The organism is Micromonospora sp. WMMD754 (assembly GCF_049315235.1).
Classification (GTDB): domain Bacteria; phylum Actinomycetota; class Actinomycetes; order Mycobacteriales; family Micromonosporaceae; genus Micromonospora; species Micromonospora sediminicola.
In genome coordinates, this window is the sequence record NZ_CP186058.1 from 5,716,807 (window position 1) to 5,773,416 (window position 56,610).

At 75.5% G+C, this 56,610-nt stretch carries 53 protein-coding genes (2 of these 53 cut by a window edge); 31 read left to right on the plus strand and 22 right to left on the minus strand.

Translation table 11 applies throughout. The annotated features are described in order from the left end of the window. Positions 1-2,509, minus strand: partial view of a helix-turn-helix transcriptional regulator gene (locus ACN27B_RS26895; protein ID WP_422741879.1) — the 5' portion only. It extends 431 nt beyond the left edge of the window; 2,509 of the gene's 2,940 nt are visible here — the first part of the coding sequence; it begins with the start codon at positions 2,507-2,509; its stop codon lies beyond the left edge, outside the window. A gap of 189 nt (positions 2,510-2,698) precedes the next feature. Between ACN27B_RS26895 and ACN27B_RS26900 the strand changes: the two genes are divergently transcribed. After that, a complete protein-coding gene (locus ACN27B_RS26900; RefSeq protein ID WP_422741881.1) occupies positions 2,699-4,981 on the plus strand; it encodes an AAA family ATPase in 2,283 nt (760 codons plus the stop codon). Positions 4,982-5,050: 69 nt separating this feature from the next. On the opposite strand, the gene ACN27B_RS26905 is transcribed toward ACN27B_RS26900, so the two are convergent. From ACN27B_RS26905 to ACN27B_RS26920, 4 genes are all read right to left on the minus strand, one after another. Beyond that, positions 5,051-5,617 (minus strand): dienelactone hydrolase family protein, encoded by a 567-nt coding sequence (locus tag ACN27B_RS26905; protein WP_422741883.1) that lies wholly within the window; start codon positions 5,615-5,617, stop codon positions 5,051-5,053. A 48-nt stretch (positions 5,618-5,665) separates the two neighbouring features. Continuing rightward, positions 5,666-6,073 (minus strand): hydroxyphenylacetyl-CoA thioesterase PaaI, encoded by a 408-nt coding sequence (gene paaI, locus ACN27B_RS26910; protein WP_099160704.1) that lies wholly within the window; start codon positions 6,071-6,073, stop codon positions 5,666-5,668. Position 6,074: 1 nt separating this feature from the next. Continuing rightward, positions 6,075-7,382 (minus strand): phenylacetate--CoA ligase PaaK, encoded by a 1,308-nt coding sequence (gene paaK, locus ACN27B_RS26915; RefSeq protein WP_099160703.1) that lies wholly within the window; start codon positions 7,380-7,382, stop codon positions 6,075-6,077. 118 nt (positions 7,383-7,500) lie between these two features. Further along, on the minus strand, positions 7,501-7,950 hold the full coding sequence (locus ACN27B_RS26920; RefSeq protein WP_099160702.1) for a MarR family winged helix-turn-helix transcriptional regulator: 450 nt from the start codon (positions 7,948-7,950) through the stop codon (positions 7,501-7,503). 137 nt (positions 7,951-8,087) lie between these two features. Here ACN27B_RS26920 and ACN27B_RS26925 point away from each other — a divergent pair, with 137 nt between their 5' ends. The 3 genes from ACN27B_RS26925 to crcB all read left to right on the plus strand — a co-directional run bounded on the left by ACN27B_RS26925 (position 8,088) and on the right by crcB (position 10,445). Then, on the plus strand, positions 8,088-9,314 hold the full coding sequence (locus ACN27B_RS26925; protein WP_099160701.1) for an MFS transporter: 1,227 nt from the start codon (positions 8,088-8,090) through the stop codon (positions 9,312-9,314). A 286-nt stretch (positions 9,315-9,600) separates the two neighbouring features. Next, on the plus strand, positions 9,601-10,092 hold the full coding sequence (locus ACN27B_RS26930; RefSeq protein ID WP_422741886.1) for a FluC/FEX family fluoride channel: 492 nt from the start codon (positions 9,601-9,603) through the stop codon (positions 10,090-10,092). Next, a complete protein-coding gene (crcB, locus tag ACN27B_RS26935) occupies positions 10,089-10,445 on the plus strand; it encodes a fluoride efflux transporter CrcB (RefSeq protein WP_099160699.1) in 357 nt (118 codons plus the stop codon). Before ACN27B_RS26930 ends, crcB begins: the two co-directional genes overlap by 4 nt. A gap of 10 nt (positions 10,446-10,455) precedes the next feature. Here the strand turns inward: crcB and ACN27B_RS26940 are convergent, their stop codons facing one another. Both ACN27B_RS26940 and ACN27B_RS26945 read right to left on the minus strand, forming a co-directional pair. Further along, on the minus strand, positions 10,456-10,788 hold the full coding sequence (locus tag ACN27B_RS26940) for a hypothetical protein (RefSeq protein ID WP_091574113.1): 333 nt from the start codon (positions 10,786-10,788) through the stop codon (positions 10,456-10,458). 86 nt (positions 10,789-10,874) lie between these two features. Next, positions 10,875-12,092, minus strand: a complete 1,218-nt coding sequence (locus tag ACN27B_RS26945; RefSeq protein WP_357959517.1) for an MFS transporter — start codon at positions 12,090-12,092, stop codon at positions 10,875-10,877. Positions 12,093-12,209: 117 nt separating this feature from the next. On the opposite strand from ACN27B_RS26945, the gene ACN27B_RS26950 reads away from it, so the two are divergent. Beyond that, entirely contained in the window at positions 12,210-13,199 is a 990-nt protein-coding gene (locus ACN27B_RS26950; RefSeq protein ID WP_422741889.1) for a LacI family DNA-binding transcriptional regulator, read from the plus strand. A gap of 7 nt (positions 13,200-13,206) precedes the next feature. Here the strand turns inward: ACN27B_RS26950 and ACN27B_RS26955 are convergent, their stop codons facing one another. Together ACN27B_RS26955 and ACN27B_RS26960 are read right to left on the minus strand one after the other, a co-directional pair. After that, entirely contained in the window at positions 13,207-14,349 is a 1,143-nt protein-coding gene (locus ACN27B_RS26955; protein WP_099160696.1) for an FUSC family protein, read from the minus strand. Positions 14,350-14,497: 148 nt separating this feature from the next. After that, positions 14,498-15,121: a TetR/AcrR family transcriptional regulator gene (locus ACN27B_RS26960; protein ID WP_422741892.1), complete on the minus strand. Its 624-nt coding sequence runs from the start codon at positions 15,119-15,121 to the stop codon at positions 14,498-14,500. A 68-nt stretch (positions 15,122-15,189) separates the two neighbouring features. Between ACN27B_RS26960 and ACN27B_RS26965 the strand changes: the two genes are divergently transcribed. Next, complete coding sequence (locus tag ACN27B_RS26965; protein ID WP_422741893.1) at positions 15,190-16,344, plus strand: FAD-dependent monooxygenase; 1,155 nt, start codon at positions 15,190-15,192, stop codon at positions 16,342-16,344. Positions 16,345-16,368: 24 nt separating this feature from the next. On the opposite strand, the gene ACN27B_RS26970 is transcribed toward ACN27B_RS26965, so the two are convergent. Further along, on the minus strand, positions 16,369-18,690 hold the full coding sequence (locus ACN27B_RS26970; RefSeq protein ID WP_422741895.1) for a glycogen debranching protein: 2,322 nt from the start codon (positions 18,688-18,690) through the stop codon (positions 16,369-16,371). Between the two features lie 199 nt (positions 18,691-18,889). Here ACN27B_RS26970 and ACN27B_RS26975 point away from each other — a divergent pair, with 199 nt between their 5' ends. From ACN27B_RS26975 to ACN27B_RS27055, 17 genes are all read left to right on the plus strand, one after another. Further along, positions 18,890-19,366, plus strand: coding sequence for a nitroreductase/quinone reductase family protein (locus tag ACN27B_RS26975; RefSeq protein WP_091574108.1), 477 nt, complete (start codon positions 18,890-18,892; stop codon positions 19,364-19,366). A 141-nt stretch (positions 19,367-19,507) separates the two neighbouring features. Continuing rightward, positions 19,508-20,308, plus strand: a complete 801-nt coding sequence (locus ACN27B_RS26980; RefSeq protein ID WP_422741898.1) for an LppM family (lipo)protein — start codon at positions 19,508-19,510, stop codon at positions 20,306-20,308. A gap of 143 nt (positions 20,309-20,451) precedes the next feature. Beyond that, the gene (locus ACN27B_RS26985) at positions 20,452-20,796 is read left to right on the plus strand and encodes a hypothetical protein (protein WP_355518374.1); all 345 of its coding nucleotides are present in this window, start codon (positions 20,452-20,454) and stop codon (positions 20,794-20,796) included. A 14-nt stretch (positions 20,797-20,810) separates the two neighbouring features. Continuing rightward, positions 20,811-21,419 carry a glycine zipper family protein gene (locus tag ACN27B_RS26990; protein ID WP_091574105.1) on the plus strand — a complete coding sequence of 203 codons (609 nt, stop codon included), beginning with the start codon at positions 20,811-20,813 and terminating at the stop codon, positions 21,417-21,419. Beyond that, the gene (locus ACN27B_RS26995; protein WP_099160691.1) at positions 21,416-22,096 is read left to right on the plus strand and encodes a carboxypeptidase-like regulatory domain-containing protein; all 681 of its coding nucleotides are present in this window, start codon (positions 21,416-21,418) and stop codon (positions 22,094-22,096) included. The genes ACN27B_RS26990 and ACN27B_RS26995 overlap by 4 nt, the downstream gene beginning before the upstream one ends. Positions 22,097-22,113: 17 nt before the next feature. After that, entirely contained in the window at positions 22,114-23,358 is a 1,245-nt protein-coding gene (locus tag ACN27B_RS27000; protein ID WP_099160690.1) for a phage tail sheath family protein, read from the plus strand. Position 23,359: 1 nt separating this feature from the next. Next, positions 23,360-23,842, plus strand: coding sequence for a phage tail protein (locus ACN27B_RS27005; RefSeq protein WP_091574102.1), 483 nt, complete (start codon positions 23,360-23,362; stop codon positions 23,840-23,842). Between the two features lie 1,171 nt (positions 23,843-25,013). Beyond that, a complete protein-coding gene (locus tag ACN27B_RS27010; RefSeq protein WP_422741902.1) occupies positions 25,014-25,415 on the plus strand; it encodes a hypothetical protein in 402 nt (133 codons plus the stop codon). Beyond that, complete coding sequence (locus ACN27B_RS27015) at positions 25,415-26,173, plus strand: hypothetical protein (RefSeq protein WP_091574100.1); 759 nt, start codon at positions 25,415-25,417, stop codon at positions 26,171-26,173. The genes ACN27B_RS27010 and ACN27B_RS27015 overlap by 1 nt, the downstream gene beginning before the upstream one ends. A 121-nt stretch (positions 26,174-26,294) precedes the next feature. After that, complete coding sequence (locus tag ACN27B_RS27020) at positions 26,295-27,866, plus strand: phage baseplate assembly protein V (RefSeq protein ID WP_099160687.1); 1,572 nt, start codon at positions 26,295-26,297, stop codon at positions 27,864-27,866. Further along, positions 27,866-28,204 carry a hypothetical protein gene (locus tag ACN27B_RS27025; RefSeq protein WP_098744535.1) on the plus strand — a complete coding sequence of 113 codons (339 nt, stop codon included), beginning with the start codon at positions 27,866-27,868 and terminating at the stop codon, positions 28,202-28,204. The genes ACN27B_RS27020 and ACN27B_RS27025 overlap by 1 nt, the downstream gene beginning before the upstream one ends. Further along, on the plus strand, positions 28,201-28,641 hold the full coding sequence (locus ACN27B_RS27030) for a GPW/gp25 family protein (RefSeq protein ID WP_099160686.1): 441 nt from the start codon (positions 28,201-28,203) through the stop codon (positions 28,639-28,641). The genes ACN27B_RS27025 and ACN27B_RS27030 overlap by 4 nt, the downstream gene beginning before the upstream one ends. After that, positions 28,638-31,262: a putative baseplate assembly protein gene (locus tag ACN27B_RS27035; RefSeq protein WP_422741905.1), complete on the plus strand. Its 2,625-nt coding sequence runs from the start codon at positions 28,638-28,640 to the stop codon at positions 31,260-31,262. The genes ACN27B_RS27030 and ACN27B_RS27035 overlap by 4 nt, the downstream gene beginning before the upstream one ends. After that, entirely contained in the window at positions 31,243-32,034 is a 792-nt protein-coding gene (locus ACN27B_RS27040; protein ID WP_422741907.1) for a phage tail protein, read from the plus strand. The genes ACN27B_RS27035 and ACN27B_RS27040 overlap by 20 nt, the downstream gene beginning before the upstream one ends. Next, positions 32,031-32,948: a hypothetical protein gene (locus ACN27B_RS27045; RefSeq protein ID WP_396821644.1), complete on the plus strand. Its 918-nt coding sequence runs from the start codon at positions 32,031-32,033 to the stop codon at positions 32,946-32,948. The genes ACN27B_RS27040 and ACN27B_RS27045 overlap by 4 nt, the downstream gene beginning before the upstream one ends. A gap of 114 nt (positions 32,949-33,062) precedes the next feature. Continuing rightward, complete coding sequence (locus ACN27B_RS27050; protein ID WP_422741909.1) at positions 33,063-33,539, plus strand: hypothetical protein; 477 nt, start codon at positions 33,063-33,065, stop codon at positions 33,537-33,539. 18 nt (positions 33,540-33,557) lie between these two features. Beyond that, positions 33,558-34,322 (plus strand): hypothetical protein, encoded by a 765-nt coding sequence (locus ACN27B_RS27055; protein WP_281592632.1) that lies wholly within the window; start codon positions 33,558-33,560, stop codon positions 34,320-34,322. Here ACN27B_RS27055 and ACN27B_RS27060 read toward each other — a convergent pair. The 8 genes from ACN27B_RS27060 to ACN27B_RS27095 form a co-directional block, all read right to left on the minus strand. Continuing rightward, positions 34,315-34,929, minus strand: coding sequence for a bifunctional 4-hydroxy-2-oxoglutarate aldolase/2-dehydro-3-deoxy-phosphogluconate aldolase (locus ACN27B_RS27060; protein WP_422741911.1), 615 nt, complete (start codon positions 34,927-34,929; stop codon positions 34,315-34,317). The two genes, ACN27B_RS27055 and ACN27B_RS27060, sit on opposite strands and share 8 nt — an antisense overlap. Continuing rightward, positions 34,926-35,909: a sugar kinase gene (locus ACN27B_RS27065; RefSeq protein ID WP_253866368.1), complete on the minus strand. Its 984-nt coding sequence runs from the start codon at positions 35,907-35,909 to the stop codon at positions 34,926-34,928. Before ACN27B_RS27065 ends, ACN27B_RS27060 begins: the two co-directional genes overlap by 4 nt. Then, on the minus strand, positions 35,906-36,862 hold the full coding sequence (locus ACN27B_RS27070; RefSeq protein ID WP_422741914.1) for a PmoA family protein: 957 nt from the start codon (positions 36,860-36,862) through the stop codon (positions 35,906-35,908). The genes ACN27B_RS27065 and ACN27B_RS27070 overlap by 4 nt, the downstream gene beginning before the upstream one ends. Further along, positions 36,859-37,479, minus strand: coding sequence for a hypothetical protein (locus ACN27B_RS27075; protein ID WP_099160678.1), 621 nt, complete (start codon positions 37,477-37,479; stop codon positions 36,859-36,861). Before ACN27B_RS27075 ends, ACN27B_RS27070 begins: the two co-directional genes overlap by 4 nt. Further along, a complete protein-coding gene (locus tag ACN27B_RS27080; RefSeq protein ID WP_281592637.1) occupies positions 37,476-38,339 on the minus strand; it encodes a carbohydrate ABC transporter permease in 864 nt (287 codons plus the stop codon). The genes ACN27B_RS27075 and ACN27B_RS27080 overlap by 4 nt, the downstream gene beginning before the upstream one ends. Then, the gene (locus ACN27B_RS27085) at positions 38,336-39,316 is read right to left on the minus strand and encodes a carbohydrate ABC transporter permease (RefSeq protein ID WP_099160676.1); all 981 of its coding nucleotides are present in this window, start codon (positions 39,314-39,316) and stop codon (positions 38,336-38,338) included. Before ACN27B_RS27085 ends, ACN27B_RS27080 begins: the two co-directional genes overlap by 4 nt. A 27-nt stretch (positions 39,317-39,343) precedes the next feature. Continuing rightward, positions 39,344-40,687: an ABC transporter substrate-binding protein gene (locus ACN27B_RS27090; protein ID WP_422741917.1), complete on the minus strand. Its 1,344-nt coding sequence runs from the start codon at positions 40,685-40,687 to the stop codon at positions 39,344-39,346. A 97-nt stretch (positions 40,688-40,784) separates the two neighbouring features. Further along, positions 40,785-41,831, minus strand: a complete 1,047-nt coding sequence (locus tag ACN27B_RS27095) for a LacI family DNA-binding transcriptional regulator (RefSeq protein WP_091574085.1) — start codon at positions 41,829-41,831, stop codon at positions 40,785-40,787. A gap of 242 nt (positions 41,832-42,073) precedes the next feature. Here ACN27B_RS27095 and ACN27B_RS27100 point away from each other — a divergent pair, with 242 nt between their 5' ends. The 8 genes from ACN27B_RS27100 (at position 42,074) to ACN27B_RS27135 (ending at position 51,584) form a co-directional block, all read left to right on the plus strand. After that, the gene (locus ACN27B_RS27100; RefSeq protein ID WP_099164549.1) at positions 42,074-43,402 is read left to right on the plus strand and encodes a Gfo/Idh/MocA family protein; all 1,329 of its coding nucleotides are present in this window, start codon (positions 42,074-42,076) and stop codon (positions 43,400-43,402) included. Between the two features lie 17 nt (positions 43,403-43,419). Next, positions 43,420-44,853 carry a glucuronate isomerase gene (gene uxaC / locus ACN27B_RS27105; RefSeq protein ID WP_422741920.1) on the plus strand — a complete coding sequence of 478 codons (1,434 nt, stop codon included), beginning with the start codon at positions 43,420-43,422 and terminating at the stop codon, positions 44,851-44,853. Next, complete coding sequence (locus tag ACN27B_RS27110) at positions 44,850-46,151, plus strand: enolase C-terminal domain-like protein (protein WP_422741922.1); 1,302 nt, start codon at positions 44,850-44,852, stop codon at positions 46,149-46,151. The genes uxaC and ACN27B_RS27110 overlap by 4 nt, the downstream gene beginning before the upstream one ends. Next, positions 46,142-47,626, plus strand: a complete 1,485-nt coding sequence (locus tag ACN27B_RS27115) for a mannitol dehydrogenase family protein (RefSeq protein WP_422741924.1) — start codon at positions 46,142-46,144, stop codon at positions 47,624-47,626. Before ACN27B_RS27110 ends, ACN27B_RS27115 begins: the two co-directional genes overlap by 10 nt. After that, positions 47,623-48,783 (plus strand): Gfo/Idh/MocA family protein, encoded by a 1,161-nt coding sequence (locus tag ACN27B_RS27120; protein ID WP_422741926.1) that lies wholly within the window; start codon positions 47,623-47,625, stop codon positions 48,781-48,783. Before ACN27B_RS27115 ends, ACN27B_RS27120 begins: the two co-directional genes overlap by 4 nt. Positions 48,784-48,809: 26 nt before the next feature. Further along, complete coding sequence (locus ACN27B_RS27125; protein WP_422741928.1) at positions 48,810-50,153, plus strand: pectate lyase family protein; 1,344 nt, start codon at positions 48,810-48,812, stop codon at positions 50,151-50,153. A 237-nt stretch (positions 50,154-50,390) separates the two neighbouring features. Beyond that, positions 50,391-50,807, plus strand: coding sequence for an ATP-binding protein (locus ACN27B_RS27130; RefSeq protein WP_422741930.1), 417 nt, complete (start codon positions 50,391-50,393; stop codon positions 50,805-50,807). Between the two features lie 60 nt (positions 50,808-50,867). Next, positions 50,868-51,584, plus strand: coding sequence for an HD domain-containing protein (locus tag ACN27B_RS27135; protein WP_355518307.1), 717 nt, complete (start codon positions 50,868-50,870; stop codon positions 51,582-51,584). Positions 51,585-51,961: 377 nt separating this feature from the next. Here the strand turns inward: ACN27B_RS27135 and ACN27B_RS27140 are convergent, their stop codons facing one another. The 4 genes from ACN27B_RS27140 to ACN27B_RS27155 all read right to left on the minus strand — a co-directional run. Continuing rightward, a complete protein-coding gene (locus ACN27B_RS27140; RefSeq protein ID WP_099160668.1) occupies positions 51,962-52,393 on the minus strand; it encodes a barstar family protein in 432 nt (143 codons plus the stop codon). A gap of 54 nt (positions 52,394-52,447) precedes the next feature. Further along, positions 52,448-52,888 carry a ribonuclease domain-containing protein gene (locus tag ACN27B_RS27145; RefSeq protein WP_422741933.1) on the minus strand — a complete coding sequence of 147 codons (441 nt, stop codon included), beginning with the start codon at positions 52,886-52,888 and terminating at the stop codon, positions 52,448-52,450. 174 nt (positions 52,889-53,062) lie between these two features. Beyond that, the gene (locus ACN27B_RS27150; RefSeq protein WP_422741935.1) at positions 53,063-55,972 is read right to left on the minus strand and encodes a M36 family metallopeptidase; all 2,910 of its coding nucleotides are present in this window, start codon (positions 55,970-55,972) and stop codon (positions 53,063-53,065) included. Positions 55,973-56,093: 121 nt separating this feature from the next. Next, a protein-coding gene (locus tag ACN27B_RS27155; RefSeq protein ID WP_253866364.1) for a hypothetical protein crosses the window boundary here: on the minus strand, positions 56,094-56,610 show its 3' portion. Its footprint extends 98 nt past the window's final position; the window shows 517 of its 615 coding nt (coding positions 99-615); its start codon lies off the right edge, out of view — the gene reads right to left on this strand; its stop codon occupies positions 56,094-56,096.

Genomic DNA, 56,610 nt, shown 5'->3' on the forward strand with positions numbered 1-56,610 from the left:
AGTACGCCGCCGGATAGGGATGGTTGCGCCGGTCCCACTCGGTGGCCGACCGGCCCCACAGCTCGGGGTCGCCCCGGCCGTCGTCGAGCCGGCTCAGCTCGGCGTCGCAGAGCGCGAGGAAGCCGTCGGCGACGTAGCGCACCGGCGCGCCGGCCTTCTCGCTCTTGCGGGTCACCCGCTCGACCACCTCGCGCAACCGGCGCACCGCGGTCGGGTCCACCTCGACCGTGCGGCTGGCCGCCGCCTCGGCCTCGGCGCGCAGCCCGTGCCAGGCCAGCGTGGCCAGCACGATCACGTCGTCGGAGCGGCTCTCGGTCAGGCCCCGCTGGACGGCCTGCCGGGCCAGGTCGTGCCGGCCCTGCCACATGGCCAGCCCGGCGCGCAGGATGAGCATCGGCAGCACGTGCCGGGCGCCACCGCCGGCCAGCACCGTGGCGACCGCCTCCAGGTCGCGGTCGGAGGCCTCGACGTCGCCGTAGCCGACGGAGAGCCGGCACCGGGCCAGCAGCAGCTCGACCGCGTCGGCGCCGGACGGGCGGTGCCGCAACGCGGTGGCGACGACCTTCTCCGCCTCGGCCCACTGCCCCACCCGGAACAGCCCGTTGGTGGCGACGGCCAGCAGCCGGGTCTCCCAGGTGCGGCCGAGACCCAGCTCGGCGACCCGTTCGGCGCCGCGGCGGGCCACCACCACCCCCTCCTCGAGGATGTTCAGCGGGCCGGTGAGCAGCTCGGCCAGGTGCAGGTAGGCGCAGGCCACGTCCTCCGGCCGGCCGGAGGACTCGGCGGTCTCCAGCGCCCGGCGCATCACCGCCAGGCCGGCGGTCTGGTCCTCCAGGAACGCCTCGCTGAACCCGAGCGCGGCGCTGGCCAGCACCACCTCCGAGGTGGAGCCGGGCACGTCGGCGGCGAGGTCGAGCGCCTCCCGGGCCTGGTCGCCGGCCTCGGCGTAGCGGCCCAGGTGCAGCAGCAGCTCGGCCAGCCGGGCGGCGGCGGTGCACCGCTCGCGCGGGGTGCAGTCGGCCGACTCCAGCACCCGGCGGTATTCCTCCTCGGCCGGGGCGGAGCGGCCGGCGGCGGCCAGGTAGCGGGCCCGCCGGATGTGCAGCGCGCAGGCCGGTGGGCCGGACGCGTCGGCGGCCAGCTCCTCCAGCAGGGTCAACGCCCGGGCGTGCTCGCCGCTGTGGTGCGCGGCCTCGGCGGCGTGGCTGAGCAGCTCGGCGCGGTCCACCTCGACCGGTGCGGGCCGGCCGCCGTCCGGCGGGGCGGGGGTCGCGGCCAGCGCCAGCGCGACGGACCAGTGGCGGTGCGCCTCGGCGTACCCGTGCAGCCGCTCCGCCTCGCGGGCGGCGGCCATCGCGGCCGGCAGCGCGCGGGCCGGCTCGCCGGCCTGCCGCCAGTGGTGGGCCAGCCGGGCCTGGTGCAGCTCGGCCGGCGCGGCGGTGAGCGCCTCGGCGTAACGGCGGTGCAGCGCGGCCCGCTCGGCCGGCAGCAGCTCGTGGGCGAGGATCTCGGCGACCAGCCGGTGCCGCAGCCGGTAGCCGTCGTCGGCGCCGACCAGCAGCCGGTGCGCCACCGCCTCCCGGACCGCGTCGAGCAGCTCGTCCTCCGGCAGCCGGACCACCTGGGCCAGCAGCCAGTGCTCGACCGGCTCCACCCCGGCGGCGACCGCGTGCACCACGGCGTGCGCCGGTTGGGGCAGCGCGTCGACCCGGTCCAGGAAGACCTCGCGCAGCGTGTCGGAGAGCCCGTCCCGGCCGTCGCGCCGGTCGCGGGCCAGCTCCTCCACCACGAACGGGTTGCCACCGCTGCGCTGCCACACCTGGTCGGCGGCCTCGGGGGGCAGCGGCGCGCCGACGATCGCGGCGGCCAGCTCGTCGGTGCCGGCGCGGTCCAGCGGCAGCAGGTCGATCACCCGCACCGACCGCAGCCGGCGCAGCTCGGTGAGCACCCGGCGCAGCGGGTGCGCGCCGCGCAGCGACTCGGCCCGGATCGCGGCGAGCACGGACAGTTGCAGGTCGCCCAGGCCGGCGAGCAGATAGAGCAGGAGCTGGCGGGTGCTCCGGTCGACCCACTGCAGGTCGTCCAGGACGAGCACCAGCGGCCGACCGCCGGCGACCAGGTGCAGGCCCTGCGAGACCCGCTCCAGCAGCGCGCCGGCGCCGTCCGGGCCCGGGGTCTCCTCGTCGAAGACCTGCAACAGCCCGCGGACCGCCGAGGTGGTGCGCGCCTCGGCCACGTCGGTGTCGAGCCGGCGCAGCGCCTGGCGCACCGGGTGCAACGGCGAGGCGTCGCCGATGTCCAGACAGGTGCCGGTGAGCACCAGGGCGCCCGACTGCCGCAGCCGCTCGCCGACCTCGGCCAGCAGCCGGGTCTTGCCCACGCCGCTCTCGCCGGTGAGGATCACCGCGGCCGTCTGCCCGGGGGCGACGTCGTCGAGCAGCGCCGACCGCAGCGTCGCCAGGGTCCCGACACGGCCGACGAGCGGTGCGGTGTCCACATCGCTGGCCATGGGACGCAGCCTAGTCACAGGTCCCCGCACCGTTCTACGGGCTTACGGGCGTACTCGTACTCCTCGCGTCGACAACACGACTAACGGTTGCGGGTGGTCGACATACGTCGTCCTACCGATCCCCCGAGGACCCGGTGGTGAAAGTCTCCGGTGGTCGTCAGGCACCGGACCAGGGAAAGGGTGGGTGCGATGTTGATCACCACGCCCGTGGCGAGTCGGGAAGCCGTCAGCGCGGCACGCTGGCCGGTGCCGGAGGAACGCCGCACCGTCACGGTGCTCTTCGTCGACATCGTCGGCTCGACCGGTCTGGTGGAGCGGCTCGACCCGGAGGACGTGCGGACGTTGCAGCGCGCCTACTTCGGCACCGTGTCCGGGGTGCTGCGCCGGTGGCGGGGCGTGGTGGAGAAGTACGTCGGCGACGCGGTGATGGCGCTGTTCGGCGCGCACGGCTGCGACGGCTTCGACGCGTACCGGGCGGTGCGGGCCGGGTTGGAGATCCAGGCGGCGCTCGACCGGCGGCCGGCGGGCGACATCAGGCTGCGGGTCCGCGTCGGTGTCGCGACCGGTGAGGTGCTCGTCGACCTGACCGGCGCGCACGACGGCGGCCACGGCGCGGCCAGCGGCGCGGTGATCACCACCGCCGCCCGGCTGCAGGAGTACGCCCCGCCCGGCGGGGTGGTGGTCTGCCCGAGCACCCGACGCGCGGTCGCGGGCCTGGTCGAGCAGCGTCCACTGGCGACGATGACCATGGCCGGCAAGGCCGGGCCGGTGGACGTGTGGCGGGTGACCGGGGTGTCCCGGCACCGGCCCACCCGGCACCACGGTCCCCTGGTGGGCCGCCGGCGCGAGCTGGCCGGCGCGGCCGACGAGGTCGTCCGGGCGCTGCGCGAGCGACGTCCCCGGTGGATCTCCCTGGCCGGCCCGCCGGGCAGCGGTCGCAGCCGGCTGCTGCACGAGCTGACCCGCGCGGTGTCCCGGGTGGACGGCACCGAGGTGCGCTGGTGCGTGGCGCACTGCCCGCCCTACCCGGACGGGGAGCTGGCGCCGCTGGCCGACCTGGTCCGCGCGCTGCTCACGCCGGACCCGGCGGTACGCCCGCTGCCCGGCTCCACCGCCGGTGACCCGGGGTGGGCCTCGGCGAGCCCCGCGCTGGCCGCGTTCCTCGCCACCCCGGACGATCCCGCCGCGGCGTCCCGGGCCGTGGCGGCCTGCCGCGAGCTGCTGCTCGACCGGGCCGCCGGAGCGCCGGTGGTGGTGGCGGTGGACGACCTGGACCGCGCGGCGCCCGCGCTGCACCGGTTCCTGCGTCACCTGCACGCGACGGCCGGCGAACGACGGCTGGCGCTCGCGGTGGTCACCACCCACAGCGCCGGACGGGCCGACCCGTCGCCCGGGCCGGGCGAGCGGTGGCGCCGGGTGTGGCTGGCGCCGCTGGGGGCCCGGGACAGCGGACGCCTGCTGCGGCACCTGCTCGACCGGGCCGACCGGCCCGCGGCGCTGGCCGCGCGGCTGCTGCCGCTGGTCGGGGGCAACCCGGCGGTCGCGACCGCGTACGCCGCCGAGGACTCCGGCGACGAGCCGGCCGGGGTGCCCGCCGCGGCGCGCCGGCTCGTGGACGCGCGACTGGACCGGCTCGACGGCGCCCAGCGCGCCGTGCTGATGGCCGGCGCCACGGCGGGCGGCACGCTCGCCCCCGCCACGGTCGAGCGGATGCTCGGCTGGGCGGCCGGCCGGGTCGGGCCGGTGCTGCGCACCCTGGCCGCGGCGGGCCTGCTCCGGCGTACCCGCGCGGGCGGCTGGACCATCGCCGAGCCGGTGGTCGCCCGGATGGCCGCGTACCGACTGCCCCGCGCGGCACGGGCCGACTTCGCCCGGCGACTTCGCGGCGACGGGACCAACGGCCGGTCGAGGGCTGTCCCCGCCACGCGCCGGCCGGGCGCCGCGTCGAGGCTCGACGTTCCCCGCGGGGACGTCGACGGGCGGGCGACCTGCCCGCTCGGGGTGGGGCGGTCGCGCCGGTCGGGTGGAGGGGCCCGACCGGCGCCCGTCCCGCCGATCCGGGCGGCGTCGCACCGCTCGGGGTACGCCGCGCCGGTCGCGTCCGGCGCCGGGCCTCCGACGGCCGCCGCACCGCCGGCGGACGCCGCGATGCCACGGGGCACGGCAGCCGTGGCACCGTCCCGAGCAGCCGTGGCACCGTCCCGAGCAGCCGTGGCACCGTCCCGAGCAGGTGCCGGGGCGCCGTCCCGAGCAGGTGCCGGGGCGCCGTCCCGAGCAGGTGCCGGGGCGCCGTCCCGAGCAGGTGCCGGGGCGCCGTCCAGGGCGGGCGCCGGGGCGTCCGCCGGCGCGGGGAGCGTGCTCCGGCTCGGGGCGGGTTCGGCGGGGTCGACTACCGGGCCGCCGGAACGGGCGGGGCGGCGGCCGGGAACGGCGGGGTCGCAGCGGCCCGCCGCGCTCGGGCTCGCCGCCTGAGCGGGTGCGTCCGGGTCGGAGCGGGCACGGGGCCACTCCGGCCCGGGCGTCACCGGGACGGCCGGTGCGTCACACGTCGGCGAGGAACGTGAGGACCCGGTCCCAGGCCAGGGCGGCGGCGAGCGCGTCGAAGTCGGGCGTGTCCGGGTCGGTGAACAGGTGCCCCGGTCCCGGGTAGCGGTGCACGACGACCTCCGCGCCGGCGTCGCCCATGGCGGCTCGCCACTCGTCCACCTCGGCGTCGGTCTCGTACTCGTCGGGATCGGCCAGGTGCAGCCGCACCGGCAGCCCGGCGCGGACCGACTCGGGCGCGCCGCCGGTGCCGTGCATCAGCAGCAGCGCCGCCGCCCGTGGCCGCTCGGCCAGCAGCGCCCCGGCGATGCCGGCGCCCATCGAGAACCCGGCCAGCACGGTCTCGTCGGGCATCGCGGCGACCGCCGCGCGAGCCCGGTCCAGCACCGCCTCGTGGCCGATCTCGCCGAACAACGCGAACCCGGCCTCCACCGTCCGCGCGGCCGGCACCCCGTACAGGTCGGGGGTGGTCACCCGGTGCCCGGCGGCCCGCAGCCGATCCGCGGCGGCCGGCACGGCGGGCCGCAGCCCGAAGACGGAGTGCAGGAGCAGGACGTCGGCCATCGACCCATCGTCGCGCAACCGGACACCCGTCCCGGTCGGGCGCGCCGGTCAGTCGCGGGCGATGGTCCGGCTGCGCCCCCGGAACTCGGCGACCACCTCGTCGCCGCGCCGGACGGTGACGTCGTAGATGCCGCTGCGGCCGTGGCGCACCCGCTCGCTGGCGTACGCCTGCAGCAGGTCGCCCTCGCGCACCGGGCGGAGGAAGGAGATCTCGCCGCCGGCGGCCACGGTGGCCGGTCCGTGGCTGTTGCAGGCCAGCGCGAACGCGGTGTCGGCGAGCAGGAACACGAAGCCGCCGTGGCCGATCGCGTGGCCGTTGAGCATCGCCGGGGTGACCCGCATCCGGGCCACCGCGGCGCCGTCGCCGGCCGAGACGAGTTCGATGCCGAGCCCCTTCGACGCCACGTCGGCGTCGAACATGTCGTGCGCGGCGGTGCGGCCGTCGTCGCCCGCCATCTCAGCGCTCCCGCCGCTGGTCGACGATGCGGCGCATCTTGCCCATCGAGCGTTCCACCCCGTCCGGCTCGATCACCCGCACCGCGACGGAGACCCCGATGGTGTTCTTGACCTGCTCGGCCAGGGCCGCACCGGCCCGCTCCGCCTCGTCCGGCGCCGTCCCGGCGCGCCGTTCCACGTGGACGGTGAGCGTGTCCAGCCGGTCCCGCCGGTCGAGCACGCACTGGAAGTGCGGTGACAGGGCGGGCGTACGCAGGATCAGCTCCTCGATCTGGGTCGGGAAGACGTTCACCCCCCGCACGATCATCATGTCGTCGGTACGCCCGGTGATCTTCTCGATCCGGCGCATCGGGCGGGCGGTGCCGGGCAGCAGGCGGGTCAGGTCGCGGGTGCGGTAACGGACCACCGGCATGGCCTCCTTGGTGAGCGAGGTCAGCACCAGCTCGCCCCGCTCGCCGTCGGGCAGCACCGCGCCGCTGACCGGGTCGATGATCTCCGGGTAGAAGTGGTCCTCCCACAGGTGCAGCCCGTCCTTGGTCTCCACGCACTCGACGGCCACGCCGGGACCCATCACCTCGGAGAGGCCGTAGATGTCCAGCGCGTGCATGTCCAGGCGCTGTTCCAGCTCACGGCGCATGTCCTCGGTCCACGGCTCGGCCCCGAAGACCCCCACCCGCAGGGACGTGGCGCGCGGGTCGAGGCCCTGCCGCTCCATCTCGTCGACGATGGCCAGCATGTAGCTGGGGGTGACCATGATGACCTCCGGCGCGAGGTCGCGGATCAGCATGACCTGGCGCTCTGTCATGCCACCGGACACCGGGATCACCGTGCAGCCCAGTTCCTCGGCGCCGTAGTGCGCGCCCAGGCCGCCGGTGAACAGTCCGTAGCCGTACGCGACGTGCACCCGGTCACCCCGGCGACCGCCGGCGGCGCGGATCGAGCGCGCCATCAGCGTCGCCCAGGTGTCCAGGTCGGCGCGGGTGTAGCCGACCACCGTCGGGCGTCCCGTGGTGCCCGACGAGGCGTGCAGCCGGGCGACCCGCTCGCGGGGCACCGCGAACATGCCGAACGGGTAGTTCTCCCGCAACTCCGCCTTGGTGGTGAACGGGAAGCGGGCCAGGTCGCTCAGGTCCCGCAGGTCGTCGGGGTGGGCGCCGGCGGCGTCGAACGCGCGTCGGTAGTGCGGCACGTGCGCGTAGGCGTGGCGCAGCGAGTGCCGCAGCCGGTCGCGTTGCAGGGCGCGCAGCTCGTCGACGCCGATCCGCTCGACGGGATCCAGCTCGTCCGGACGAGGGGTGCGGTCCTGCACGGGTGCCTCCTGCGCGACGGGCCCGGACGCCGCCGCGCCGGGCGATGCCGATCACCGTACGCCCGTACGGGCCGTCCTGCCAGGTCAGCGCCGTCGGGATCGGCGGGGCCGGGCGCGCTCAGCGGGCGGCCGGCAGCCGGTGCAGCGCGTCGACCAGCGGGGCCAGCTCGGGGGTGCGCCCACCCTCGGCCAGCGCGTCGGTGAGCACCCGGTCGTGGGTGGGTCGGGCCCGGGCCAGCAGCTCCGAGCCGGCCGGGGTCAGCTCGGTGTAGATGCCGCGCCGGTCGTCCGCGCAGAGGATCCGGGTGAGCAGCCCGCGCTCCTCCAGGCGGGTGACCAGGCGGGTGGTGGCGCTGCCGGAGAGCGCGGCGGCGCGGGCCAGCTGCCGCATGCGCATGTGCCAGCCGTCCTGCCGGGAGAGCGCGTCGAGCACCGTGTATTCCACGACGGAGAGGTCGTGCTCGGTCTGGAGGGCGCGTTCCAGGGCGGTCTCGATCAGGCCGTGCAGCGCGGCGAGCGTGCGCCACCCCTGGGCGCGGATCTCGACCGCGTCGTCACCGATGCCCATCCGGCCCTCCTCCGCTGTGACCTGGACGGCCCCCAGCCTAGCACGCTTGCGCCGATAGCAGGCGCGTGCAACTATTTCATTGCAGGCGCGGGTAATTGCACGCGCACTCTGTCTTCTCACGCAGGGAATGGACTGTCATGTCACCACGCACCTCCGCGCTCCCGGGCGGCCTGCTGGCCCTGGCGATCGGGGCGTTCGGCATCGGACTGACCGAGTTCGTGATCATGGGACTGCTCCCCCAGGTCGCCGCCGACTTCGCGGTCAGCGAGTCGGTCGCCGGCTGGTTGATCTCCGGGTACGCGCTCAGCGTCGCGGTCGGCGGGGTGGCACTCACCGCGGCGGTCACCCGGCTGCGCCGCAAGCCGGTGCTGCTCGGGCTGATGGTGCTCTTCATCGCCGGCAACCTGCTCTCCGCGCTCTCCGGCGACTACGCCACCATGCTCGCCGGCCGGATCGTCGCGGCGCTGTGCCACGGCGCGTTCTTCGGCATCGGCGCGGTGGTGGCCGCCGGCCTGGTCCCGCCGGCCCGCCGGGCGGGCGCGATCGCCATGATGTTCGCCGGCCTGACCGTCGCCAACGTCCTCGGCGTCCCGTTCGGCACCTTCCTCGGCCAGCACTTCGGCTGGCGGTCGACGTTCTGGGCGATCACCGGCATCGGCGTGCTGGCGTTGGCCGGGCTGGCGCTGCTGGTGCCCGGCCGTGGGCCGGCCACCGACGCCGCCACCGGCGGCGGGCTCCGGGGCGAGCTGCGGGCCTTCACCCGACCGCAGGTCTGGTTCTCGCTGGTGGTCACCGTGCTCGGCTTCGGCGGCATGTTCGGCGCGTTCACCTACATCGCCTACACGCTGACCGAGGTCAGCGGCTTCGCCACCGGCACCGTGCCGTGGCTGCTGGTGCTCTTCGGCGTCGGCCTGTTCGCCGGCAACCTGGCCGGCGGGCGCGCCGCCGACCGCTCGCTGTCGACCACTCTGGTCACCGTGCTCGCGGTGCTCACAGTGGTGCTGGTCGGCTTCGCGCTCACCGCCGCGAGCCCGGCCCTCACGGTCGTCGCGCTGGTGCTGATGGGCGCGTTCGGCTTCGCCACCGTGCCGCCGCTGCAGATGCGCATCATGCGGTACGCCCACGAGGCGCCCACGCTCGCCTCCGGCGCCAACATCGCGGCATTCAACCTGGGCAACGCGCTCGGGGCCTGGATCGGCGGCCTCACCATCGGCGCCGGGCTGGGGTTCACCGCACCGATCTGGGCCGGCGCCGTGCTGACGTTGCTCGGCCTGGCGGTGCTCCTGATCGCCGAACGCGCCGCCCGCCACACCCGGCACGAGCCCACGCCCGCCCCCCGCGACCTGGCCGACGCCACCCGCTGACCCACCCCACCCCGCCCGGGCCGGCCCGCCGATCTTGGACTTGTGGCGCCTCCGATGTCCGCCTACGCGACGTTCGCGAGGTGCCACAACTCCATGATCGACGACGGCGGAGGGCCCGGGGGCCGCCGACGATCGACGGCAGCGGGGCCCCGCGCCGCCGGCGAGGCGGGACCGGACGCGGGCGGGTTATGCTCGGGAACGAAACCGGCGGTGGGGCCCGCCGTCCCGGGAGGCGCCGGGAGAACCGCGAACACGCCAACGGTCCCTGCCAGTGATACCCGTCCTGGTGGGAGGCACCGTGTCACGACCGCCCGAGTCCCGCGTCGATCCGGATGTCGATCTCCGCGTACCCGGGGACCGGGGTGAACTGACCGCGCACCCGGCGGCGGTGCTCGCCGTGATCGCCGCCGGCGGCGTGCTCGGCGCGCTGGCCCGCGCCGGCGTGCAGGCCGCCGTCCCGCACCCGCCCACCGGGTTCCCGTGGGCCACCTTCGGCGTCAACGTCACCGGCTGCCTGCTGATCGGCGTGCTGATGGCGACGCTCACCGCCCGCCCGGCCGGCCCGCTGGCCCGCCCGTTCCTCGGCGTCGGGGTGCTCGGCGGGTTCACCACCTTCTCCACGTACGCGGTGGACGCGCAACGGCTGGTCACCGCCGGCGCGGCCGGTACGGCGCTGGTCTACCTGGCCCTGACCGTGCTCGGGGCGCTGGTCGCGGTGGCGGTCGGGGACGCGGTGACCGCCCGGCTGCTCACCGCCCGGGACGAGGTGGCCCGGTGACCGTCCTGCTGATCGCGCTCGGGGCCGCGCTCGGGGCGCCGCTGCGCTACCTCACCGACCGGGCCGTGCAGTCCCGGCACGACTCGGCCTTCCCGTGGGGCACCCTGACCGTCAACGTGGCCGGGTCGCTGCTGCTCGGCGCGGTGCTCGCCGTGCCCGCCGACCCCGGCGTGACGGCGCTGGTCGGCACCGGCTTCTGCGGCGCGCTGACCACCTGGTCGACGCTGAGCTACGAGACACTGCGGCTGGCCCGCTCCGGTGCGCGCCGGCACGCGTACGCGAACGTGCTGGCCAGCGTGGTCGCCGGGCTCGGCGCGGCGTTCCTGGGCTACGCGGTGGTCGCGGCGTTCTGACCCGCCGGGGTCAGCGGGCGTGGCGTTCCGGGTGGGCCCGGTTCCACGCCCGCATCCGCTCCGGGTAGCCGGTGCGGGCCGCCTCGTAGAGCGGCACCGCGTACCGCTGCGCGATCTTGCCGGCGGCCCGGGGTGAGCCGGTGCGGCGGCGGATCCACTCGCCGTCGTGGGCGATGGCGACCACCGTGGTGTCCGTGGCGGTGGTCTCCGGTTCCAGATAGAACTCGACCCCGCTGCGGCTGGTGACGAACGCCTCCAGCTGGGCCAGGTCCTCCCGGTTCGCCTCGCGGTCGAGCTTCGTCGGGGTCGTCGGGTCGGCGGCCCGTCGGCTGAACCAGCCCATGCCCGCCTCCTCTCCTCGGCGTCCGTCCCAGTGCAGCACGCCGGCCTGGCAGCCGCCTGGGAGCGGGATGGGAGTCGGCTGAGCCGTCAGCGGGCCGGCTGGCGGAGCACCGGGACCAGCGCGAGCGTGGGCAGCAGGAGCAGCGGCACCAGGCCGAGCGCCGGCAGCACCCCGAAGTGGTCGCCGAGGAAGCCGAGCAGCGGCGGGCCGGCGAGGAACGCGGTGTAACCGATCACCGCGACCACGCTGACCCGGGCCGGCGCCTTGTCCTCGTCGTCGGCGGCGGCGCTCATCCCGACCGGGAAGCCGAGCGACGCGCCGATCCCCCACAGCGCCACGCCGACCACGGCCAGCGGACCCGAGCCGGCCAGCACGGCCAGGGTGGCGCCGGCGGCGGCCAGCCCGATGGTGCCGAAGAGCACCGGCACCCGCCCCCACCGGTCGATGGCGACCGTGCCGACGGTGCGGCCCAGCGTCATGCCCACCACGAACACGCCGAACACGGCGGCGCCGACCGCCTCGCTGACCCCGTACCCGTCCACGAACGCCACCGCCAGCCAGTCGTTGGCGCTGCCCTCGGTGAACGCCATGACCAGCACCAGAAGGCCGACCAGCAGGGTGCGCGGCTCCCGCCAGGCGGCCAGCAACGCCCGCCGGCGGGCCGCCGGCTCGCCCGCGCCGGCCGCCTCGGCCGGCGCGGACAGGAACGCCCGGGCGCCGAGCAGGGTGCCGGCGAGGATCAGCGCCGCGAGCACCGGCAGGTGCACCTCGATGGGTACGCCGAGGCGGGCGGCGCCCGCGCCCAGCCCGGCCCCGGCCACCGAGCCGAGGCTCCAGGCGGCGTGGAACCGGGGCATGATGGTGCGGCCGATCCGCTTCTCCACCGCCGCGCCCTCGACGTTCATGGCCACGTCGCACAGGCCGGAGCCGAAGCCGAACGCGGCCAGCCCGAGCCCCACGCCGGGCACCCAGCCGGCCAGCCCGGTGGCCAGCCCGGCCACCGTCATGCCGAGCGCGACCAGCAGCGTCGCCACCGCCACCGTGCGGGCCGGGCCCAGCCGCTGGGTGACCAGACCGGCGGTCGGCATGGCCAGCAGCGCGCCCACCGACATGCAGAGCAGCAGCAGGCCGAGCCGGCCGGGGCTGAGCCCGAGCGCCTCCCGGACCGCGGGCACCCGGGAGAACCAGCTCGCCACCGCCAGCCCGTTGAGCGCGAACACGACGGCGACGCCGGTGCGGGCGGCCAGAACCGGCCGGGGCACCGGTGGCCGCTGCCCGGCCGGTGCGTCGAGGGTGCTGCTCACGGTGCGGTCGTCCCTTCCCCGAAGTGGTCCCGACGACCATCGCACACCTGAGAGCGCTACCACCACAAGCGCTCCCACCCCTTACCCCGGCCGGCCCCGACCGGGCATGATGCGGGCATGGGCACGCCGACCGCACGACCCGCCACGCTCGACGACGTGGCGCGGGCCGCCGGGGTGTCGCGGGCCACCGCCTCCCGGGTGCTCGGTGGCTACGGCTTCACCTCGGCGGACGCGCGGGCGCGGGTGGGCGCCGCCGCCGACCGGCTCGACTACGTCCCGGACGTCACGGCCCGGGCGCTGGTGCGCGGCGCCGGGGTACGGCTGGTGGTGGCCGTGATCGGCCGCGCCGGGACGGTCCTGGACGACCCGTACGTGCACCGGGTGGTGAGCGCCGCGTCGCGGGTGTGCGCGCCGCACGGCGTCGGGGTGGCGCTGGAGTGGCTGCCGCTGGGCGACCCGTCGGGGCTGGGCCGGCTCGGCGCCGACCGGGGCGTCTGCGGCGTGATCCTGGTCAACACCACCCCGGCGGCGCTGGCGGCGGTGCCGGCCCGGCTGAGCGGCCGGGTCGTCTCGATCGGCACCGGCTCGGCGACGGTGCCCTCGTTCGACGTGGACAACGCGGCCGGGGCCGAGGCGGTGCTGCGCCACCTCCACGCCACCGGCCGCCGCCGCATCGTCATGGTCACCGGTCCGCGCTGGCTGGTCTGCGCGGAGCGTTCGGTGACCGCGTACCGGGGGTTGATGCGCGCGGCGGGGCTGCCGGAACGCGTGGTGACCGGCGACTTCACCACGGCCCGGGGCGGCCGGGCGGCGCTGGAGGCGCTGCGCCGGTGGCCGGAGGTGGACGCGGTCTACGCGGCCAGCGACGCCACCGCGTTCGGGGTGATCGCGGCGCTGCGCGGGCGGGGCCTGCGGGTGCCGCACGACGTCGCGGTCGCCGGCTTCGACGACCTGCCGTACGCCGCGGTGAGCAGCCCGCCGCTGACCACCGCGACCCACCCGGTGGACCGGATCGCCGCCGCCGCGGCCACGGCCGTGCTGACCCGGGCGCCGGTCGCGCCGACGACCGCCTTCGCGTCCACGCTGGTGACCCGGGAGAGCGCCTGACCGGCGCTCAGCGCTCCGGCCCGCCGACCGCCGTGTCGACCCGGCTGAGCACCGTGGCGTCGTCGTCCACGCCCACGCCGCGCAGCAGGTCGATGGCGGTGGCCCGGACCTGGCCGATGATCATCGCGAGCGGCAGCGTCGGGCCGGCGGTGAACAGCCGCCCGGCCGACCGGACCGCCTCCAACGCCGCGACGTCGACCCGGGCGGCGTGGCTGTCGGCGATCTGCTCCTGCCCGTCGAGGTCGGCGGCGAGCGCGTCGCCGGCCGAGCGGACGGCCTCGCCGAGCGTGCGTACCGCGGCGCCGAGGTCGGCCGGGACGGGCGACGGGCTGCGGGTCAGCGTGACCGCCGCGCGGGCCAGCACGCGCACGTTGCGGACCGCGTAGTCGATCTGCCGGATCGAGCCCTCCACCGAGCGCAGCCGGCCGAGGTGCCGGCGGCGGCGTACGTTGAGCCGCAGCGCCTCGCCGGCGGCCTGGACCGCGCCCCGCAGCCGCTCCACCCCGGCGTCGGCGTGCCGGGCCCGCTCCAGCGCGGCCAGGGCCGCCTCGTCGTCGGTGTCGTCGAGCGCGGCGGCGACGTCGTCGAGCACGCCGGCCAGCTCGGCGAAGGTGTGCCGGAACTCGGCGACGAGTGGGGCGAGCGGCCGGCGGGCGTCGACGAGCTGGCTGGCGACCACCGCCACCGCGCCGCCGATGAGCGCGTCGACGAACCGGAACGGGACCAGCGACTCGGTCGGCGGCGAGACCACCACCAGGTAGAGCGCGGAAACGGCGGCCTGCACCACGGTGACCGAGCTGGCCCCGACCGCCACCGCCAGCGCGACGGTGAGCAGGATGACGGTGAGCACGGTCCAGGTGGTCCGCGGCCCGAGCGCCTGCACCACCAGGTCGGCGACGAGCACGCCGGCGGCGACGCCGAGCACCACCTCCACCGCCCGGCGCATCCGCTGGCCCCGGGCCTGCCCGAGCACGATGAGGGCGGCGGCGGGCGCGAAGAACGGCTGCGGATGCCCGACGATCCGGGTGGCGAGGACCCAGGCGACGGTGGCCGCCAGCGTCGCCTCGACCACCGGCACCCAGCCCCGCCGCAGCCGTCCGGCCGCCTCCCGGACCGCCGAAGCGGTCCGGCCCCCGGTTCCCGCTGCCATCGCCCACCTCCCGTGCCGTCGGCACCCATCCTCCGGTCTCGCGCTCCGGCCGGGTCGGGCGGGCGGTGCCCGTGCCTGGCGCGGCGGGCCGGCTCCGGCGCGCGGACGGCCAGGTCGGGCGGCCGGGAACGGGGGCGCGCCGGCCGGCTCAGGCGCCGGTGAAGGCGCGCAGCAGGGTGCGCACGGCGGCGCGCAGGTCGTCCCGGCTGGCCGGGGTGCCGGGCGGTGGCGCGCTGAGCGCGCCGGCGCCGACCAGGCGGTCGAAGAGCAACCCGTCGACGAACGCCACGAACTGGTCGCCCTGCCGGAGCGGGTCCGCGGCGCCGGCCCGGGCCAGCAGCTCACGGGCCTGCACGCGCAGGACGCTGCCGTGGTGCAGGATCGCGCGCAGCTCGGGCCGGTGGGTGGCCTCCAGCAGGCAGGCGTACCGGGCCAGGGTCCGGTCGCGCCCCACGGTCAGCCACCGGTCGAGCACGTCCGCCACGCCGGCGGCGAGCTGGTCGAGCCCGTCCGGCCCGAGCGGCGGCGCGGGCCCGGTCGGCGCGGTGGGCAGGTCGTGGTCGACCAGGTCCGCCCGGTCGAGGTCGGCCAGGCGTTGCACGACCGCCTCGATCAGCGCTCGCCGGGTCCGCAGGTAGGCCGACGTGGTGCCGGGCGGCATCCCGGCGGCGGCGTCGACCGCGCGGTGGGTCAGCGCCCGCATGCCGCCGGCCGCGAGCAGCCCCACCGCCGCGTCGGCGAGCGTCGCCACCCGGGTCGCTCGTGCGCTCACGTCCACTCTCCTCAGCCGGGCCCGACCACGGTAGTATCGCTTTCTACATCTGTAGAAGGGGGCGTGGGGTGGGCGAACCACACGCGGTGGTGGTCGGCGCCGGGATCGGTGGGCTGGCGGCGGCCCTCGCGCTGGGCCGGCACGGGTGGCGGGTCACCGTGCTGGAGCGCGCCGGCCGGCCCCGGGAACTCGGCACCGGCCTGACGCTGATGGCCAACGCGCTGCGCGGGCTCGACGCGCTCGGTCTCGGCGACGCCGTCCGGCGCGACGGTGTGCCGGACACCCCTGGCGGGCTGCGCCGGCGTTCCGGCCGGTGGCTGTCCCGGATCGAGGGCGCCGACCTGCACCGCGCGCTGGGCACCACGGCGCTCGGCATCCACCGGACCGCCCTGCACCGCCTGCTGCGGGGCGCGCTGCCGGCCGGGGCGCTGCGCACCGGCGTCGAGGTCGTCGACGTCGACGCCGACGCGCCGTCGGTGACCTGCCGGGTGGACGGCACGACCGAGGTCCTGGCGGCGGATCTCGTGGTGGGCGCGGACGGGTTGCACAGCACGCTGCGCCGCCGGCTGTGGCCGGAGCTACCGCCACCGGCCTACTCGGGCTCGACGGCCTGGCGGGCGGCGATCGCCTGGCCCGCGCCGGTGGCGACGGCCGTCACCTGGGGCGCCGGCCGCGAGTTCGGCACCGTTCCGCTCGGCGACGGCGGGCTCTACTGGTACGCGGCGGAGGTCGCCGCGCCCGGCGGGCACGAGCCGGACGAACTGGCCGCCGTGCGGGAGCGGTTCGGCGACTGGCACGAGCCGATCCCGGCGCTGCTGGCGGCCACACCACCGGAGGCGGTGCTCCGGACGGACCTGATGCACCTGGCCACCCCGCTGCCGTCGTACGTGCGGGGGCGGGTGGCGGTGCTGGGCGACGCCGCACACGCGATGACGCCGCACCTGGGCCAGGGGGCGGGGCAGGCGATCGAGGACGCGGTGGTGCTGGGCGTCGTCTGCGCGGACGGCGCGGCGGACCTCGCCGGCGCGCTGGCCGCGTACGACCGGCAGCGGCGACCGCGCAGCCAGGCCGTCGCCCGGGCGGCCCTGCGCACCGCGCGGTACGGCCAGCAGGTGCGCAACCCGGTGGCGCTCGCCCTGCGCGACACGGCGATCCGGTTGACCCCGTCCCGGACGGCGCTGCGCGGCATGGCCCGGTACGCCGACTGGCAGCCGCCGGGCTGACCACCGGCGCACCGGGCCCGCCGCTCAGCGGGCGACCAGCAGCAGCAGGCCCCGGCCGCGCAGCAGGTACGTCGTGCCCTGGCCGCCCACCGCCACCTCGGTGCCCGGGCGGGCCACCTGGTCCGGCCCCTCCGCCCAGGTGGAGGTGTCGGTGACCCGGTACCACTGCCGGCCGGGGCCGGGCGCGGGCAGCGTGAAGCTCACGTCGCCGGACCAGCCGTTGTAGCCGACGTAGACCGCCGCCGCCGGGTCGCCGAACTCGGTGCCGTCGATCCGCCAGCCGAGCGCGTGGTTGTTCGGGTCGTCCCAGTACGCGGCGTCCGGCGCGGTCCCGGCCGGGGTGAACCAGCTCAGCTGCGCCATCCCGTTGCCGTTGCCGTCACCGGCGGAGTAGAAGGTCGCCGGGCGCAGCGCCGGGTGCGCGGCCCGGAACGCGGCCAGCCGCGAGGTGAAGGTGCGGAACGTGGTCTGGTTGCCGTCCGGGCTCCAGTTCAGCCAGTTCGCCGGCGAGTCCAGGTTGTACGGGTTGTTGTTGCAGCGCACCCCGCGCAGCACCTCGTCGCCGCCGGTCAGCATCGGGGTGCCGGCGGAGAGCAGCAGCAGCGCCTGCCCGGTGCGGGCGGCCCGACGCTGGTCGGCCGGGGCGCCGCCCTGGTCCCACGAACGGTTGTCGTCGCTGCCGCCGTCGGACGGGCCGTACGGCCAGGGCTGGGTGTTGTTCTTGGCGGTGCAGGCGTACAGGTCGCGCAGCGTGAACCCGTCGTGGGCGACCAGGAAGTTCACCGAGTTCCCCGGCCGGCGGCCGTCGTCGCCGTAGAGGTCGGCGGAGCCGGCGATCCGGGTGGCGAGCCGGCCCGGGGTGACCGGGTCGTAGCCCATCCGGTTCTGGTCGCTGCGCACGGTGTCCCGGTACTGGCCGTTCCACTCCGACCAGCCGGCCGGGAGGTTGCCGACCTGGTAGGTGCCGTCGCCGATCGCCCACGGCTCGCCGATCCAGTCGACCCCGGCGCCCCCGGTGGCCGGCCGGGGCGGCATCTCCCGCACGATGCGGTTGAGCGCGGTGCCCGGGTCGGTGCGGCTGTACCGGTAGCAGCCGTGCTGGCAGGTGTTGCCCAGGACGGTGGCGAGGTCGTGCCGGAACCCGTCGACGCCGAGCGTGTCCTTCCAGTACGCCAACGAGTCGACGATCAGATCCTGGGCGACCGGGTGGTAGGTGTTGTAGTTGCCGCCGACGCCGGTGTTGTCGTACGGCGCCTGCCGGTCGGCGGTCAGCGAGTAGTAGGTCGGGTTGTCCAGGCCGCGCCAGGACCACAGGTCGTAGACCGTCGCACCGCCGGCGGTGCGCGCCCCGCCCTCGCCGGTGTGGTTGTAGACCACGTCGAGCAGCACCTTGATGCCGGCGTCGTGGAACGCCCTGACCATCGCCTGGAACTCCCGGGTCGGCCCGCCGGGCGACCGGTCGGCGGCGTAGCGCCGGTCCGGGGCGAACCAGTTCAGGGTCATGTAACCCCAGTAGTTGTCCCCGGCGGTGCCGGTCGGGTCGACGTCGTTGGTGTCGTTCTGCGTCTCCTGCACCGGCAGGAACTCCACCGCGGTCACGCCGAGCGAGGCGAGGTAACCGGCCTTCGTCGCGGCGCCGCGGTAGGTGCCCTGCCAGGCCGCCGGCACGCTCGGGTCGTCGCGGGTGAGGCCGCGCACGTGCACCTCGTAGATCACGTCGTCCTTGAGCGGGCGGGTGGGCTTGACGCCGGTGGCGCCGGTCGGTGCGGGTGCGAGCACGGCGCCCTTCGGCGCGTACGGGCCACTGTCCACGGTCCGGTACGCCGGTCCGGAGGCGTACACCGAGTCGTCGGTCGCGCCCGGGCGCAGCGGGTCGTGGCTCAGTTCCCGCGCGTACGGGTCGACCAGCAGCTTGTTGGGGTTGAACCGGTTGCCGGCGGCGTCGACGTCGGCCACGAAACCGGCGGCCGAGCCCTTCGTCCAGGCGCTGCTGTAGGGCCAGTTCGGCCCCCAGGCGCGGTAGCCGTACCAGACGGTGCCGGTGATGCCGTGGGTGGTGCGCAGCGTGGCGACGTCGACGGTGACGGCGAAGACGCCGGAGGCGTCCCGGGTCAGCACGTGGCTGACCTTCTCGGCCGCGCCGGTGGGGGTGGCGTACAGGTAGACGGCGATGCGGGTGGCGGCGGTCGAGTGGACCCGGAACGTGATGGTCGAGCCGGTGGCGTCGTAGCGGGCGCCGAGCGCGCGGGCGTCGACGGCGGCGCCGGCGGGTGCGGCGGCGGTGAGGCCCACGGCGGCCAGCACCGTGGCGAGGAGGAGGGCGAGGACCGGACGGGGTCTGGACATGGCGGTCTCCGACGGGACGCGGGGGTGGATGGTGCGTACGGACGCCGGCCGACTTCCGGTTGCTGCAAGACCTTGCAAGTTTTGCCGGAAAGATAACAGTCGATTTCAATCCGGTAAAGGGCCCGGCACCCGGGGCCGAACGGCCCTGGCCGGCGCCACCCGGCCGGGTCCGTAATGGAGGGGACGGAGGGAGATCCCGATGGGTACGGGGCCGTGGCACCGACAGCTGAGGTGGATGTACCGGGGTGGCCGGCCGAACCGGCTCGCCCGGGCGATGAACGCCCTGACCGCGGCGCAGTACGCCGCCGGCCTGGGCCCGCGGAACTGGGTCACCCTGGAGGTGCCGGGCCGGCGCACCGGCCGGACCGTCGCCGTGCCGCTCGTGGTCGCCGACCACGAGGGCGAGCGCTACCTGGTGTCCATGCTGGGCGAACGGGTCAACTGGGTGGCCAACGTCCGCGCCGCCGGCGGACGCGCGGTGCTGCGACGGGGCCGCCGGGAACCGGTGCGGCTGGTCGAGGTGCCGGTGGCGCAGCGGCCGCCGATCCTGCGCCGCCACCTGGCGCTGGCCCCCGGCGCGCGTCCGCACGTCCCGGTGGACCGCGACGCCCCGCTCGCCGATTTCACCCGGGTCGCCGCCGACCTCCCGGTCTTTCGGATCATCGCGGCGGAATGATATTCGCGAACAACCTTCCAGAATATCGATCGCCGGGGAATCCGGGGTCGTCCGAATGGGAGAGCCGGCCGGTAAGATCGGCGACAAAGCGCTGGCTGATCGCTGACTGCCGACCGTGACGCGACCGCCCACACTGGGCGCATGAATACGAGACTCCGCCGCAGCCGGGCATTCCGCCTCGCGGTGTGTCTCGCCCTCGTGGCGACACTGAGCGGCTGCATGCAGCTCAACCTCGGGCTGACCGTGAACACCGACGACACGGTCTCCGGCCAGCTCCTGCTGACCGCCCAGAAGTCCGTGCTCAAGCAGCGGAACCCGGACGTCGCGGCGGCCTTCGCCGAACTGCGGCAGAACATTCCCACGCTTCCCGCCGGCGTCGAGAGCCGGTACGAGGACGCCACCTACTACGGCATTCAGATCGCGTACCGGAAAACACCGCTGTCGCAATTCACCAGCGAAAGTGTGAATCTTGTCCGCGACGGCGATCTCTACCGCTTCTCACTGCCGCTGGATCCGAAGAAATACGGCGGAAAGGTGGCCGAGCAGGATCCGCGCAACCAGCAGGCGTTCATGACGCTGATGTCGTTCGAGATATCCGTGACGTTCCCCGGCCGGGTGCTCGACACGAACGGCGCGATCAACGGGCGTTCGGTGAGCTGGAAGGTCGTCGCCAACCAGCCCAAGCCGGCCGAGCTGCGCGCCGTCGCCGAGGCGCCACCCGCGCCCGCCACCAGCGCGGCCGTCGCCGCGGTCACCGGCGGCTCCTTCCCCTGGCTGCTGGTCGTCGGCGGCGTGGTGGTGCTGCTGCTCCTGGTCGCGGTGGCGGTCGTCGTCCTGCTGCGACGTCGCTCCCGCGACGGCGCCGCCCCCGCACCGGTCGCCGCCACGCCCGCACCCGCGGCCCCGGCAGCGCCGACGCCTCCCACCGGCCCACCCGCCTGAGTCCCGCCGCAGCGGCCCTCCCACCACCGGCGAGGCCTCGCCGGTCCCCCACCGCCGACCCGGGCGCGACCGTGGCGACGCCACGGACCGCCGCACCATCCCACCCCGACCGCACCACCGCACGATCGAAAAGGGGGATCGCCGTGAACGATCTCTTCACCTGGGCCGCCCTGGGCAGTCTCACCGGCGCCAGCGCCGCCACCCTGCTCGCCACCAACGTCATCGGCGGCCTGATCGGACCGAGCGGCGACAAGGCGCGCAAGTGGATCGCGTTGGGCTTCGCGCTGCTGCTGTCCTACCTGACCGCCGCGTTCGCCGCCGACGCCGGACCGGAGAAGTGGATCATCGCGTTCTTCAACGGCCTGGTCATCTTCTCCGCCGCGCTCGGCATCAACCAGCTGCCCCCGGGCAACCGGCAGGCGACACAGGCGTCGCCGACCCAGCTCGCCCAGGGGCGCGAGCCCCGCTTCGTCCGCTCCTGGGTCTGAGAGAGGTGACCCCCATGGTCTTCGGCATCATCAGCGCCGCCGTCCAGATCGTCTTCGGCGCCGTGCTCGGGCAGGCCGCCGCCGGCACCGTCGGCCTGCTGGTCGGCGCGGTCGTCGGACTGCTCGTCGGCGCGCCCTTCGGCTGGGCGGTCGCCTCCGCCGGCACGTACGGCGCCGACCCGAAGGGGATCTTCCTCTTCGTGGTCGACCACACCTGGAGCCTGCTCAACACGTTCGCCGGCGCGCTCTACCTGGCGCTGCACCTGGTCTTCGGCCACCAGCTCGACCGGGTCGTCTCGGCCGCCAGCGGCCGGGTCAACGTGGTCGAGGGCGTCTCCCCGAGGTACGCCACCACCATCGGCACGGTCTGCGCCGGCTCCAGCCCGGGCATCCAGCGGCACGAGGACGTGCACGTGTTCCAGGCCCGGCTGCTCGGCCCGCTCTACCTGCCGCTGGTCGCGCTCAACTACGCGCTGTTCACCATCGCCCCGGTGTGGCTGCTCTGGCACGACCACACCAACGCGCCGATCAACCGCTTCACCCGCTACTTCGAGATCGGCGTCTACCCGCACGTCTGGAACGAGGCCATCGCGTACCGGATCCAGGGGACGCCGCCGCGATGACCGGTGCGATCGAGGCGGCCGTCGCGGACGTCGCGGCCTGGCTGACCGGGACGGCGGGCGCGCCCGTCCCGGTCGGCCCGCCGCGCGACGACCCGGACGGCGGCCTCACGGTCTGGCCGCTGGAGCTGCGGCCGGCCCGGCAGACCGCGACCGGCGGCGCGGCCCGCGAGCCGTACCGGTTCGTGGTCCGGCTGCTGGTCAGCGGCGGCGGGCCGGCGGCGCTGCCGGCGCTGGACCGGGTGCTCGCCGCGGCCACCGCGGCCGGGCAGCCGGAGCTGGTGCTGGCCGCCGGCGACCCGGCGCTGTGGCGGGCGCTCGGTGTGGCGCCCCGGCCGGCGCTGCTGCTCGACGTGCCGGCCCGCATCGACCGGCCGGCGCCCACCGCGCCGCCGGTGCGGCAGCCGCTGCGGCTGCGGCAGCTCGACATGCGCACCGTGGCCGGCCGGGTGGTCGGGCCGCAGGACCAGCCGCTGGCCGCCCTGAGGGTGGAGCTGGTCGGCACCGCCCAGGCCACCGAGACCGACGCCACCGGCCGGTTCCGGCTGGTCGGCGTGCCGCACGACCCCGATGCCCCGGACGCTCCGGTGCGGATCCGGCTGATCGGCCGGGGGCGCGTCCACACCGCCGAACTCGACCCGAACGGCGACGACCTGGTCGTCGTCCGCGCCCCCGACTGACGTCCCGAGGAGGACCGATGCCCACCTACTTCTCCCCCGGCATCTACGTCGAGGAGGTGCCCGGCGGGGCCCGCCCGATCGGCCCGGTCGGCATGAGCACCGCCGCGTTCGTCGGACTGGCGCCCAACCGTGGCGCCCACGTCGGCCAGGCGCTGGCGGTGAACAGCTGGACCGAGTTCCTGCGCCTGTACGCCGACGGCGAGCACCTGGAGAGCACCCCGCTGGCCCGGGCCGTGTTCGGCTTCCTGGACAACGGCGGCACCCGCTGCTGGGTGGTCAACGTCGGCGAGGGCGGCCAGCTCACCGGCACCGGCGGGCGGCGCGGCGGCCTGCAACTGCTCGAGGCGATCGACGAGATCTCCATCCTGGCCGCCCCCGGCTACCACGACCCGGTCTCGCACGAGGCCCTGATCAGCATGGCCGAACGGCTGCGCACCATGGTGGCGATCTGCGACCCGCCGCCCGAGGTGGCCGACGTCTCCCGACTCACCCGGGTCGCCACCCCCGGCAAGCCCGCCAAGCCGGCCGAGCCGTCTGCCGGCAAGCCCGCCGAGGACACGCCGAAGGACGGCGACGACGAGCCGCCCGGCACCGGCGGCGACCGGCCCCGGCAGTCGGACTTCGCCACGTTCTACTTCCCCTGGATCCGGGTCCGCGACCCGCTCAGCGGCGACCTCGTCCTCACCCCGCCCAGCGGGCACGTGGCCGGCATCTGGGCCCGCACCGACGCGCTGCGCGGCGTGCACAAGGCCCCGGCGAACGAGCCGGTACGCGGCGCGGTCGACCTGGCGTACCGGGTCACCCGGCCGGAGCACGACGTGCTCAACCCCAAGGGCGTCAACGTGATCCGGTTCTTCGCCGGCGAGGGCATCCGACTCTGGGGCGCCCGCACGCTCGCCGCCGAGGCCAGCGAGTGGCGCTACCTGAACGTGCGGCGGCTCTCCATCTCCATCGAGCAGGCGATCGCCAACGGCACCCGGTGGATGGTGTTCGAGCCGAACGACTTCACGCTGTGGCGCTCGATCCGCCGCGACATCGGCGCGTTCCTCACCCGGGTGTGGCGCGACGGCGCGCTGCTGGGCCGCACCCCCGAGGAGGCGTTCTTCGTCAAGTGCGACGAGGAGACCAACCCGGCCGACGTACGCGACGCCGGGATGGTGGTGGCGCACATCGGCATCGCGGTGGTCAAGCCCGCGGAGTTCGTGGTGTTCAAGCTGAGCCAGTGGGCCGGCGGCACCGAGACCGAGACGATCGGAGGCTGACATGCCCACCACGGCCACGCCGCAGCCGGGCGCACCCGTCGACCCGTACCGCGCGTACCACTTCAAGCTGCTCATCAACGGCATCACCAACGGGCACTTCACCGAGGTCAGCGGCTTCGAGGTGGCGATACCGGCGCTGTCGTACCGGGAGGCCGGCAACGAGCGCATCCGGGCCGTGCCGGGTCAGGTCGAGTACGCCCCGGTGACCCTCCACTTCGGCCTGACCAGTTCACGCGAGCTGTGGGACTGGGTGAACGCGGCGGCGAAGGGCACGGTCAACCGGCGCAACGTCTCGGTGGTGCTGCTCGACCCGGCGGGCACCGCCGAGGTGCTGCGCTGGAACATGATCAACGCCTGGCCGACCCGGTGGCGGGGCGCGCACCTCAACACCCTGTCGCAGGAGATCGCCATCGAGGCGCTCACCCTGGCGTACGAGGGACTGGAGCTGGAGGCCGGCGGTGCCGCCGCCCCGACGACCGCGTGACCGGCTGGCCCGCGCCCTGCGGGCCGCCGCCGACCGCCTGTCCGGGCCGGGCTCACCGTCGGCACCGGAGGACGTGCCGCCCCCGCCCGGCCAGCCGCCCGAGCACTGGCGGCGTCTGGTGGCGGCGCACGCCCCCGGCCTGCTGCGCGACCTTCCCCCGCCCCGGGTCGAGCACGCACATCTCGCCGATCCGACCGGCGCCTCCTCCCGTGCCGGTCGGCCGGTGAGCGGAGACGCGGACCGGTCTGCCCGCGGCAACGCGGACCGGTTTCCGGCGCGACGGGCTCGGGCGAGTCGGCTGCGGCGGAGCTGGAAGGCACTGTGGCGCGGCCTGCCCCGATCCCGGCAGCGCTCCCTCGCTCCCGATCCGTCGAGATCTTGGTACGAAAAGGCCCCTGGAGGGGCCGTTTCCTACCAAGATCTCCCGCAGCTCCCGGACGGCGGGACAGGGGTCTCGGGTGGTGGGAGCTCCGCGTCGTCGGGGGTGTGTGCCGACTGCGGCGGGACGGGTCGGCGCGGGGGCCGGGCACGGGAGGACATCGGTGGACGGGGTGCCGCACCGGCGGGCCCCATCGGTGGGCCGGAGACGGGGGTCGACGGCGGGCCGGCGCAACGGGGCACGGCACCACCCGACACGGGATCGCCGCGGCCGGGATCGGCGTCCACCTGGGCGGTGGTGGGGAACGAACCGGCCGGGACGGGATGTTCGGCGGCGGGTACCGGGTTCCCCGCCGGCGGTGACGAGCGGCCGGGCGACCCCGCGGCGCCTTCCATCGCGCCGGCGTACCGGTCGGTGCCCGGGTCAGGCGGCCCGAAGAGAACGCCGCGCATCGCCGACACGGCGCACACAGCCGGCGGCGCGGGCGCGACCGGCGGGACCCGTGCAGCCGGCGCGACCGGTCCAGCCGGCATGACCGGTGCAACCGGACCGAATGGCTACGCGGGCTCGGCGGCCACGACCGGCACGGTCGGTTCGGCACGCATGGTCGACGCAGCCGGCGCTGTCGTGTCGCGCGGCGGTAGGCCGTTGCGCGCACCGGAGCGGACATCGTCACCCGCCCGACGGTCCGACCGCGAGGACCTCGCGCCGGCCAACCGTGGCCGCGGACCGCACCCGGGTGACGTCGCCGGGGCAGACCTCCCGTCCAGCCGGGGGGACGGACACCCGTTCGTGACCGCTGCCGCGCTACCGGCGCTGCGGCCGGCACCGGCCACCCGCGACGGCCGGCGTGGTCTCGCCGAGTCCGCCGGCCACCACCCAGGGCAGGTCACGGGCTCGCCGTACCCGGACGGACACGACGCGGCACCCGGCGGCGAGTTCCCGGCGCGACCGGGGCAGCGACCCGCCCGCCCCGCGTCCGCCGGCCCCTGGCCCGCCCTGCCGACCGACGCGGAGCCGACCCGCACCACTGCCCCGGCGCCGACCGGCGCGGGCCGGGCGACCGAGGGCGGCACGGCACACGCGGACCCGTGGCCGGCGCTGCCGGGCGAGCCGGTGCGGTGGACCCCGGCGACGCGGGCCGTGCCGTGGGGCGACACGGCGCGGCTGGACCGGGAACAGGCGGGTGGCTGATGGAACGCGTCGCCTTCCTCGTGGACGAGTCCGGAACCCGGGTCGACTGCCTGCTCAACCCGGAGACCGTGCAGGTGACCCGGCTGGCCGGAGTACGCCCGCGCGGCGGCCCCGACGGACCGCTCGTCGGCGCCGGCCGGGCCGACGATCCACTGGTCTTCACCGGCGGCGGTCGGACCGAGCTGGTGCTGGACCTGCTCTTCGACATCGACTTCGTGGAGTCACCGACCCGCCCGGCGGACGTGCGCGCGCTGACCCGTCCGCTGTGGATGCTGGCGGAGAACTCGACCGTCGAGCACGGCTGGCCGCGCCCGCCGCTGGTCCGGCTGGTCTGGGGCAAGACCTGGAACGTGCCCGGCGTGATCACGGCGATCGCGGAGCGCTTCGACGCGTTCACCCTCACCGGCACACCGCGGCGCTCCTGGCTGCGCCTGCGCCTGGTGCGGGTGGCGGAGACCGCCGACGCGGCCCGCGCCGGCTTCGAGGAGGAACTGGCCGCGGCGAGCACGCCGACCGTGGCGCCCGGGTCGGCGGTGGTCGCCGCCGCCGACGGCGCGGCCGAGCCGGGCTGGTCCGGGGTGCGCTTCGACCTGCTGGCCCACGACGCGCTGGGCTCGCCGCTGCGCTGGCGGCTGCTCGCCGAGCACAACCGGATCACCGACCCGCTCGCGGTGCCGGCCGGCACCGCGCTGGCGGTGCCGGCGACCGGCGTCGCCGGCCCACCGCCCGACGCCACCACCACCGGAGGGGCCCCGTGACCACACCACCACCCGCCCCGACCCGGGCCGGCGCCACCCTCGGCCCGGTCACCCCGCGCGCAGCGGACGAGAGGCACGCCGACCGACGACCGCAGCCCCGCACGCCGAGAGCGGGCCGGCCGTGATCCGGGCCGTGGCGGTGACCGTCGACGGTCGGCCGCTCGCCGACCCGGCCCGGCTGCGCGGCATCCGGGTGGCCGCCCGGCTGGACCAGCCGACCCAGTGTGAGCTGGCCCTGGCCACCGCCCCCGGCGCGGGCGCCCTGGACCCACCGGTACGCCCCGGCGGCGCCCTCGACGTCCGCCTGGACGGGCAACCGGAGACCCTGTTCGCCGGCGAGGTGACCGCCGTGGAGGTGGAGTACGCCGGCGATGGCGCCGCGCTGCTCCGGATCCGGGCGTACGACCCGCTGCACCGGCTGCGCAAGCGCCAGGAGCTGCGGGTGTTCGAGTCGGTGACGGCCGCCGAGCTGGCCGGGGAGCTGTGCGCCGGGCTGGGGCTGAGCGTGGCCGCCGAGGACGACGGGCCGCGCCTGGACCGGCTGCTCCAGCACCGGCACACCGACCTGGAGCTGCTGCGCGAGGTGGCCGGTCGGGCCGGGCTGCGGCTGGCCGTGGACGGCGACCGGTTGCGGCTGTTCACCCTCGACGGCTACGGGGACCCGGTCGCGCTGACGCTCGGCGAGACCGTGCACGCGCTGCGGGTCACCGAGAACCTGGACCGCGCGGGCCGCGAGTGCGCCGCGCTGGGCTGGCACCCGCAACGCGCCGAGCCGCTGGCGCAGCGGGCCGACGAGGCCCGCAGCGGACGGCGCATCCCGCTGCGCCCGGATCCGGGCGACGTGGGCGCGGACGGGGTGCGCACGGCGGTAGACCAGCCCGGGCGCAGCGACGACGAGCTGGCCGCGCTGGCCCAGGCCGGGCTGGACGCCCGGGTCGCCGCGCTGGTCACCGCCGAGGGCACGGCCGAGGGTGATCCCGCGCTGCGGCCGGGTCGACGGATCGCCCTGGCCGGCGTGCCCGAGCCGGTCGCCGGCGTGTACGTGCTGACCGAGGTGGTGCACACCGTGGACGCGGACGGACACCTGACCCGGTTCTCCACCGTCCCGCCCGCCCCGTCTTCGGCCGCCGCGCCGCCCCCGGCCACGGTCACCCTCGGCACGGTCACCGACGTGGACGACCCGGACGGGCTGGGCCGGGCCCGGGTGACGCTGCCCGCGTACGGGGACCTGGACGCCGGCTGGCTCGCCGTGCTCTGCCCGGGCGCGGGCCGGGGCAAGGGGATCGTCGCGCTGCCCGACCCGGAGGACACCGTGCTGGTGGCCCTGCCCGGGGGCGAGCCGGCCTCGGGCGTGGTGCTCGGCTCGCTGTTCGGCGCGGTCGAGCCGTACGACGCTGGCATCGTCTCCGGGCGGTCCCGCCGCTGGTCGATGCGGACCGGCACCGGCCAGTCGATCGTGATCGACGACGACGGGCGCACGCTGCGGCTGGCCACCGACGCCGGCAGCTTCGTCGAGCTGCGCCCCGAGCTGACCACCGTGCACGCCGCCGGCGACCTGGTGCTCTCCGCGCCCGGACGGGCCATGGTGGTGCGCGCCCGCACCGTGGACTTCCTGCACGCCCCGACGGCGGAGGACGCCGAGACCGCCGCCGCCCAGGCCCGTACGCTCGCCCGCGCCCACGGAGGTGGCTGATGCGCTGGATCCACCGCGACTCGCTGATCACCTGCGGACACGACGGGCGGGTGGCGAACCGCCCGTCGCAGCACTGGGTCACCGTGCGGGGTGTCCCGGTGCTGGTGCGACCCGACCCGGAGGAGCGCGACATCACCGCCTGTCCGAACTACGGCCCGACGATCAAACCCTGCCTGCACACCAAGACCGTCACCGTGGGTTACAGCACCTGGCTGCGGGTGGACCGCCAGCCGGTGGTGCTGTCGCACCTGGACGGCCTCACCGACGGCACCCCGCCGGGCACCGTGCACCACCAGGTCCGCGACCCGCGGCAGGCGTTCCTGGGGGCGGACGCATGAGGGCCTTCCGCTTCGTCGGCGCCGGCTTCGACGCGGGTCGCGCCGGTGGCCTGGCGCTGACCGCCGCCGGCGGTCTCGCCATGACCGAGGGCGACGAGACGGTACGCCAGGCGCTGTACCTGCTGCTGTCCACCACTCCCGGCGAGCGGCTGATGCGTCCCGGCTACGGCTCCCGGCTGCACCGCCTGGTGTTCGCGCCGAACGACGACACCACCGCCGGACTGGCCATCCACTACGTCCGGCAGGCGATCCGGCGGTGGGAGCCCCGGGTGGAGGTGCTCGACGTGGACGCCGGGCCGGACCCGGACGACCCGTGGCGCCTGGTGATCCGGCTGGACTACCGGGTGCGGGCCAGCCTCTCCCCCGGCCAGCTCGTGTTCTCCGTGGACCTGCTCCCCGCCGACGACGACATCCCTGACGAGGAGGGCACGTCATGACGCTGCCGGTGCCGCACCTGGACGACCGCGCCTTCCTCGACCTGGTCACCGAGGCTCGGGAACGGATCCGCCGGTCCTGCCCGGACTGGACCGACCTGTCCGCGCACGACCCGGGCGTGGCGCTGCTGGAGGCGTTCGCCTACCTGACCGAGGTGATGATCTACCGGCTGAACCAGTTGCCGGAGAAGGCGTACGTGGCGTTCCTGAACCTGCTCGGCGTGAGCCGGCACCCACCGGCGGCGGCCTGGGCGGACGTGCGCTTCACCCGCACCGGCGCGGACCGCGGCGCGGTCCGGGTGCCGGCCGGCACCCGGGTCGCCGCCGCCCGGGGCGCGGACCCCCGGCCGGTCGTCTTCGTGACCACCGAACCGGCGGTGCTGCCCGCCGGCGAGACCACGGTGACGGTACGGGTGCACCACTGCGAACCGGTCGAGGCGGAGCTGCTGGGCACCGGCACCGGCCAGCCCGGTCAGGTGTTCCGGGCCGCCCGCGCGCCGCTGACCCGCACCACGGAGGCGCTGGACCTGCTGCTCGGCGTGGAGGTGCCGACCGGTTCGGTGGAACTGGGCGCCGCCGCCCGGGAGCACGAGGGGCGCACGTACGAGATCTGGCGGCCGGTGGACAGCTTCGCCGGTCTCGGCCCGCAGGCGAAGGTCTACCTGGTCGACCGGGCATCCGGGGTGCTCACCTTCGCCCCGGCACTGGACCTGCGCCCGGACGGGGGCGCCCCGGCCGTCGAGGGGGCGGCCGGGGTGACCACGGTGGCGGCGGTGCCGCCGGCCGGACGGCAGGTGCGGCTCTGGTACCGGTGCGGCGGCGGGCCGGCCGGCAACGTCGCGGCGGGCGTGCTCACCAGCCTGCGCGACCCGCTGCCGGGGGTGAGGGTGGACAACCCGGAGCCGGCCACCGGCGGCCGGGAGCTGGAGTCGCTGGAGTCGGTGCTGGCGCGCGGGCCGTACGAGTTCTTCGCCCAGCAGCGCGCGGTCACCGCCCGGGACTTCGAGATCCTGGCCGCCGGGTCGGGCGCGGTGGCGCGGGCACGGGCGTTCACCCGCGCCGCCGTCTACAGCTTCGCCCGCCCCGGCGAGGTCGAGGTGGTGCTGGTGCCGTACGTGCCGCAGGCGACCCGGCCCGGTGGCCGGCTGCCGGTGGCGGTGCTGCGCGAGCACGAGGTGGAGGAGGCCCGCCGCCGGGTCGAGGCCGACCTGGAGCGGCGGCGCGCCCTGGGTACGGCGGTGCGCGCGAGCTGGGCGCGCTACAAGGCGGTCTCCATCCGGGCCCGGGTGGTGGTGCGCCGCGAGGAGGACGTCGACGCGGTCCGCCGCCGTATCCACGACCGGCTGCACCAGACGCTGAGCCCGCTGCCCACGCCGCTGAACCCGACCGGGTGGGCGTTCGGCGAGCCGCTGCGCGCCTCGAACGTCTACCGGATGCTGGAGCACGCCGAGCCGGGCGTGCGCTACGTCGAGTCGGTGCGGTTCGTGGTCGACGAGGCGCCCGACGCTCGGGTGCGCACCGTCGCGGTGGACCAGTACCAGCCCGACACCTGGTACGCCGGCGGCGGCCCGGTGCTGTTCCGCTCGACCAACGCCGGCGCGGGCTGGGAACCGGCCGGCCGGTTCGACGACGACGAGACCGTGGTCCGGGTGGTCCCCGCCCCCGCACCGGCCCGCCCCGGCGTGGTGCCCCGGGCCGGCTCGGTGGCGGTGGTGACCGCCCGCGACGCCGGCGGTTCCCGGGTACGGCTGAGCACCGACCTCGGCGAGACCTGGACGCTGCTCACCGACCTCGACTCGGGCGTACGCGACCTGGCCTGGATCGACCGGGACGGCACCGGCGCGCTGCTGCTGGCCACCGACGCCGGCCTCTACGAGGTGCCGTTGCTGCCCGGCGCGGTGCCGTTGCAGATCCTGGTCGACCCGGCCGACGCGGACCGGGGCTTCTACGCGGTCCGCTCGTTCGTCTCCGAGCGGGGCGCGCCCGGGGTGGCGGTGGCCGCGCAGGCCGGCTTCGGCGTCTACCTGTCCACCGCGGCCGGCCGGCCGGGCACGTTCGCCCACGTCGGCCTGGCCAACGTGGACAACCGGGTGCTCGCCGTGCAGTACGACGGCCCGGCCACGCTGCTGTGGTGCGGCGCGGGCGAACCGGACCCGAAGAAACCCGGCCAGGGCTGCCACCGCACCCGGCTGTTCGAGTCGGACGTCAAGTGGCAGTCGATGGCCGCCGGCTGGATCGGCGGCACCTGCCGGGACCTGGCGTTCAGCGGCCCGCTGGCGCTGGCGGCCACGCAGAGCGGCGGCGTGGTGCGGCTGGACACCCTGGCCGGGCAGCCGCAGTGGCAGTCGGTGATGGTCAACTGCGGCCTCCCGCTGCGCGACCGGACCCGCTTCGTGCCGGTGGACGCCATCGCCGCGACCGCGCCGACCGGCGCGTCGGGCGCCGGGCGGCTGGTCCTGGCCGGGGGTGAGCGCGGCGTGTTCCGCAGCGGTGACGCCGAGGACTGGGCGGCCAGCGCCAACCAGGCCACCGCCGACGTGGTCACCGTTCCCGGCACCTGGCTGCTCTGCTCCGGCGAGCACGACATCGAGGTGGTGCGGCAGGATGCGTCGAACGGCGATTGAGCGGCTGCTGCCGGCCGCCTACCAGCGGGCCGCCGGCCCGGGCAGCGTGCTGGGCGCGCTGCTGGACGTGATGGAGGCGTTGCACGCCCCGGACGAGGCGGTGCTCGCCGACGTCGACGCGCTGTTCGGGCCGTACCGGACGCCGGACGGGTTCGTGGCGTACCTGACCCGGTGGGTGGCGATGGACCACGTGGTCGCCGCGCCCCGCGTCGACGCGCCGCTGCCGCTGCCGGTGGGCCGGTTGCGCGACCTGGTCGCGCACGGCGCGCTGCTGGCCCGGTGGCGGGGCACCCCGTACGGGATGCGCACCGCCCTGGAACTGGCCACCGGGGTGACCGGGTTCGTGCTGGACGAGCCGGCCGACCGGCCGTTCCACCTGGTGGTGCGGGTGCCGCCGGCCGCCGTGGACCGCATCGCGCTGGTCACCCGGATCGTCGAGGCGGAGAAACCGGCCGCGGTCACCGTCGAGGTGCTCGCCGCCACCGACGCGCCGCCCGGCGAACCGACGCCGCCCACGGACCCACCCCCGCCCGACGCCGCGCCGCCCGACCCCGCGCCGCCCGACCCCGCGCCGTCCGACCCCGCACCGTCCGACCCCGCGCCGCCGGACCCCGACCCGCCCGGTCCGGAGCCGGCCGACCCGGCGCCGACCGGTCCGGAGGCCGACGAGACCGCCCCGGACGGCGCGACCGGGGTGGCGTCGGTGCGCGCGGTCGGCCGGGCGCACGTGCCCCCACCCCCGCCCCACCAGCCGCCCGAGGAGCCGTCATGACCACCGAATGGACCGTCGTCGCCGCCGCCGAACAGTTCACCCTGGACGCCCGCAACGCCGGGGAGCTGACCTTCACCGTGTCGAACCCGGGCACCGCGCCGGACACCGTGGTGTTCGACGTCGCGCCCGGCGAGGGCAGCCAGCGCGCCTGGTTCACGGTCGCCGAGCCGCAGCGGGTGGTGCCCGGGCAGGGCTCGGTGTCGTTCCTGGTGCGGCTCGCCGTGCCGCCCGGCACGCCGCCGCGGCGCTACGACATGACCGGGTTCGCGTACTCGGCGAACACCGCTCCGGAGGAGAGTTCCCGCTCCAGCGGCCGGGTGACGTACGACGTGCGCGCGGTCGTACCGCCGAAGCGTTCCCCGTGGCCGTGGCTGGCGGCCGCGGCGGTGCTGCTGCTGGTGGTGACCGGCGTGGTGGTGTGGTTGGTGACCCGCGGCCCGGACACCGAGCCGCCGCCCCGGGCGGCGGTGACGGTGGAGGCGGAGACGCTCGTGGCCGGCGCCGCCGTGCAGTCGACGACCGCCGCGAAGGCGGAGGTGGTGGCGCAGGAGAACTGCTGCGACGTGGTCTGGTCCGGCGACGCGCAGTTGTTCTTCCTGGGCCGGGCGGTGGGCGACCGGGTGACCGTGCAGGTGGACCTGCCGACGGACGGCACCTGGCGGTTCTCCACCGTGCGCACCACCTCGTTCGACTACGCGAACACGATCTGGCTGGTCGACGGCCGGCAGGTCGGCGACACGTTCTTCGGATTCACCCCGACCGTGGTCCGCACCGACGAGGTGGACGTGGGCACGGTGGAGCTGACCCGGGGGACGCACAAGCTGACGCTGGTGGCGGTGAGCAAGACCCAGGGCACCGACCGCTACTTCGCCGGGGTGGACCAGATCCGCTTCACCCCCGCCGGGCAGCCGTGAGCGCGAGGAGTGAGCCGGTGTTGCGAGCCCCGCAGCCGCGAACAGAGAAGGCACCGTGAGCGCGAGGAGTGAGCCGGTGTTGCGAGCCCCGCAGTCGCGAACCGAGGGAACACCGTGAGCGGGCGGCAGAAGGTGCTGCTGGTCGCGCTGGCCGTGCTGCTGGTGGGGCTCTACGTGGTGGCGGTCGCCGGTCGGGGCGACGACCGGGGCGACCCGGCCGCCGGGCCGGGGCCGCTGGGCCGGCTGGGGCGCGGCGCCGGGGCGGTGGACCCGGCGACGGTGGGCGTGGCGTGCCTGCCGCCGGCCGCCGATCCGGCCCCGACCGCCGACGGCGTGGTGGTCGCGTTCGGCTCCACCTGCCGGCTGCGCGTCGCCGATCCGGGCGCGCTGCGCACGCTGGTGCTGCGGGGCGCGGCGCCGTTCGAGGTGACCGCCCGCGCGCCCGGCGACGCGGACGTCACGGTCACCGACGAGGTGGCGCCGGGGCCGGACGGCGCGGCGGTGGCGAAGGTCGCGGTGGACCGGGAGACCGAGGTGCTCCTGCGCTGTCCGGGAGGTGGCGGATGCGCGGTCACGCTGGCCCGGTCCTGACCGGAGTGGAGGCGCGAGATGGGTGAGCTGCGCAAGCCGTTCCTGCTGCTGGCGCTGTTCGCGGTGGCGCTGGTGGTCGCGGTGGAGCTGGGCGCCGCCGCGCTGACCGGCGGCGGGGACGCGGGCGGCGCGCTGCGCGACAGCGCCGGACAGCTCGGCGTCGAACTGGGCGACGTGGGCGGGGTCAGCGAGCCGTCCGGGCGGGGCACCGGATATCTCGCGCTGATCGACGTGGTGGCGCTGTGGACCACCGGGCTGTTCTGCCTGAGCCTGGTGCTGCCGGACCGGGTCCAGGGTCGGGTGCAGGGCGTGGCCACGCTGGTCTTCTCGATCGTGCTGCTGCTGGTGTCGCTGGTGCTGCTGGTCGTCGCGTTCGTGGAGCTGACGGTGATGGTCTCGCTGTTCCTGGCGCCGCCGTTCGGCACGCTGGCGTACCTGGCGGTGTGGGGGTTCTTCCCGGTCGGCGACGCGGCGGTGCTGCTCGGGCTGGCGCTGCTGCTCAAGCTGGTCTGGGCCGGCCTGCTGCTGGCCGCCCAGCCGCGTTTCCTGCGCAACAAGGGGCTGGTGCTGCTGGCGCTGACCACGCTGCTGTGCACGGTGGTGCTGCAGTTCCTGCACGGTCTGGTGCCGGTGATCCTGGTCAGCATCCTCGACGACCTGGGCGCGGTGGTCTTCGCCGTGGTGGCGCTGATCTGGGCGCTGGTGCTGCTGATCGGCTCGATCCCGGCGATCGTGAAGGCGGTGCGCACCACCGCGACCACGTCCGGCCGGACGGTCAGCTGACCGGGCCGGCGGTGACCAGCGCGGCCAGGCGGGGCAGCTGCGCCGGGTCGGTGAGCGCCGAGCCGACCGCCACCACGCGCACGCCGGCGGCCAGGAACTCGGCGGCGTTGCCGGCGTCGATGCCGCCGGTGGCCACGAAGCGCGCCTCCGGCAGCGGGCCGGCGACGGCCCGGAACCAGGCCGGGCCGAGGCTGACCGCCGGGAACGCCTTGAGCCAGACCAGGCCGTGGTCGAGCGCCTGCTGCGCCTCGGTCGGGGTGGCCACGCCGGGCAGGTGCGGGATGCCGTAGCTGACCGCCGCGTCGGCGACCGCCAGGTCGAGGGCGGGGGCGACGGTGAAGGCCGCGCCCGCGCTCACCGCCTGGCGGACCTGCGCCGGGGTGCGGACCGTGCCGGCGCCGACGATCCGGTCCCGCCGCCGGCCGGCCGTCACGGCGGCGCGCAGCGCGGGCACCGCGCCGGGGGTCCGGATCGGCACCTCCACCACGGCGATGCCGAGGTCCCAGGCCAGTTCCGCCAGGCGGACCGTCTCCGGGGGCGGCAGGTCGCGCAGGATCACCATCACCCGCGCGTCGCCGAACACCGGCGTGAAGTCGTGCGCGGTCATCCGCCGCTCCCTCCGTCGTGCCGGTACGCCCCGGCCGCCCACTGCGTGTCCGACAGCGCCAGCGCCCGCGCGGTCCACATCGGGTCGGGCGGCGGGGCGGTGTCGCCGGGCACGGCCAGCACCCGGGCCGCGGTGAGGTGGCCGGTCCGCAGGCAGGATCCCAGGTCGAGCCCGCGCAGCGACCCGGAGAGGAAGCCGGCGGCGAACGCGTCCCCGGCGCCGACCGGCTCGACCACGTCCACCGACACCGCCGGCACGAACACCGCCGGTCCGGTTCGCGGCAGCGCTGTCGCACCGACCGGCCCGTCCTTGACCACCACCAGGTCCGGCCCGGGCAGCAGGTCGCGGACGGCCGCCGGCCCGGTGACGCCCCACAGCGTCACCGCCTCGTCCAGCCCGACGAGCACCACGTCGGCGTGGTCGGCCAGGTCGCGCAGGACCGGGGCGGCCCGGTCGGCGGGCCAGAGCGCCGGCCGGTGGTTGACGTCGAAGCTGACCCGGGCGCCGGGCAGCGCCCGCCCGGTCAGCGCCTGGACGAGCAGGTCCCGGCAGGAGTCGGAGAGCGCGGCGGTGATCCCGGACAGGTGCAGCAGCCGCGCCCCGGCCAGGCGCGGGTGGGCGAGGTCCCGGGCGTGCAGGCGGCTCGCGGCCGACCCGGCGCGGTGGTAGTGGACCCGGGTGCCCGACGGTCCGGGGTCCTTGAGGTAGACGCCGGTCGGGGCGTCCCGGTCGACCGCGACCAGGGAGACGTCGACCCCGGCGGCGGCGACCTCGGCGACCACGCGACGGCCGAACGGGTCGTCGCCGACCCGGCTGACCCAGGCGACGCGGTGGCCGAGCCGGGCCAGGCCGGTGGCCACGTTGGACTCCGCGCCGCCGACACCGACCGCGAGCAGCGCGGCGTGTTCCAGCGGCCCGCCGTCGGCGGGTGCGAGCACCGCCATGGTCTCGCCCGCGCAGACGACCTGCGGGCCGTTCACGCGCCGCCCACCGGGACGAGCCGGGCCGGGACGTCCGCCGGGTCGAGGTGACCGTCGACGACCAGCACCCGGTGCCGGTTGCGGCGGGGCCGCCCGGCGGCGACCACCGCCGGCCGGTCGAACGCGTACGCGACGCAGACGCCCGGGTACGCCGTGGTGCGGACGAACCACCGGTCGCCCGGCCCGAGGCCGGTGAAGACCAGGGTGTACGCGCCGCCGCCGGGCCCGGTGCCGAGCAGCGCCAGCCAGGGCGCGGCCGAGCCGTTGACGGCCTCCTCCCCGACCGCGTCGGCGGTGTGCACGCGGGGTTCCCCGGTCGCCGCCGCGCGCCAGAAGAACCCGCCGTAGCCGGCCCCGCCGGGGCGGCCGTTGGTGGCCGGGCTGCCCAGGTGGACGTCGGCGCCGGTGGCGGAGCTGAGGGTGGCGGACAGGTCGAGCCACCAGGCGTCCTCGCCGGCCGGCGCGGCGGTGACGGTGCGGTGCTCGCGCAGCAGCGTCCGACCGTCCCGGTCGCGCCAGTCGAGGTCGTGCTCGAGCCGGTCGGCGGCCCGTGCCCGCCAGCCGGTGTGGGCGATGACGCCGTGGTCGTCGCGCCAGGTGTAGCCGAGGTCGCGCACGTACGTCCGGCCGCCCCAGAGGTTGGCGCCGTCCACGTCCTGCACGGCGAGGGACGCGCCGAGGTGCCAGACGTGGTCGGCCGGGCGCGCGTCGGTGACCGGTGTGCCGGCCCGGGTCCGCACCGGGTGCAGGTGGGGCCGGGGCCCGTGCCGTGGGTCGAGGTCGGGCCGGACCACGTAGCGGGCCACCTCGACGCCGGCCACGACCAGCCGCTCATCGGCGTCGCGTGCCGCCTCGGCCGGGCCCGCATCCTGGGTCTCCCGGACGATCGCCGGAACGTCCTCCCGGCCGACCGCCGCGCGGTGCGGCGCGGCGGCCCGGCGGTCGGCGGTCACGACGGCTCCGGCGGGCGGCGGGCGTCGACGGCGTGCAGCGCCGCGAGGGCGTACCCGCCGAGGATCGGCACCGCGACCGGGGTGACGAGCACCGCCAGCAGCACGGCCAGCACGCAGACGCCGGAGGCGGCGGCCCACACGCCGGGGCGCTGCGGGCAGGCACGCGCCGCCCGCCGGGCGGCGGCCCGCCAACCCCGGCCACCGGTGCGCCCGACCGCGACGGCGACCAGGCCCGCGTACCCGAGCAGGACCGCCACCACGACGGCGGTGAGCGCCAGGGCGGGGCCGCCGCCGGGCACCCGGCCGCCGGCGAGCGCGAGCAGGTCGGCCGCGAGCACCGCGGCGGCGGCGAGCGCGGCGGCGCTCACCGCCAGCCCGGCGGGCAGCGCGCGGCCGAACCGGGTCAGGCTGGTCCGCGCGTCGGGCCACGACCCGGTGACGTTCCGGTCGTGCAGCGCGGCGCTGGCGGTGGCGACCGCCGGGGCGAGCGTGAGCACCGGCAGCGCGGCGACCGCCACGGCGAAGCCGAGCAGCGCCAGGTCGCTCGCCTCGCGCAGCGTGTCCCGCCAGTCGGTGCGGGCCGGCACGGCGTCGGTGGGGGCGGTCCCGGCGCTCATCCCTTCAACCCGCTGGTGTTGATGCCCTCGACCAGCATCCGCTGGAAGGCGAGGAAGAACAGGAACACCGGCAGCAGGGACAGCACCGACATGGCGAACATCGGGCCGACCGCGCTCTGGCTGGTCGAGTCGATGAACAGGGTCAGCGCCACCGGGACGGTGTAGTCCTCCAGGTTGGACAGGAAGACCAGTTGCCGGAAGAAGTCGTTCCAGGTCCAGATGAACGAGAAGATCGCGGTGGTGACCAGCGCGGGGCGGCTCAGCGGCAGGATGACGTGGCGGAACACGCCGTACGGGGAGGCGCCGTCGATCCGGGCGGCCTCGTCCAGCTCGCGTGGGATGCCGCGCATGAACTGCACCATGAGGAAGACGAAGAACGCCTCGGTGGCCAGGAAGTGCGGGATGAGCAGCGGCAGGTACGGCCAGTCGCCGCCGACCAGGCCGAGGCTGCGGAACAGGATGTACTGCGGGACGATCAGCACGTGCCCGGGCAGCAGCAGGGTGCCGATCATGACGGTGAACCACACCTTGCGCAGCCGGAACCGCAGCCGCCCCAGGGCGTACGCGGCGAGCAGGCAGGACAGCGCGTTGCCGACCACGGTCAGCAGGCTGACCAGGGCGCTGTTGAGGAAGAACCGGCCGAATCCGACGTCGAAGTTGGTCCAGCCGTCGACGTAGTTGCCGGGGGTGAACCGCTCCGGCAGCAGGCCGACGTTGTTGACGATCTCGGCCGGCGACTTGACCGAGGTGCCGAGCATCCAGATCAGCGGGTAGAGCACCACCGCCACGATCACCAGGAGCACCAGGAGGCGCAGCGCCTGCCGGTTGCCCGGGCGGCGGCGGACGGGCACGGCGGTCATGATTCGTCTCCGTCCGAGTAGTGCACCCAGAACCGGCCGGTGCTGAAGAAGACGGCCGTGATCACCGCGATGGCGAGCAGGAACACCCAGGCCATCGCCGAGGCGTAGCCCATCTCCAGGTCGGTGAAGCCGGAGATGTAGAGCTTGAGCGTGTACATCAGGGTGGAGTCGACCGGTCCGCCGGTGCCGTTGCTCAGCACGAACGCGGCGGTGAAGCCCTGGAAGCCGTGGATGGTCTCCAGCACCAGGTTGAAGAAGATCACCGGGGAGAGCATGGGCAGCGTGACGGCGCGGAACCGCCGCCACGTCCCGGCGCCGTCGACGGCCGCCGCCTCGTACAGCTCGGTGGGCACCTGCTTGAGCCCGGCCAGGAAGATCACCATGGGCGCGCCGAACTGCCAGATCGCCAGCACCATCAGCGTCTGCAACGCCCAGTCCGGGTCGGCGACCCAGGGCAGCCCCTCGACGCCGAACAGGGCGAGGAACGAGTTGAACGCACCGTCCCGGTTGAACATGTTGACCCAGACGATGGCCAGCGCGACGCTGCCGCCGAGCAGCGACGGCAGGTAGAACAGGCCGCGGAACAGCCCGACGCCGCGCCAGGCGCGGTTGAGCAGCAGCGCCACGCCGAGCGCGGCGGCCAGCTTCAGCGGCACCGCGACCAGCGCGAACGTCAGCGTGACCCGGACCGCGTGCCAGTACGACGGGTCGGCGGTGAACATCCGCTCGTAGTTGGCCAGCCCGACCCAGCGCACCTCGGACAGCGGGGTGAGGATGTCGTAGTCGGTGAAGCTCAGCCAGAGCGAGAGCAGCATCGGGATCGCCGTGACGCCCATCAGTCCGATGAGCCAGGGCGAGAGGAAGACGTATCCCGCCAGGCCCTCGCCGAGCCGGGCCCGGCCGGCCCCGCGCCGCGTGGGGCGGGGGCCGGCCGGTCCGGTTCGTGAGGTCCGGCCGGGCGCCGTGGTGAGGGCCACGGTCGTTCCTTTCTTCTCGGCGGGGTCTCAGGCGATCGCGGCTCTGCAGGCGGTGACGAACTGCTCCGCCGCCTGGGCCGGGGTGGCGCGGCCGTACTGGGCGTTCTCCGCGGCCTTGGTCAGCTCGGCCTTGACCTTGCTGTGTCCCTTGATCGGGACCTGCGGGGACGGGCCGAACTTCTGCGCCAGCTCGGACTCGACCTGGATGGACTGCTTCATGGCCGGGTCGGTGGCGGTCTCGCTGACCTTCGCCCGCAGGTCCATGTTGGACGGCAGGCCGCGGTCGGTGCCGAGCAGCGCGACCGCCTCCGGGTCGTTGTTCAGGAAGTTGATCACGTCGACCGCCACGTCGCGGTGCTTGCTGCCCTTGAACACCGACCAGTACATCGACGCCCGGGCCCACTGGGCGCTCGGGTCACCCGGGTACGCGACCACGCCCAGCTCGTCAGTGGTGTTCTTCTTCAGGTCCGGCATCTGGTTGGCCCAGACCCAGGAGGTGGCCGCCTTGCCGGTGACCACGAGCTGCTTGGTGATGTCGGTGGCGTTGCCCTGGTGGATGACGTCGGCGGTCGGGGTGGCGCCCCGGTCGCGGGCGCCCTTCCACAGCTCGAACCACCTCGTCACGTCCTCGACGGTGAAGCCGAGTTCCTTGCCCTCGTAGAGGTCCTTGCCCTGCTGGCGCAGCCACACCCAGAGCGCCTTGTAGTCGGCGCTCGGGTCCTGCGTGCCGGGGACCTTCGTCTTCTTCGTCACCTGCTCGGCCCAGGCGATGTGCTCCTCCCAGCTCATCCCGGTGGTCGGCTCGGGCAGCCCGTTCTTCTGCAGCAGCGTCTTGTTGTAGACCAGGCCCTGGGTGTTCTCCCCGGCGGCCACCCCGGCGAGCTTGCCGTCGACCACGCCGTACTCCAGCAGGCTCTTCGGGAACTTCGACACGTCGAGCTTGCCGGAGTCGCGGTAGCTGCCCAGGTCGAGCGTGGTGCTGCGGCCGGCGTACTCGGCCAGGTAGTTGTCGTCGATCTGGAACAGGTCGGGCGGGTTGCCGCCGGCGGTCAGCGTGGCGAGCTTGTCGAAGTAGCCCTGGTTGGCCTGCCAGGTCTTCTCGAACGTCACGTCCGGGTGCTTCCTGGTGTAGAGGGCCAGGGCGTCCTCGGTGAGCTTGGCCCGGGCCTCGCCGCCCCACCAGAAGACGGAGAGTTTGACCGGGCCGCCGTCGCCGCCGCCGTCGTCGCCGCCGCAGGCCGCCGCGCCCAGGGCGAGCGGCGCGGCCAGCGCGACGGCGGCGAGGCCGCGGACGAATCGGCGTCGGGACAGGGGGGTACGGTGATTCCGCCCGGCGGGTGCGCCGGCGGTGGGGGACGTTGCGGGGTGCATCTGCGCTCACTCCTCGGATGTGGGAGGCGACGACGTCACCGGCGGCCGTCCACGGGCCGCCCGGGTCCGCAGTGCTGTGCGGGCCCGGGCCACCTGCTCAGGCCCCGGTGCCGTCCCGACCGGGCGCGGGGACGGGCCCGGTCGAGTCACGGACGACCAGTGCGGTCTGGAGCATTACCTGTGCGGTGGTGCGACGGTCGCCGGATGCCGCGCCCCGACCCCGGGCGCCGCGGGGCGCGTCGGAGTCGAGTTGCAGGAGCATGTCGACGGCCGTCCGGCCGGCGGCCGCGGTCGGCGTGGCCACCGTCGTCAACTTGGGGCGGGTGAGCCGGCTCAGCGCGATGTCGTCGACGCCGACCACGCTGACGTCCTGCGGCACCCGCAGCCCCAACGCGTCCAGCCCTTCGATCAGGCCGATCGCCATCAGGTCGTTGTAGGCGAGCACGGCGGTGACGCCGCTGCGGCGCACCTGCTCGGCGACCGCGCCGCCGCCGGTCTCGGTGGGCTGGTTGGGCCCGAGGAGGGTCAACTCCGCTCCCCCGCCGCGGGCGGCGGCGGACGCGGCGCGGCGCATCTCCCGGGCGGTCCACGAACCGCGCGGGCCACCGAGCAACGCGATCCGCCGGTGGCCGAGGCCGAGCAGGTGCTCGATCGCGGCCCGCGCGCCCTGCCCGACGTCCATCATCACGCAGGGCAGACCGGCGACCTGGCGGTTTATCACCACCACCGGCACCTCGCGGCTGACCTGTTCGATCAGGCTGTTGCTCATCCGGGGGCTGCAGAGCAGGACGCCGTCGACCTGCTTGGCGAGCGCGTGGACCAGGTCCTCCTCGGCGGCCGGGTCCTCGTTGGTGTCGGCCACGAAGACGTGGTAGTCGCGGTGCCGGGCCTGCCCCTCCGCCGCCTTGATCAGCGGCGGGAAGAACGGGTTGGCGATGTCGGCCACGATCAGGCCGATGTTGTGGGTGCGGCCGGTGATCAGGGCCCGGGCGGCCCGGTTGGGCCGGTAGCCGAGGTCCTCGGCGCAGGCCAGCACGCGGACCCGGGTCTCCGGGTTGACCAGATGCGGGGCGGAGAACGTGCGGGAGACGGTGGAGATGTGCACACCGGAGGCCCGGGCGACGTCCCGGATGGTGGCTGGCACGGTGGGCTCCCTCGTCCGATGTGGTGGGGGTCACGGGGTGTCGCCCATTAATGCAAACGGTTGCTCCCGTGTCAACGGTCCATTGTTGCGACTCGATTTCGGCACGACGCCGGCCGAGTGAACGAATGGGCATCAATGCGGATGGATGGGGCGGCTTCGTCGGGAAGCGTTGACGATGCATCCATCGCCATGGTTTCTTCGGCTGCAAACCTTTGCAGTCGATCGCCGGGGAGGCCGACGTCATGTCACCACCGGCCCGGGAACGGGTCCGTCACGCCCTGGTCGGCGCCGGGGCGCGCGCCGAGATGTTCGTCCGCGCGCTCGCGCTCGACCACGCCGACACCGCCGAGCTGGTCGCGCTCGCCGACGTCAACCGGACCCGGATGGACGCGCACAACCGCTGGCTGGCCGAGCTGGGCCACCCGCCGGTGCCCACGTACGACGCCGCCGACGTCGCCGCCATGCTGGCCAGGGAGCGGGTCGACGTGGTGCTGGTGACGAGCGTCGACGTCACCCACGACGAGTACGTGACGACGGCCCTGCGCGCCGGCTGTGACGTGGTCGTGGAGAAGCCGATGACCGTCGACGCAGAGCGGTGCCGGCGCATCCTGGACGCGGTCGCCGAGACCGGCCGGCACGTCACCGTTGCCTTCAACTACCGCTACAACCCGCTGCACGAGCAGGTCCGGCGGGTGCTCGCCGACGGCGCGGTCGGCGAGATCGGGTCGGTGCACTTCGAGTGGCTCCTCGACGTGCGCCACGGCGCCGACTACTTCCGCCGCTGGCACCGCGACAAGGCCACCTCCGGCGGCCTGCTGGTGCACAAGTCCGGCCACCACTTCGACCTGGTCAACTGGTGGCTGGACGCCCGCCCGGTCGAGGTGCACGCGTACGGCCGGCTGTTCTTCTACGGCGCGGACGGCCGCCGGCACGGCTACGCCCGCGACTACGACCGGGCGCACGGCTCCCCCGCCGCCGAGGGCGACCCGTTCGCGCTGCGGCTGGCCGAGCACCCGAGACTGCGCGAGCTGTACCTGGACGCCGAGGCCGAGGACGGCTACCACCGCGACCGCAACGTCTTCGCCCCCGGCGTGACCATCGAGGACGACCTGGCGGTGCTGGCCCGCTACGACACCGGCGCGACCATGACCTACCACCTCACCGCGTACGCCCCCTGGGAGGGCTACCGGGTGATGGTCAACGGCAGCCGGGGCCGCCTCGAACTGGAGGTGACCGAGAGCGACCACGTCAGCCCCGGCGGGGCGTCGGCGCTCAAGGGCGCCGCGCTGCACGGCGACGAGGCCGCCGTGGAACGCGGCGCCGCCCGGCTCACGCTGCGGCCGTTCTGGGCGCCCCCGGTGGAGATACCGGTGGACGGCTGGACCCGACGCGGGCACGGCGGCGCGGACGCCCGGATGACCCGGGTGCTGCTCGGCGGCGAAACCGACCCGCTCGGCCGGGCCGCCACCGCCCGGGACGGGGCGCTCGCCCTGCTCACCGGCCTGGCCGCGAACCGCTCGCTGGAGACCGGCGCGCCCGTCCGGGTCGCCGACCTGCTCACCCTCCCCTGACCGAGGAGCCCGACCCCGTGCCGATCATCTCCCCCAGCGACCTGCTCCTGCCCGCCGAGCCCGGCCGACGCGCGCTGGCCCGCGAGCTGTACACGCTCGCCGCCGAGCAGCCGATCATCTCCCCGCACGGGCACGTCGACCCGGCGCTGCTGGCCGAGGACCACCCGTTCCCCGACCCGGCCCGGCTGCTCGTCGTGCCCGACCACTACCTGACCCGGATGCTGCTCAGCCAGGGCGTGCCCCCGGCCGACCTGGGCGTGCCCAGCGTCGACGGCAGCCCGGTGGAGACCGACGGGCGGACCATCTGGCGGCGCTTCGCCGCGCACTGGCACCTGTTCCGGGGCACCCCGTCGCGGCTGTGGCTGGAGCAGACGTTCCGGGACGTGTTCGGCGTGACCACCCCGCTGGCCCCGGCCACCGCCGACGCGGTCTACGACGAACTGGCGACCCGGCTGACCGAGCCGGAGTTCCGGCCCCGGGCGCTGTTCGAGCGCTTCGGCATCGAGGTGCTGGCCACCACCGAGTCGCCCCTGGACGACCTGGGCCGCCACGCCAAGCTCGCCGCCGACGGGTGGGGCGGGCCGGGCGGGCGGGTGGTCACCACGTTCCGCCCGGACGACGTGGTGGACATGGAGTTCGACAACTGGTCGGCCAACGTGGACCGGCTCGCCGAGGTCTCCGGGGAGGACACCGGCACGTACGCCGGATACCTGGCGGCGCTGCGGGCCCGGCGGGAGGCGTTCGCCGCCGCCGGTGCCACCTCGTCCGACCACGGCCACCCGACCGCCCGTACCCTCGATCTGGGTCCGGCGGAGGCGGCAGCGCTCTACGACCGGGGTCGGCGCGGGCTGGCCGACGCCGCCGACGCGGAGGCGTTCCGGGCCCACATGCTGCTGGAGTTCGCCCGGATGTCGCTCGACGACGGGCTGGTGATGCAGCTGCACCCGGGCGCGGTGCGCAACCACAACCGCTGGCTGCACGCCCGGCACGGCCGCGACGTGGGCGGCGACGTGCCGCAGGCCACCGACTACGTGCACGGCCTCGCCCCGCTGCTGGACGCGCACGGCAACGACCCCCGGCTCACGGTGGTGCTCTACACGCTCGACGAGGACACGTTCACCCGGGAACTCGCCCCCCTCGCCGGCGGGTACGCGGCGCTGCGCCTCGGCGCGCCCTGGTGGTTCCTCGACTCGCCGGAGGTGCTGCGCCGGTTCCGCGAGGCGGTCACCGAGACCGCCGGCTTCTACAACACCGCCGGGTTCGTCGACGACACCCGCGCGTTCTGCTCCATCCCGGTACGCCACGACGTGGCCCGCCGGGTCGACGCCGGTTTCCTCGCCCGCCTCGTCGCCGAGCACCGGCTGGACGCCGACGAGGCCGCCGAGACCATCGTCGACCTGGCCTACCGGCTGCCGAAGCAGGTCTTCAAGTTCGGAGGTGGGCGTTCATGACCACGATCGTCGACGTCGAGGTGCACGACGTGCGCTTCCCCACCGCCGCCGGCGGTGACGGCTCGGACGCGATCAACCGGGGCGACTACTCGGCCACGTACGTGGAGCTGACCACCGACGGCGGGCCGACCGGCGCCGGGTTCACGTTCACCAACGGCCGGGGCAACGAGATCACCTGCGCGGCGGTGCGGGCCCTGGCGCACCACGTGCGCGGGCGCACCGTGGCCGAGATCGCCGCCGAGCCGGTCGCGTTCTGGCGCTCGCTCACCGCCGACGTGCAGCTGCGCTGGCTCGGCCCGGAGAAGGGCGTGATCCACATGGCCACCGGCGCGCTGGTCAACGCGGTCTGGGACCTGCGCGCCAAGCTGGCCGGCAAGCCGATGTGGCGGTTCCTGGCCGAAACGCCCACCGACGAGCTGGTGGCCACCGTCGACTTCCACCACATCACCGACGCGCTCACCCCGGACGAGGCGGCGGCCATCCTCGACAAGGGACGCGACGGCATGGCCGACCGGCTGGCCGGGCTGGAGGCCGACGGGTTCCCCTCGTACACCACGTCGGTGGGCTGGCTCGGCTACCCCGACGAGCGGGTACGCGCGTTGACCCGCGAGGCGTACGCGGCGGGCTGGCGCGCGGTGAAGATGAAGGTCGGCGGACGGCTCGAGGACGACCTGCGGCGGGCCCGGCTGATCCGGTCCGAGATCGGCCCGGACGCGTTGCTGATGATGGACGCCAACCAGGTCTGGGACGTGGACGAGGCGATCGCCGCGATGGCGGTGCTGGTCGAGGTCGACCCCTACTGGATCGAGGAGCCGACGCACGCCGACGACGTGCTGGGGCACGCCCGGATCGCCCGCGCGGTGACCGAGCTGTCCGGCGGCCGGTGCCGGGTCGCCACCGGCGAGGTCGCGGCCAACCGGGTCGTCTTCAAGCAGCTGCTCCAGGCCGAGGCGATCGGCGTGATGCAGGTCGACGCGTGCCGCGTCGGCGGCGTGGACGAGGTGCTCGCCGAGCTGCTGCTGGCGGCGAAGTTCGGGGTGCCGGTCTGCCCGCACGCCGGCGGGGTCGGCCTCTGCGAGTACGTGCAGCACCTCGCGGTCTTCGACCACCTGCGGGTGAGCACCGGGCTGGACGGCCGGATGGTCGAGTACGTCGACCACCTGCACGAGCACTTCGTCGACCCGGTGCGCACCCGGGGCGGGCGCTACCTGCTGCCCACCGCACCCGGCTACAGCGCCACCATGCGGCCGGAGTCGATCGCGCGGTTCCGCTTCCCGGACGGCCCGGCATGGCGCTGACCGCCGACCGGCTCGGCCTGGCCACGCTGCGCCACCTGCCACCGGAGTCCCGGCCGCTGCTGCGCCCCGGCACCGTGCCGGCCGGCATCGTCCACCTCGGGCTCGGCGCGTTCCACCGCGCCCACCAGGCGGTGCACACCGAGGCGGCGGTCGGGGCGGCCGGCGGCGACTGGGGCATCATCGGGGTCGCGCCGCGCAGCACCGACGTGGTCGAGGCGCTGGCCGCGCAGGACGCGCTGTTCAGCGTCACGACGCTCGCCGCCGAAGGCCCGACGACCCGGGTGGTCGGCGCGCTGGCCGGCGTCCGGCACGCCGCCTCCGACCCGGACGCGGTGGTCCGGCTGCTCGCCGACCCGGCGATCCGGGTGGTCACGCTGACCGTGACCGAGAAGGCGTACCGGCTCGACCCGGTGACCGCGGCGCTGACCGTCGACCCGGAGCTGACCGCCGACCTCACCACGGACCGGCCACCCCGTACGGTGCCCGGCCTGCTGGTGCGCGGACTGCTCGCCCGGGCCGCCGCCGACGCCGGGCCGGTCGCGCTGGTCAGCTGCGACAACCTGCCCGCGAACGGCCGCCGGCTGCGCGGGCTGGTGGAGCAGTGCCTGGTGCTGGCCCGGGTGTCCGACGCGACCGCCGATCGGGTGCTGGCGGCGGTGACCTGCCCCGGCACGATGGTCGACCGGATCGTGCCGGCCAGCACCGAGGCGACCCGGGACACCGCGCGGCGGGCGCTCGGCGTGACCGACCTGGCGGCGGTGGCGGCCGAGCCGTGGTCGCAGTGGGTGATCGAGGACGACTTCCCGGGCGGCCGACCGGCCTGGGAGCGGTCCGGGGCGGTGCTCACCGACGACGCCGGCCCGTGGGAGCGGCTGAAGCTGCGGGCGCTCAACGGTGTGCACTCCGCCACCGCCTACCTGGGCGCGCTGGCCGGCGCGGAGACGGTGGCCGAGGCGCTGGCGCTGCCGCACCTGGACGGGGTGCTGCGCCGACTGGTCGTCGAGGAGGTCGCCCCGAGCTTCGCACCCCCGCCCGGCGTCGACGTGACCGCCTACGGCGAACAGGTGCTCGCCCGCTTCGGCAACCCGGCGATCCGGCACCGCACCCTCCAGGTCGCCATGGACGGCTCGCAGAAGCTGCCGCAGCGGGTTCTGCACACCGTGGCCGACCTGCGGGCGGCCGGCCGGTCGGCGCGGTGGAGCGCGCTGGTGGTGGCCGCGTGGCTGCGGTTCCTGCTCGGGTACGCCGACGACGGCCGGCCGCTGCCGCTGGACGACCCGCTCGCCGGCCGGCTGCGCGCCGCGCTGGCCGCCGGCCGGCACACCCCGGCCGGGGTGGTGGACGCCGTCTTCGCGGTCCGCGAGGTGTTCCCGGCCGACCTGGCCGCCGACGACGAGGTGCGCGCCGACGTCACCGGCTGGCTGACCGCGCTGGAGCGGCACGGCGTCCGCGCCACGCTGGCGGGCGCCCGGTGACCGGCGGCGGGCCGCCCCGGGTGGCGCTGGTCGGCGCGAACGGGCACGGCCGGTGGCACCGCCGGATGATCGCGGAGCTGGAAGCGGCCGGGCGGCTGCGCCTGGTCGCGCTCGTCGACGTGCGCCCGCCGGCCGTCGAACCGGACGCGCCGGTCCCGCCGCGGGCGGCCGTCCTCACCGACCACCGGGCGATGCTCGCCACGACCCGGCCGGACGTGGTGGTGGTCTGCACGCCGCCGCACACCCACCTGCCGATCGCGCGGGACGCGCTCGACGCCGGCGCGGACCTGCTGCTGGAGAAGCCGCCGGTGCTCGACCTGGCCGAGCACCGCACGCTGCTGACCGCGTCCGCCGGGCGGGCCGTGCAGGTCAACTTCCAGGCCCTCGGCTCGGCGGCGCTGACCGAGCTGACCGACGCGCTGGCCGCCGGGCGGCTCGGCCCGGTCCACCGCATCGCCACCGTGGCGGCGTGGCAGCGCCCGGACGGCTACTACGCCCGCTCCCGCTGGGCCGGCCGGCGCTCCCTGGACGGCGCACCGGCGCTCGACGGCGCGCTGGCCAACCCGCTCGCGCACGCGCTCATGCAGTGCCTGGCCGTCGCCGAGGCGGTGACCGGCGCGCCGGCGCGCCCGGCCCGCGTCGAGGTGGAGCGCTACCGGGTCCGCCCGATCGAGGTGGACGACACCGCCGTGCTGCGACTGACCCCGCACGCCGGGCCACCGGTGCTGGCCGCGCTCACCCTCGCCGCCGAGGCGTACCTCGCCGGCGACGTGCTGGTCGAGGGCGGGCGGGGGCGGGCGGTGCTGGAGTACCCGACCGACCGGCTGCGGCTGCCCGGCGACCCCACCGCCCGTGCGGTGCCCGGCCGGCGAGGGCTGCTGGCGAACCTGCTGGACCACCGGGCGACGGGTGCGCCGCTGATCGCGCCGCTGGCGCGTACCGAGCCGTTCACCGCCGTGCTGGACGCGCTGCGGGACGCACCCGTTCCGACGCTGCTCGGCGGCGACCTGGTCCGGACGGTCGGCGACGGTCCTGAGCGGGTCCGGGTGATCCGGGGCGTCGAGGCGGTGCTGCGCACGGCCGCGGAGACCGGCGCGCTGCCCTCCGAGACGGGAGTCCCGTGGGCGGTCCGGCCGTACGTGGTGGATCTGCCGTGAACACCGTCGAGAGAACGGAACCAGTGATGCGAACCCGAACCGCAGCCGCCGCGCTCCTCGCCGCGGCGCTCACGATCACCGTCCCCGCGCCGGCGCCGGCCGCGCCCGCCGGGCTGTCCCGCGCCGCCGAGCTGCTCGGTCGCCAGACGCTCCCGGCGAACGACGGCTGGGCCGCCGAGGGCGCCGGCACCACCGGCGGCGCGGCCGCCACCCCGGACCGGGTACGCGTCGTGCGCACCCGCGCCGAGCTGATCGCCGCCCTCGGCGGCGACAACGCCACCAACGCCGTCGACGCCACCCCCAAGATCGTGTACGTGGCCGGCACCGTCGACGGCTTCGAGGGACCCGACGGCACGACGCTCGACTGCGCCGACCTGGCCGACCCGGAGTACTCGCTGCCGGCGTACCTGGCCGCGTACGACCCGGCGGTCTGGGGCCGGGTGGACCCGAGCGGCCCGCTGGAGGCGGCCCGGGTGCGGTCGGTGGCCGCCCAGACCCGGCAGACGCAGATCAACGTGGGCTCGAACACCACGATCATCGGGCTGCGCGGCGCCCGGCTGACCGGGCTGACCCTGATGATCGACCGGGTCTCCAACGTCATCGTGCGCAACCTGGAGCTGGCCGACGCCCGGGACTGCTTCCCCGCCTGGTCCCCCACCGACGGCGACGCCGGCAACTGGAACTCCCAGTACGACCAGATCTCGGTGCGGCGCAGCGAGCACGTGTGGGTCGACCACAACACGTTCACCGACGGCGACAACCCGGACCGCGGCCAGCCCGTCCACTTCGGCCGGCCCTACCAGGTGCACGACGGCTCGCTCGACGTCACGCACACCGCCAGCCTGGTCACCGCCTCCTGGAACCGGTTCGTCGGCCGGGACAAGCTGATGCTGATCGGTTCCTCGAACACGGTCGGCCCGGACGTCGGGCGGCTCAAGGTCACCGTGCGTCACAACCTCTTCGACGGCGACCTGCAACGACTGCCCCGGGTGCGGTTCGGCCAGGTGGACGTGCACGAGAACCACTACCGGCTCGGCGGGCCGGACTTCGCGTACGCCCTCGGCGTCGGCGTGCAGTCCGCCATCCACGCGGAGAACAACTTCTTCACCCTCGCCGACGACGTCGACCCGGCCGACCTGCTGTACGACTGGGGCGGCACCGCGCTCAGCGAGCGGGGCAGCTGGGTGCGGCAGGGCGAGCGCCGGCCCCGACCGGTGGACCTGCGCGCCGCGTACAACGCCGAGCACGACCCCGACCTCGGCGGCGACGCCGGCTGGACACCCACCCTGCGGGCCGCCCCGCCGCTGCCGACGCCGCTGGTCCCGCTGGTCGTCGGCGCCTGGTCCGGCGCCGGTCGACTGCCGCTCTGAGCCGCCCGCTGATCCCCGCACCGACCGGGCCGGCGTCTCCCCCGGGGCGCGCCGGCCCGGCGCCGTTCCCGGAGGGGTCGGCTGACATGCGGGCCCGGATGCGCGATGATCACCTTTGCGGATCGTCCGCCGGAGGATTGATTCGGCGGCGATCGGGGACAACAGGGTGAGAATCGGGCGGTGAGAGCGCGAGTGGGTGCCCAGGCCCGGCGGCGGGCGCGGGACGGAGGGCCGGACGTGGCGGGTGGGACAACCGGCGGGACCGGCCGGCTCCTCACCATCGACCTGCCGGCCGACCCCGGACGGCTCGCACCCACGCGGGAACGGCTGCGTGCCTGGTTGCAGGCCCAGGGCGTCGGCGAGTGGGACGTCGAGACGGTCCTGATCGCCACCGGGGAAGCCTGCGCCAACGCCATCGAGCACGGCTACCGCTTCGCCCCCGAGGGGATCACCACGCTGCGGGTGGAACTGCACGACGACCGGTTGGAGATCGAGGTACGCGACCACGGCGGCTGGCGGCCGACCGACGGCGACGACGGCAGCGACCGGGGCCGGGGGCGGCTGATCATGTCCCGGGTGATGGACGAGGCGACCATCGTCGGCACGCCGGAGGGCACCTGCGTACGCCTGGTCAAGCACCTCACCGGTCGATGATCCCGCCTCGCGTCGGCCAGCCGACGGCACCGGCTAGCGAAGATCAGCTATAAGGGACGCATGGAGTTCCCCGCGTACCTCGCCACGATGCCGATGCACGCGATCACCGAGATCCACGGTGAGCCCGGTCTGCTGGCCCGCTTCCGGCTGGAGATCGAGGCGTTCGACGAGGCCGCCCGCGACCGGCTGACCGAGGCTCTCGACCTCGCCGCCGACCTGCACCGCGACGACCGGCGGGTCCGCGAGCCGTACCTCAACCACCTGCTCCGGGTGGCGATCCGGATGATGCACCACTACCAGGTGCGCGACGTCGACGTGATCGTCGCGGGGCTGCTGCACGACGCCGTGGAGGACCACCCGACCGAGCTGGCCGGTGCCGCGGCGGGCGATCCGACGGCGGCGGCACTGGCCACGCTCGCCGCCCGGTTCGGCCCGCGGGTGGCGCGGCTCGTCGCGGCGGTGACCAACCCGGCGTACGACCCGGGTCGGGATCGGCACGCGCAGTACCGGGAGCACGTGGCGGCCAGTCTCGACCGCGAGCCCTGGGCGCGGGTGATCAAGGTGTCGGACTTCACCGACAACGGCGTGGGCGTGATCCACACGGTCGGGCCCAAGGTGGCGACCTCGGCCGCCAAGTACCGGCCGCTGGTGCCGGTCTTCCGCGATCTGATCGCCCGGCCGGACACGCCGCTTTCGGCGCCGGTCAAGCGGCACATCTTCGCCCAGCTCGACCTCGCCGAGGAGCGGTTCAGCGCCATCCTCGACCAGCCGAACTGACCCGGCACCGCCGCACGGCAACGCGCTGCTGGGGAGGACGGACACCGCACGAAGACGGCACTCCGGGCCGAGCACTCACTGTCCGTAGCCTCGCAGCTGGACACACTCATCGAGAACGATATACCGCTGAGTCATAATTATGACTCAGCGGTATATCGACTGAAAGTCGGCCCATTCTCCCGGAGGGCTCTGGGGTGCGGGGCGACGGTCACCCGCAGGCGCGACCATGCCGCCCTCTCAGCTCCACCGAGCAGCCCCTCGGGCCGGTTCGGCAGCGGGCTGTGGCCGCAGTAGAACCAGGCATCGCCTCCGGACGCTGAGCCGGACCGGACCCCGGCCGCGGACGGTGGCGCAGCGGACGGCGTCGGCCGAGGCGGTCAGGTCGCGTCGGAGGGCGGGGCGCCGACGTGGCCGCCCAGGGCGGCGGCGATCCGGGCACGCAGGGCGGGCAGCCGGTCCGGCTGCTCACGCAACACCACCCGCAGCGTCTCGTGGCCACCGGCGGCGACCGCGCCGAGGACGTCGAGCAACGTGCCGAGCTGGGCGGGTGGCTCGTCGGCGAGCAGGTTCGCCGCGCCCGTGACGACCAGGGTGAGCGGCCCGGTGTCGAGCCGGTCGGCCAACGCGTCGGCGAGGGCGTCCCAGTTGTGGCCGTACCAGGAGGGCAGCGCCAGGGCGTCGGCGAGCGTCTCGTGCAGGGCCGCCCGGGTCCGGGTGGCCGGGCCGGGGACCGGCACGCCGGCCGGCGCGGACGCCGCCTGGCCGTCCAGGGTGAGCCAGGCCGGCGGCTGCGGGGGCGCGACACCCATGGGTCAGTCCTTTCCGGAGCCGGCGCCGGCCGGGAGGGCCGGCGCCGACGGAGCTCAGAGCCGGTAGAAGTTGGCGTAGTGGTCGGGCGAGAACCAGGTCGCCCCGGTGCTCTTGTTGACCACGATCCGGTACGCGTCGCGGGAGGCGTTGCAGGCGCGCGGGTAGACGTCGTACTCGTAGTAGGTGGCGTTGGCGGGCAGCTGCCCCTCGTAGTTGTAGAACCGGCCGCCGGCGAAGTTGCACCGGCCGCCGCTCCACGAGTACCAGCCCCGGCTGGTCGGGAAGCTCTTCGCCGACCAGCCGGAGCGGGCGGTGCGGGCGTCGGCGCAGCGGGACAGCGTGCACGAGCTGTAAACGGCGGCCCGGGCCGGCTCGGCCAGCCGGGTGGAGACGGTGGACGGGGCGACGAGCGTGGCGGCGGCCACGGCGGTGACCAGGGCGGACGCGGCCAGGGCCCGGCGGACGCGGGTGGCGACGGCGCGGAACGGGGTCAAGGGATCCTCCTTGAGCGAGCCGACGGGACATCGACCGACGTCGTTTGACGGTCGGCGCTCAGTCTGCCGAGGATCCTGCCCGGCGTACAGTCCCGGTCCGGCGTCCACGCCCCGAATCGCTGGTGAACACACGATGGCGGGTGCGGACGGAGACCGTCCGCACCCGCCGCGTGGTCAGCGCGCGAACGCCTGGAACTCGGCGATCCGCACGTTCTGCGCCTGCGGGCTGGCCGTGGCGCAGTCGGTCGCCGCCCGGGGGTCGGCGTCCTGCTCACCGGCGTAGTCCGGCGCGCCGGTGCACTGGTTGGTCAGCACCTCGACCCGCAGGTGGGTGGCCTTGGTGCGCGGGATGTCGAACGACCGCAGGATCAGCTCCGGCGCCCGGGGGCGCGGCGCCACGGCCGGGAAGGCGTCCGGCCGGCTGGTCCAGACCGGCCGGAAGTCGGCCGCGTCGGCGCAGGTCACCGACCCCTTCGCGGTACACGCCAGGACCCGGAACTGGCGCAGCGCCGAGTACCGGTTCTGGGTGCCGGCGTCCGGGTCACCGGCGACCGGCGGGCGCAGCATCGCGCTGACCTGCACCCGGCGTACCTGCTGGAGGCCGCCGGCCAGGTCCACGGTGACCTGCCGGCCGGCGACCGGCGCGCCGAGCGACGCCCAGTTGGTGGCCTCGTCGTCGTCGGCGATCTGCGGCAGGTTGATCCCGTCGCCGCCGACCGTCGCGCCGGCGGTGACCGAGGCCAGGTTGGGCCGCAGCGGCACCGCCAGAGTGCGGGTCTTGCCGGCCTTGACCGTCACCGGGCCGATCCGGGTGTGCCCGTACCCGGGCGCCCGGACCACGAACTCGTAGGTGCCGGGGACCAGGTCCACCCGGTCGGTCAGCGGGGTGGCCGCGTCGGTGTCCGCGACCGGCACCGCACGCGCCTGGTAGCGCCCGACGAACAGTTGCGCGCCGGCCACCGGCCCGCGCTCGCCGATCGGCAGGAACCGCAGCGACCCCTCGCGGGCGTACGGCGAGGTGAAGCCCGGCGTGGGGTCGGGGTCGGTGTGGCCGACGCTGGCCGCGGTCTCGCCGAGGCCGCGCGTGGCGAAGGCGTTCCAGAGCAGGTCCTGGTTGTCCCCGCCGAAGCGGATCCGGTCGGCGGCGAGCATCGCGTCCCGGGCGTCGACCATGCTGACCTGGCTGACCGCCATCAGCAGGAACGAGTCGAAGACGAGCTGGATCCAGCGCCGGTTGCCCGGGCAGGCGGTCACCTCGCGCGCCCCGGTCGCGCAGGCCTTCTGCACTGCCGGCGTGCCGCTGCCCCAGCGGCGCATCATGGCCGCCCGGATGTCGGTGTTGGTGGCGCTCCACAACTCGCCGGAGGCGTGCACCTGGAGGCCGACGAGGTCGTAGTCGACCGCGCCGTAGTTGAGCGGGCTGGCGCTCATGTTGTAGTTGCGGATGCCCGCGTTCGGGTCTCCGGTGGTGTACTCGCCGATGGTGAAACCGCGCCGGCCGGGTGCGGCGTACCCGTGCTCGTAGAGGTATTCCATGGCGAGCTGGTCCGACCAGCTCTCGCTCATGCCCTGCGGCGAGCTGACGCCGGCGCTCGGGCCGGCGATCATGCGGTTGGTGACCGCGTGGCCGTACTCGTGGGCGATCACCGACATGTCGAAGTCGCCGTCGACGCAGGGCGCGTAGAACGCCCCGGCGATGGGCTGCCACAGGTACATGTTGGTGGTCGGCGCGACGCCGTCCGGCGGCGTGATCTGGTTGGCGTTGTTACGCGCCGCGAACGTCGGCGGGCCGCCGCTGACACCGCCGGCCTGGGCGTTGCCCTGCTCGGCGTCGCCGCCGAGGCCACCCCGGCCGAGGTTGTCCTGCTGGAGGTTCCAGGTCTCCTCGGTGAAGCCCAGGTGGTAGGTCCAGTCGTGCATCCGGTTGTGCATGGCGAACAGGTTGGCCCGGGCCGCGTCGATGTCGTTGGCCTGCGGCGTGGTGAACACCTCCGGGTCGCAGCGCCGCTCCTGCCACTGGTTGGTCCACGGGTACGCGTAGACCCGGTCCGGCCGGGGCGTGGCGGTCTCGGTGCCGACGCTGAACGGGTCGTTGCTGAACCAGTTCTGCACCGCGATCGCGTTGTTGCCCTTGGTCGTCGTGGTGGACGCCCCGGTCGCCGGGTCCACGTCCCACGCCGGGTGCCCCGGCACGCCCACCACCTCGCGGCAGCCGGGGGCCGGCGTGGCGCACCAGCGCACCCGGGTGTCGACCGAGGACCGGTCGACACGCGGCGAGTTCGGGAAGACGTCCCAGGACGGGTGGTCCGCGTCGTGGTCGATCAGGTCCTCGCGGACCAGCACGGCGCCGTCGCGGGCGTCCACGTAGGTGGAGTAGGCGGCCGGGTCCGCGCCGGTGGTGTCCGCGCCGAGCACCACCTCCCACGCCGCGCGCGGCCCCCGGTCCGCGGTGGGCACCGCGACCAGCGAGGTACGCATCACCCGCGCGTCGGCACGGCCGGCATCGGCGATCGCGACCCGCCGGGCCTGCTCGGCGTCGATCGTGGCCGCCGCCGGTGTCCCGGCGTCGCGGGCCAGCGAGGAGCTGACGTGCCACACCGACCCGTCGCGTACGCCGATCGCCAGCATGCCGTCGACGGCGGCCGGCAGGTCCCCGAAGCGCTGCCGGAACAGCACGGTCGCGCCCTGCCCCATCGGCGCGACGGTCAGCTGCTCCAGGCCGGCGGCGCCCTCGGCGGTCAGCCCGAGCACGTCCCGGTTCGCCGTCACGTAGGCGCGGGCGGCGGCCGCCGGGTCGGCCGGCAGGCCGGTGGCGAGCGGCTTGCCGGTCGAGGTGAGCGTGGCCGGCGTACCGAAGTCGGTCCAGCGGACCCGGGCGCCCAGCGCGGCGGCCCGATCCCGCTGCCGCTCGGTGGCGGCGACCCGGCCCTTCCGGTTGTCCTTGGCCTTGGTGTCGTGCCGGTCCCCCGGCAGGTGGTCGGGTGAGGCCTGGGTGGCGGTCTCCTCCCGGGGTGCCGCCTGGCCGCCGGCTGCGGCGGTCAGGACCATGCCGGCTGCCATGAGCAGCGCGGTGGTCCCCGTCAACGCACGGGATGGTGTGCGCACGGTCCCTCCTGTCATCGTCGAACGGCGATGTCCGTTGCGCCATCCGATCAGGACGATCGACGCACCGACACCAGCCGAACATCCATTAATGACAGTCTGTCTATGGCTGCCCCGAGCCCGCCGCTCTCCGGTCCGCCGGGCGTCGCCGCGCGATCGTCACCGGCTCCGCCCCACTGGATCCCGGGAGCAGCTGCCTCACCTGCGCCACCGAGCCCCCGCGGACGCCGAGGCTCCGCCGGGCCGCGTGGTAGAACCGGTCGCGCCCCACGTCGGCCCGATGGATCATCCCGGGCACGTCGGACGGCGGGCGGGGCAGGCCACGCGCCGCCGACTCGATGTCGCGGACCGCGTGCCGCCACTCGGCGGCGGCCTCGACGGTGGCCTCGTCACCGAGCAGGAGCACCGCCTCCCAGGCCAGCGTGTGCCGCACGTCCGCCTCGGCCAGCCGGGCCAGCCCCTCGGCCCGGTCGAGCGCCGGCCGTCGCGCCTCCGGACGATGCTCACCGAGCATCTGGGTGGCGACGGCGTGGATCTCCTTGACCGCTTTCGTCAGCTCCACGTACGCGTCGAGACGCCGCTCGTCCCAGCGGACGGTCTGACTCCGCCGCCACCGGGTC

Coding starts and splice junctions, on each gene's coding strand:
- ACN27B_RS26900 (WP_422741881.1), top strand. CDS start 2,699: ATGTTGATCACCACGCCCGTGGCGAGTCGGGAAGCCGTCAGCGCGGCA.
- ACN27B_RS26905 (WP_422741883.1), bottom strand. CDS start 5,617: ATGGCCGACGTCCTGCTCCTGCACTCCGTCTTCGGGCTGCGGCCCGCC.
- paaI (WP_099160704.1), bottom strand. CDS start 6,073: ATGGCGGGCGACGACGGCCGCACCGCCGCGCACGACATGTTCGACGCC.
- ACN27B_RS26920 (WP_099160702.1), bottom strand. CDS start 7,950: ATGGGCATCGGTGACGACGCGGTCGAGATCCGCGCCCAGGGGTGGCGC.
- ACN27B_RS26925 (WP_099160701.1), top strand. CDS start 8,088: ATGTCACCACGCACCTCCGCGCTCCCGGGCGGCCTGCTGGCCCTGGCG.
- ACN27B_RS26940 (WP_091574113.1), bottom strand. CDS start 10,788: ATGGGCTGGTTCAGCCGACGGGCCGCCGACCCGACGACCCCGACGAAG.
- ACN27B_RS26950 (WP_422741889.1), top strand. CDS start 12,210: ATGGGCACGCCGACCGCACGACCCGCCACGCTCGACGACGTGGCGCGG.
- ACN27B_RS26955 (WP_099160696.1), bottom strand. CDS start 14,349: ATGGCAGCGGGAACCGGGGGCCGGACCGCTTCGGCGGTCCGGGAGGCG.
- ACN27B_RS26970 (WP_422741895.1), bottom strand. CDS start 18,690: ATGTCCAGACCCCGTCCGGTCCTCGCCCTCCTCCTCGCCACGGTGCTG.
- ACN27B_RS26975 (WP_091574108.1), top strand. CDS start 18,890: ATGGGTACGGGGCCGTGGCACCGACAGCTGAGGTGGATGTACCGGGGT.
- ACN27B_RS26980 (WP_422741898.1), top strand. CDS start 19,508: ATGAATACGAGACTCCGCCGCAGCCGGGCATTCCGCCTCGCGGTGTGT.
- ACN27B_RS26990 (WP_091574105.1), top strand. CDS start 20,811: ATGGTCTTCGGCATCATCAGCGCCGCCGTCCAGATCGTCTTCGGCGCC.
- ACN27B_RS26995 (WP_099160691.1), top strand. CDS start 21,416: ATGACCGGTGCGATCGAGGCGGCCGTCGCGGACGTCGCGGCCTGGCTG.
- ACN27B_RS27000 (WP_099160690.1), top strand. CDS start 22,114: ATGCCCACCTACTTCTCCCCCGGCATCTACGTCGAGGAGGTGCCCGGC.
- ACN27B_RS27005 (WP_091574102.1), top strand. CDS start 23,360: ATGCCCACCACGGCCACGCCGCAGCCGGGCGCACCCGTCGACCCGTAC.
- ACN27B_RS27015 (WP_091574100.1), top strand. CDS start 25,415: ATGGAACGCGTCGCCTTCCTCGTGGACGAGTCCGGAACCCGGGTCGAC.
- ACN27B_RS27025 (WP_098744535.1), top strand. CDS start 27,866: ATGCGCTGGATCCACCGCGACTCGCTGATCACCTGCGGACACGACGGG.
- ACN27B_RS27030 (WP_099160686.1), top strand. CDS start 28,201: ATGAGGGCCTTCCGCTTCGTCGGCGCCGGCTTCGACGCGGGTCGCGCC.
- ACN27B_RS27035 (WP_422741905.1), top strand. CDS start 28,638: ATGACGCTGCCGGTGCCGCACCTGGACGACCGCGCCTTCCTCGACCTG.
- ACN27B_RS27040 (WP_422741907.1), top strand. CDS start 31,243: ATGCGTCGAACGGCGATTGAGCGGCTGCTGCCGGCCGCCTACCAGCGG.
- ACN27B_RS27045 (WP_396821644.1), top strand. CDS start 32,031: ATGACCACCGAATGGACCGTCGTCGCCGCCGCCGAACAGTTCACCCTG.
- ACN27B_RS27055 (WP_281592632.1), top strand. CDS start 33,558: ATGGGTGAGCTGCGCAAGCCGTTCCTGCTGCTGGCGCTGTTCGCGGTG.
- ACN27B_RS27060 (WP_422741911.1), bottom strand. CDS start 34,929: ATGACCGCGCACGACTTCACGCCGGTGTTCGGCGACGCGCGGGTGATG.
- ACN27B_RS27075 (WP_099160678.1), bottom strand. CDS start 37,479: ATGAGCGCCGGGACCGCCCCCACCGACGCCGTGCCGGCCCGCACCGAC.
- ACN27B_RS27080 (WP_281592637.1), bottom strand. CDS start 38,339: ATGACCGCCGTGCCCGTCCGCCGCCGCCCGGGCAACCGGCAGGCGCTG.
- ACN27B_RS27090 (WP_422741917.1), bottom strand. CDS start 40,687: ATGCACCCCGCAACGTCCCCCACCGCCGGCGCACCCGCCGGGCGGAAT.
- ACN27B_RS27100 (WP_099164549.1), top strand. CDS start 42,074: ATGTCACCACCGGCCCGGGAACGGGTCCGTCACGCCCTGGTCGGCGCC.
- ACN27B_RS27110 (WP_422741922.1), top strand. CDS start 44,850: ATGACCACGATCGTCGACGTCGAGGTGCACGACGTGCGCTTCCCCACC.
- ACN27B_RS27115 (WP_422741924.1), top strand. CDS start 46,142: ATGGCGCTGACCGCCGACCGGCTCGGCCTGGCCACGCTGCGCCACCTG.
- ACN27B_RS27125 (WP_422741928.1), top strand. CDS start 48,810: ATGCGAACCCGAACCGCAGCCGCCGCGCTCCTCGCCGCGGCGCTCACG.
- ACN27B_RS27135 (WP_355518307.1), top strand. CDS start 50,868: ATGGAGTTCCCCGCGTACCTCGCCACGATGCCGATGCACGCGATCACC.
- ACN27B_RS27140 (WP_099160668.1), bottom strand. CDS start 52,393: ATGGGTGTCGCGCCCCCGCAGCCGCCGGCCTGGCTCACCCTGGACGGC.